This window comes from Halomonas sp. IOP_14 (genome assembly GCF_021021315.1).
Taxonomy (GTDB): domain Bacteria; phylum Pseudomonadota; class Gammaproteobacteria; order Pseudomonadales; family Halomonadaceae; genus Vreelandella; species Vreelandella titanicae.
The window spans coordinates 230,687-288,097 of the sequence record NZ_JAINWD010000003.1 but is presented as its reverse complement, the minus strand read 5'-3'; the positions used below and the strand labels follow the sequence as shown (position 1 = coordinate 288,097).

Below are 57,411 nucleotides of genomic sequence, written 5' to 3'. Positions count from 1 at the left end.
GTTGTGGGGCCAGGCTTTCTGCCCCGAGTGCTTTTGATCCAGCATCGGATCGTTCTTCTGACGCAAGAGCCGAGGTTGAAGCGCTCATGTTGTCGTCCTCGCAAGATTGTCGGTTTTTATTAATCCCCGATTAGGTATCGGGAAACGCTTGCGGCGTGGCGTGCTAATGGACGTACTTTTTAAAACTCTATTTAAGCTATTGTTATTAGGTGTTGTTGAGTCACTATTATTTTTTGGAACTGTTATTTAAGCGGTAGCGCAAGATCCGAGAGCTCAGAAAACTTACCGGTAAAGGTCTTTGGCCGTGGGTAGGCAAGGTCTCCATATTTACTGGTATGCAGCCCCAAACTCACCAGTGATTCCGCCAGTTTCAGCGCGGCGGTAACACCTTCTACGACTGGCAGGCCCACTTCGCGGCTGATCTGCTGGGTCAAATTAGCCATGCCACCACAGCCTAAAACGATGGCGCCAATGCCGTCTTCATCCCGGGCGCGGCAGCACTCTTCAACAATGCGGGTAAACGCCACTTCAGGGTGGTGCTCAAGATCCAACACCGGAATTTCCGCAGCGCGAATGCGGCGGCAGTGGTGGCTAAAGCCGTACTGCTGTAGCAAGTGCTCGGCGATAATGCCGGTGCGGCCCAGGGTGGTAACAATGGAAAAGCGCGTGCTCACCAGCGTGGCAAGATGAAAGGCCGCTTCAGCGATACCAATCACCGGCGCACGGGTTAGCTCCCGCGCTGCGAGCAGGCCTGGGTCACCAAAACAGGCCACCACATAGGCATCGATGCCGCCTTCGCGTTCGCCTTTTAGAACTTCTTCGGCCACTCCTACCGCACTGATCACTTCGTCGAAATGGCTCTCGATAGAAACCGGGCCAGCGTCCGGCTGTGAAGCGCTCACTGTGGTGCCAGTGCCCGCCTGCTGCTGCGCTGCCTGATGAATAGCAGCGGTCATGGAGGACGTTGTGTTGGGGTTAATAATGCGTATATGCACGATAGCTATTCCGTGTGTAAACAATATGGCATTTCTTGTATACAAAAATAGGGCGGTTTTCTACGTGGCGCAAGGGACTAATGAGCAATCGGCAATAAAAAAGCAACTGATAAAACTTGACCATTTGTTCAGGATTCAATGGCTTAACGCCTTTTAAACTGAGAAACGCTATTAGCGTCAGGGGATTAGCGGTCGACTGCGTTGCGGTTGGTTATGAATGTCGCTATTTTGTATACAAATAATTTTCTGTATTGCTGGGCGGCTATTTGCCAATGATCTGCCCGGGTTTGTATGAATGGTTTGTATGAATCAAGGAGCTAGCTATGTCGTCGTCACCTAAGGGCCACTATCCCCGCGATTTGATCGGTTATGGACGCAACCCGCCCCACGCCAACTGGCCAAACAAGGCCAAAATTGCCGTTCAGTTTGTGCTCAACTACGAGGAGGGCGGCGAGAACTGCGTGTTGCACGGCGACTCAGGCTCCGAGCAGTTCCTATCGGAAATTATCGGCGCACCGGCTTATCCGGATCGCCACTTGAGCATGGAGTCGATCTACGAGTACGGCTCTCGCGCCGGGGTATGGCGCATTCTGCGTGAATTTGAGAAGCGTGATTTGCCGCTCACGGTGTTTGGCGTTGCCATGGCGCTGGAGCGTAACCCGGATGTCGCCCTGGCATTTAAAGAGCTGGGCCACGAGATTGCTTGCCATGGCTATCGCTGGATTCACTATCAGGAAGTGCCCGAGCACGTTGAGCGCGAGCATCTACAGCAGGCCATGGAGATTTTTCAACGCCTCTATGGCGAAAAACCCCAAGGCTGGTACACCGGTCGCGATAGTCCCAATACCCGGCGCTTAGTGCTAGACGAAGGTGGTTTCCTTTACGATAGCGACTACTACGGCGACGACTTGCCTTTCTGGACGCAGGTGACCGATAGTCAGGGCGGTGACCACAACCACCTGATCGTGCCCTACACGCTGGACAGCAACGATATGCGTTTTGCCGCGCCGCAAGGTTTCAATACGGCGGATCACTTCTTTACCTACCTGCGCGATGCCTTTGATGTACTTTACGCAGAAGGGGAGGAGGCACCCAAAATGCTCTCGGTGGGCATGCATTGCCGTTTATTGGGTCGCCCTGGGCGTTTTCGCGCTCTGCAGCGCTTTTTGGATTACATCGAAACCCACGACCGCGTGTGGGTTGCCCGGCGGGTCGATATCGCCCGCCATTGGGCTGAGCACCACCCGGCAACTCGTTAATTAAGCAGTTTAATAGGATGCTATGACGCCGCATATCGGACAGCGAATTACCGCCCAGTTTGACGCGCTAACTGCCCAGGAGCAGCGGGTGGCGAGCTTTATTCTCGATCACTTTGATGATCTGGCGGTGTATAGCGCCGCTGATTTGGCGCGTTTGACCGGGGTATCCAAATCGACGGTTAGCCGCCTATTCAAGCGGCTGGGGTTCGAGAGCTACCGCACCGTTAAAGACCACGCCCGCCAGCTACGTAACCTGGGTGTGCCTTTGGTGATCGACGCCAACGCCATGCAGGAAGAGGCCGGGGCGCCGTTTCAGCGCCATCTGCAGCGGGAGCAGGATAATCTGCAGCGCTGCTTAAATGGCATTGCGGCGGATCAATTTGCGGCACTGGTAGAGCGGTTGGATAGCGCGCGTCATGTGGTCGTGATCGGTTTTCGTAACAGCTACCCGCTAGCGCTGCATTTTCGCCAGCAGTTGATTCAGGCGCGCACCCAGGTGCGAGTGGTTCCTCATCCAAATCAGTCGTTAGCGGAAGAGATCGTCGATCTCACCGAGCAGGACGTGGTGGTGCTGTTTGGTTTTCGCCGCCGCCCAGCGGCATTTGCTTCGCTAATTAATGCACTTGAGCGCTCACCGGCCAAGGTAGCCTTGCTGGCTGACCCCACCGCGGTCAATTTCGCCTCACAAGTAACGTGGTTTTTTGAAACGCCGCTGGAAAGCCTCTCCGCCTTCGATAGCTACGCCGCCACCAATAGCCTGATCTGCCTGATTGCCAACGGCGTACTGCACCGTCGCCTTGCAGAAGGTCGAGAGCGCATCAGCGCGATCAGCGATGTTTACGCCGAGCTTAGTGAGTTGGAGGCGCCTACGATGAGCGTGGATTGGAGCGCTCAATAGGCTGGGCCACCTTTAATGGTGCATCTCGTCCTATTAAAGGATGAAAACTGCACCAGAACGTTGCATCTCTCTCTTTTTATACCTTCCTCTCAACGCGGCAATCGCTGCGTTGTGGCTTTGCGTGTCCGCTAAGCTGCTGTTCTAAAAAACGTTAGCCACTTCTGGTATCGCTGTTGCTAATAGGTGGTCAGGTGAAACGAAAGTTTCTTTGTTGGGTTTTATGCAACAAAGCTTTCACTCGCTCTGCATCCCTTACTAATACCGCTACGGCTACTCACTGGCCGACATGCCCTTGTCAGGCTGCTCTTATTAGGAGAACACCATGAAATCGCTATCGCACCGTTTCAATCACTCTTTCTCTAACCAATTCAAACGCCTACAGTCCGGTGTTTTAGCCACAGGGCTGAGTGCCGCTGTGGCCCTCGGTGCTATTACCGCTAGCCCAAACGTTCAGGCGGATGCGCTAGAAGATATCGAATCACGCGGCACTATCCGGATAGCTGTCCCGCAAGATTTTCCACCGTTTGGCTCGGTAGGCACCGACTTGCAGCCGCGCGGCTACGATATTGATATGGCCCAATACCTCGCTGACGAAATGGGCGTTCAGCTAGAACTGATTACCGTGACTAGCGCTAACCGTATCCCTTACTTACAGACCGGCCAGGCGGACCTGGTGATCTCTAGCCTGGGTAAGAACCCGGAGCGTGAAGCGGCAATTGATTTCTCTGATGCCTACGCGCCGTTCTTTCTAGGCGTGTTCAGCGCTGATGAAGATGAAAGCGTGGAAGGCCCAGAAGGACTGGCCGATAAAACCATTGGGGTAACCCGCGGTGCCGTGGAAGATATGGAGCTTTCCAATATTGCCCCGGACTCCACGACGGTGCAGCGCTTTGAAGACAACGCCACCACCATTTCTGCGTTTCTTTCCGGTCAGGTCGATTACGTAGCCACCGGTAACGTAGTCGCCGCCGAAATCGCCGAACGAAACAGCGACCGTGCGCCCTCGCTGATTTATCAGCTCAAAGATTCACCCTGCTACGTGGGCATGAATAAAAACGAGCCAGCGTTAATGGAAGAAGTGAATCGCCTGATCGCACAAGGCCTGGAAGATGGCACCCTGAATGAGCTATCTCAGCGCTGGTTCAGTGCCGACCTGCCTGAAAACTTCGGTAGCTGAGGTTTAGCATGGGGCCAACATTCGATTTTCTTACCCTGTTGCCCTACGCCAGTGAGCTCCTCAAAGGTCTTACCACCACGGTCGTTTTGACCGTGGTGACCACCTTGACGGGGCTAGCGCTGGCGGTGGCAGTGGCGTATTTACGCGTCAACGCGCAGCCATGGGTGCGCTGGGGGCTAGGCGGCTACGTCGAAGTAACCCGCAATACGCCCTTCATTGTGCAACTGTTCTTTATCTTCTTTGGACTGCCGGGGCTCGGCATTAAAATTGATGCCATTACCGCGGCGTTTATTGCCATGACGCTCAACCTGGCCGCTTACAGCGCCGAGATTCTACGCGCCGGTATTAGCGCCACGGCGAAAGGGCAGTTAGAAGCTGGGCGTGCACTGGGCATGACCACACTGCAAAGCTATCGCCATATCGTGCTGGTGCCCGCGTTTGCCAGGGTATACCCCGCGCTGATCAGTCAGTCGATCATTGTGATGCTGGGTTCGGCGGTGGTGTCGCAAATATCGGTATTTGACCTGACCTATGCCGCTAACTTTATCCAATCGCGCAACTTTCGCAGCTTTGAAGTCTACCTGCTGATCACGCTGGTCTATTTGCTCCTCGCCTTCGGCATGCGGCGCAGCTTTATGCTGGTGGGCAAGCGGGTATTCGCCTATCAGCAAGGAGAACAACGATGATTGAGTTCACCTTCTGGGACATTCTGCGCAACCTGCTGCTGGCAACCCGCTGGACCATTGTGCTGTCGTTGATTGCCTTTGTGGGCGGTGCGACGGTGGGACTGCTACTGACCTTTATGCGCCTCTCCAGCAACCGCTGGCTGCAGCGCTTAACGTCTCTTTATGTTGACCTGTTCCAAGGTACGCCGCTGTTGATGCAACTGTTTTTGATCTTCTTTGGCGCTGCTGCCATGGGGCATCCGATCTCTGCCTGGCTGGCGGCTTCCATCGCACTGACACTATTCACCAGTGCTTTTCTATGTGACATCTGGCGCGGCTGTTTAGAGGCGGTTGCCAAAGGGCAGTGGCACGCGGCGCGGGTGCTGGGCATGAACTACTTCCAGACCATGCGCCATGTGATTCTACCTCAGGCGCTGCGGCTTTCGATTCCGCCCACGGTGGGTTTCTCGGTACAGGTCATCAAAGGCACGGCGCTGGCCTCCATCATCGGCTTTGTCGAGCTGACCAAGGCGGGCAGCATGCTCAATAACGCCACCTTCGAACCCTTCACCATTTTTGCCCTTGTGGCTCTGCTTTACTTCGCGCTGTGCTACCCACTTTCCTGCTACGCGCGCTATCTGGAGAAAAAGCTCTATGACGCTGGTTTACGTTGATAACGTTCATAAAGCCTTTGGCGACCTGGAAGTGCTTAAAGGTATCAACCTTTCAGTTGCGCAAGGCGAAGTGGTGGCGATTATTGGTCGCAGTGGCTCGGGTAAAAGTACCCTGCTGCGCTGCCTGAATCAGCTGGAAAAACATGACAGCGGCGAGATCACCATTGCCGATAAGCAGCTCGATGCGGCGTCAATGTCGCCCAAAGAGCTGAGTGAAAACGTCGGCATGGTATTCCAAAGCTTTAATCTGTTTCCCCATAAAACCGTGGGTGAGAACGTCTGTTTGGCGCCGCTGGTGGTGCGTGGCGAGGAGAAAGCCGAGGTCGAGAAAGTCGCCCGCGAAGTGCTTGAGAAAGTGGGCCTCTCCGACAAATACGATGCCTACCCGGCGCAGCTTTCCGGTGGTCAGCAGCAGCGGGTCGCCATCGCCCGGGCGCTGGCCATGCGCCCCAAAGTGATGCTCTGCGATGAGGTGACTTCAGCACTTGACCCTGAGCTGGTCGGGGAAGTGCTGCGCGTATTGGAAGCGTTGGCGGCCGAGGGCATGACGCTGATTCTGGTCACCCATGAAATGAGCTTTGCACGTGATGTGGCCGACCGCGTGGTGTTTATGCACCAGGGGCGCATCCATGAAGAGGGCGCCCCCAGAGAGTTATTCAGCAACCCACAAACGCCGGAGCTAAAGCAGTTTATCTCTGCCGTGCTCTAGTCGATCCACTTCTAGCCGGTCCACTGGGTTGCCTGGGCGAAAATAAGAAAGCCCAGGGCAATCGCTATCCAGACGCAAAAAAGTGGGAAGAAGAATTTGACCCACTTTTGCCACGGCACACCCGCCAGCGCCAGGGTCGCCATAAAGTAGCCTGAGGTCGGGTATAAAATATTGCCGATACCGTCACCCAACTGGAACGCCAGCACCGCCGTTTGGCGGGTAACGCCGATGATGTCGGAGAGCGGTGCCATCAGCGGCATGGTGACCAGGGCCTGGCCGCTACCGGAGGGGACAATGAAATTGAAGCCTAGCTGGGCGAAGAACATGCCAATCGCCGAAAGCAGGGTGGGTAGACCGCCTACGAGGTTGCCAAGCCCAAACACCAGCGTGTCCATGATGTGGCCATCTTCCAGCATCACGGCAACACCGCGTGCGACGCCGGCGATCATGGCGCCGACCAGCACGTCTCGGAAGCCCAGGTTGAAGCCTGCGCATATTTCGTCGGTGTCGAGGCCTGCTATTAGGCCCACAACAATGCCCATGATGATAAACAGGCCTGCCATTTCCATCATGAACCAGCCTTGCTGCAGTACGCCATAGACGAGTACCGCGAAGAAGGCGAAGGTGGCGATGGCCGCGAGCTTCTGGCGAGCGCTGGCGATTAAGGCTGGGCTATTGTCAGCATGTTGATAAAGCGAGCGTTTTTCGGATTCGCTAGTGTCACTGCTCAGCAGGCTAAGTGAAGGTGTTTGATGCACCATACGGGCGTAACGCATAACGAAGAAAATGGCCGCGGCTAACATCACCACAAACGCCACAACGCGCAAGCCATAGCCGGAGTAGAGAGGAAGATCTGAGAGTTGCTGTCCTAGGCCGGTATTGATGGGGTTGAGCACACCCGTCGTGAAACCGACCGTGGTAGCACAAAGTGCCACCGCCGCGGCCGTGACTGAATCAAAGCGCAAGGCAATCATCAGCGGCAAGATGACCGGCACATAGACCAGCGCCAACTCTTGGGTACCGATAACCGTCGCTATGAGGGCAAAAACCGTCATCAACACGGGGATAGTGAGCAGGTTCTGTCGCGCAAAGCGGCGCGTTAGCTTGTCCACACCTATTTCAATAATGCCGGTGCGCCTTAGCACCATGAACATACCGCCGATCATGAAGGTGAAAAAGACAACTTCACCGGCACTCATTAAGCCATTCGGGATCGCCAGCATAAAGTCGACGATGCCAACTGGTGACGAAGCGATCTGCTCATAAGAGTTCGGGTCGATAGTGATGCGCCCATTCGGGCCAGGAACACGCTCGAACTGCCCGGCCGGCACAAAGTGCGTTGCTATCGCGGCCAGGGCGATAAATATGAACAGAACCGCGTAAATGTCAGGGATCCGGCACCAGCTTTTCTTGGGCGTGGGGCGATCTGAGGAAGACGAAGAGGGGGTGTGTTGGGACATGCTATGCCTCGCGTTTGTTATAAGTAGCTGACCTGAGCAGCGGTTAGCGGGCGTCACGCCGCGCCGAGGTTGCTGTTTTTGGACATGCTCGTATGATCTTAGAATTATGAAACGAAAGTTTCTAAAGAAGTTACTATTGGGAGGAGTGTTTCACAAGAGCTTTGTTAAAGATTGCTTTATTGTGGTTAGCTAATCTTGTATACAAGATGAATAACGTGTGTTTTTACTAAGTCAAATAGGTTTAAAAATGCCAGCTACTTACTACGCTCCCACCGGCGGGCACCCGCCGCAAACGCAAATCACCGCTGATCGCGCCGTGTTCACTGAAGCGTATGCGCTGATCCCCAAAGGCGTGATGCGCGACATCGTCACCAGCAATCTTCCCTTTTGGGAAGGCACCCGGCTGTGGGTGCTGGCGCGGCCGTTGTCGGGGTTCGCCGAGACGTTCTCCCAGTACATTATGGAAGTCCAGCCCCAAGGGGGCAGCGATAAGCCCGAGCCTGATCCTCAGGCGGAAGGCGTGCTGTTTATTGTGGAAGGTGAGTTAACGCTTACTTTGTCGGGCGAGCGCCACACCCTGCAGCCCGGTGGCTATGCGTTTATTCCCCCTGGCAGTTCGTGGCAGGTGCGCAACGAATCCAACGCGCCGGTACGTTTCCACTGGGTACGCAAGGCCTATGAGTTTGTGGAAGGGCTCGAGGTGCCAACGGCGTTTGTCACCAACGAGCAGGACATTGCGCCTATCGAAATGCCGGGCACTGAAGGACGCTGGGCCACCACACGCTTTGTCGACCCTGCGGACGTTCGCCACGATATGCACGTCAATATCGTTACCTTTCAGCCCGGCGGCGTAATTCCTTTCGATGAAACCCATGTCATGGAACACGGCCTTTATGTGCTCGAAGGCAAGGCCGTTTATCACCTGAATCAAAACTGGGTAGAAGTGGAAGCGGGCGATTTCATGTGGTTACGTGCCTTCTGCCCCCAGGCTTGCTACGCCGCTGGCCCAGGGCCGTTCCGATATCTGCTGTATAAAGATGTTAATCGCCATCCTGCTCTTCGTCTGGGGGCTCGTTAAAACTGGTTGCTCCAGCTTTTCAAGCAGGCAGCTTTAAAGGGTCGCGAGCTAAAGCTGCCTCCCACTAGTGCATTTATCAGGCTGGAAGTAGCCATGCCACGCTGAGTAACAAAGAACTTTAGAAGGATACAACAATGCTAGAGCTAAAAGCCGAGCCGTTGACCGCAGAGGCCTTCGCCCCTTTTGGCGATGTGATTGATGCGCGCACCTCCGCGTCGTTTCCCATCAACGCCGGGCGCACTCAGCGCCACCATGATCTTGCCAAGGTGGAAACTCTAGGCGAAAACGCTCACACGCTGATTAATATCTTCGTGAGCCAGCCGATTACACTGCCGTTGGAGCTAACGTTTTTAGAGCGTCACCCCCAGGGCAGTCAGGCGTTTATGCCGCTGCACCAGGAGCGCTTTATTGTGGTGGTAGCCCCACCGGGGGAACATATTAACCCTGCAGACGTGCGAGCGTTTGTCACCGATGGCCGCCAAGGGGTGAACTACCGAGCAGGCACCTGGCACGCCATTCAATCGGTGCTGGAGCGTGAAGGCGAGTTTTTGGTAGTGGATCGCGGCGGTGATGGCAATAACTGCGATGAGTTTCCTCTCACTATCACCGTGACGTTGACTTAAACCAACCCTCTGCGTTGCACTGCTGTCATATAGAGCGCGTTAAACTGGTAAGCTAGGGTTACTGGATAGAGTTACTTAATAAAAGTCACTACACGCTAAATTGCATGGTTGGAACATTATGAACGCACTGCACTTCTCCTCGATCCGTCGTACCAAAATTGTCGCCACCCTTGGGCCTGCCAGCGACCGGGAAGGCGTATTGGAAGCCATGCTCAAGGCGGGTGTCGATGTGGTGCGTCTTAACTTCTCCCATGGCACAGCGGATGATCACCGCCGCCGACTAACCGAGGTACGTGAAATAGCCGCCAAGCTAGGCCGCAGCGTCGCGGTGTTGGGTGATCTACAGGGGCCCAAGATTCGTATTGCGCGGTTTAGAGATGGGGCCGTGGTGCTTAAAGAGGGCCAGCCGTTTATTCTTGATATGGCGCTGGATGGCGATGCGGGCGATGTGCATCAAGTCGGCTGCGACTATAAGACCTTGTCCCAAGACGTGACCGCCGGCGACCGCCTGCTGTTAGATGACGGGCGCTTGGTGCTGGACGTGGCCCGTGTTGACGGCCAACAGGTGCATACCACCGTGGTCGTGGGAGGCAAGCTCTCTAACCATAAAGGTATCAACAAGCAGGGCGGTGGGCTCTCCGCTCCGGCATTGACTGAAAAAGATAAAGAAGACCTTAAGACCGCCGTTGAGATTGGCGTCGATTACCTGGCCATTTCTTTCCCCCGCCATGCTGAAGATATGCTCGAAGCACGCCGCTTATTAGGTGAGGCGGGTAAAGAGATTGGCCTGGTGGCCAAAGTCGAACGTGCCGAAGCCGTAGCGGATGATGCCACCCTGGATGGCATTATCGAAGCTTCTGAGGCGGTCATGGTGGCGCGAGGTGATCTAGGCGTAGAAATTGGCGATGCCAAGTTGGTCGGCGTGCAAAAGCGCATGATCAAACGAGCGCGTTCGCTCAACCGTGCGGTCATTACCGCCACGCAAATGATGGAGAGCATGATTTCAGCGCCTCTTCCCACCCGCGCTGAGGTGTTTGACGTGGCCAACGCGGTGCTGGATGGCAGCGATGCGGTCATGCTCTCGGCGGAAACCGCGGCGGGCGACTACCCGCTGGAAACCGTAGAAGCCATGTCACGTGTTTGCCTGGGAGCTGAGCGGGAAAAAACCGCCCAGGAGTCCGGTCACCGTATTCATGAAGGCTTTTCCCGCCCTGACGAGACCATTGCGCTCTCCGCCATGTACGCGGCCAACCATATGACCGGCATTACCGCGATTGCCTGTATGACCTCATCGGGCTATACACCGCTGATCGCTTCGCGCATTCGTTCGGGCCTGCCGATTGTTGGCTTGGCGCATAATCCCATTGCCCAACGCCGCATGGCGCTCTACCGCGGTGTTGTTTCGCTACCGTTCGATACCTCCGCAATGAGCGCCACCGAGCTAAACGACCGGGCCCTCGAGATGCTGGTTAAGACCGGTATCTCCAAACCTGGCGACCATGTAATCCTAACTCGCGGCGACCATATGAACGCCCATGGCGGCACCAATACCATGAAGGTAATGGAGATTACTGACGAGCATGCTAAAAGCTAAATTAGCGCATGGGTTGCTGCTCGCCTGCTTGCTTCTGATAGGTTCCCCTGCGCAGGCGGAGGCGCCTATCGTGGCGGCGGCCTCTGATCTACAGTTTGCGCTGACAGAAGCCGCAGAGCAGTTTCAGCAGGAAACCGGCCACGCCCTACGGCTAAACTTTGGCTCGTCAGGCAACTTCCGGCGTCAAATTGCCCAGGGCGCGCCCTTTGAGCTCTATCTCTCTGCTGACGAGCGCTACGTTCAAGCGCTTTATGAGGAGGGCTACACACAAGATGAGGGCGTGATTTACGCCATTGGTCGTTTAGTGTGGCTGCAGCGCGCAGGGCGTGGTGATTTACCTAACGAGGAGACGCCGCTTGAAGCGGTTAAAACCGCGTTAGAGGCGGGGACTACTGAGCGCATCGCCCTGGCCAACCCTGAACACGCCCCCTATGGCGTGGCGGCGCGGCAGGCGCTTGAGTACGCCGGGCTTTGGGAGCAAACAGAGCCGCTGCGGATACTGGGCGAAAATGTCTCCCAGGCGGCGCAGTTTGCGCTCTCCGACGATGCGCGCGGTGGGCTGGTGGCTTACTCCTTGGCGCTGGCTCCCACACTAGGTGAGCGAAGTGAGTACGTACTTATCTCTGAAGAGTGGCATAGCCCACTACGCCAGCGAATGGTACTGACCAATCAGGCTGGAGATATTGCCACGGCCTTCTATCAGTGGTTGCAAGAGGATGAGGGACAATCCATTTTGCGTACCTACGGGTTTAGCGTCGAATAATGGAAGGAGCATAATGGATTGGTCGGCGCTTTCGGTCTCATTACGCCTAGCGGCGTTCACCTGTCTTATCCTGCTACCCATCGCTATTTGGCTAGGTCGTTCTCTGGCCTATGCGCGTTTCCGCGGCAAAGGGCTATGCGAAGCGCTGATCGCACTACCGCTGGTATTGCCGCCTACCGTACTGGGCTTTTATCTGCTGTTGAGCTTTGGCCGCGACGCGCCAGTGGGCTCGTTTTGGGCAGCAATGACCGGTAGCGGGCTGAATTTCACTTTCACAGGCATATTGTTGGCCTCCCTGATCGCCAATTTGCCGTTTGCCGTGCAGCCTATTCAGCGCGCCTTTGAACATGTACCCCACAACCTGCGTGAAGCGGCCTGGTGCAGCGGGTTGAGCCCCTGGCAGACACTGCTGCGCATCGAACTGCCCTTGGTGTGGCCCGGCATTATGTCAGCGGCAGCGCTCACCTTTGCCCATACGCTGGGCGAATTTGGCGTCATCTTGATGGTGGGTGGCGCCATTGATGGTGAAACCCGCACTCTCGCTATTGCCATTTATGATCGCGTCCAGGCCTTCGATGAACAGGGCGCTGCACAGATGTCGGCGCTGCTGCTGTTGGTATCGTTTATTACCTTGGGGCTCGTCTATGGTCTGGCCGGGCGCAGGCGGTGGGTACGTGGCTGATTCGCGCATCACAGAGCCGGTCTCTGGGCCGATTGCAGGGTTGAGCGTGGCGGTCAATCAAACGGGGCCGATTCCACTGGCCGCCGAGTTTGTTTGCCAACCCGGTGAACTGCTGGCGCTGGTAGGGCCATCGGGCAGCGGCAAAACCACGCTGCTGCGCACTATTGCCGGGCTTTATCGCCCCCAGGGCGGGCGAGTGGAGTGCGCTGGAGAGGTTTGGTTTGACGCCGAGCGTAAGCATTCACTCTCGCCCCAGCGTAGACAGGTCGGCATAGTGTTTCAGGACTATGCGCTATTTCCGCACCTAACCGCCTCGCAAAATATTCAACTTCCTCTGCGCCACCTGCCCCAACCGCAACGCCGTGAACAGGCCGAGCAGTGGCTAGCCAAGGTGCGTTTAGACGGGCTGGGCAAGCGTTACCCCAACGCGCTTTCGGGGGGGCAGCGCCAGCGTGTGGCGCTGGCCCGCGCCTTGGCCCGTGACCCCAAAGTGCTGTTACTCGATGAGCCGTTTTCGGCGGTGGATCAAGTGACCCGGCGGCGGTTGCAGCGCGAGCTGGCGCTGCTGCGTCAGCAGATCGAGATTCCTATTGTACTGGTGACCCACGACCTGGAAGAAGCCGCCGCGCTGGCCGACCAAATCTGCGTGTTGCATAACGGCGTCAGCCTGCAGCAAGATGCTCCTGAGATGCTTTTTCGTCGGCCGTTGTCGCCGCTGGTGGCGCGCTTGTTAGACCGCCATAATCTGTTTGAAGGGATAGTGGTGGATGAGGGCGGCAAGCGTCGGCTGCGGTGGGGCGAAAATTATCTCGAGGTAGCCGAGGGGCTAGATAATCTGACGCTGGGTGAAAAAGTCACCTGGTACTTGCCGCCCTCCGATATTGTGCTTCACCGTCGCGGCCGTCCTTCACACGGCGAGCGGGAGAACCCGGTCGTTGCCACCGTTAGCGAACTGGTCGTACTGGGCGGCATCACTTCAGTTTCGCTAAGCGTCGATCACGGCGATATGTTACGTTTTGATATTGCCACCCATGCCGCCCGGCGTAATCAGTTAACCAGCGGCGCCGTGGTGAAGGTTTCGCTGCTGGCAGCAGGCATTTACCTTTTGCCAGGCCACCGAGTTCGCGCAGATGCGCATGACAAAAGGAAGTAAGCATGGATCCCACGCGTCGCACGCTGCTTAAGGCGTCTTTACTGTTACCGATGGCGGCACTGCTGCCGATGTCGCTACTCAGCTCGTTTGCTTGGGGGCAGGCATCTGCGCAAAAGATGCAGACGCTGGCGCTGGCTATTCACAGCGAGGGCGGCCCACATCGTCTAGAGGTTGAAGTGGCGGAAACGGCTACGCAGCGTCAGCGCGGGTTAATGGGGCGTGAGAGCTTGCCCGAAAAAAGTGGCATGCTGTTTCGCTTTGAGAACGAGCAGTCGGCCAACAATGCCTTTTGGATGTATCGCACGCTAATCCCTCTGGATATTGCCTTTATCGATAGCGATGGGCGGATTGTGGCGATTAATACCATGCAACCCTGCGAATCCTCGTCGCCGAGCGACTGCCCCTCTTATCCTGCAGGTGCGGCTTATCATTCAGCGTTAGAGGTTAATGGCGGCTACTTTGCCGAGCGCGGTATCAAAGTAGGGGACTGTGTTTCTATTCCTGAAGAAGCCGGTTTCTGCCAGCCTGGAGATTAAACTGGGCGGCGGCGAAACCTGACCACGATCAGGGCTATACCCTCGACCACTAAGCCGCCACCGACTCGTTTATGCACGCCTAGGCTGTCGTCCCTTAACAGCGCGCCGGTACCTCTTCCGCCTGCTGCAAGCCAATTAACAGCAGAGCGAAGCTCAGAAGGTCATTGCAGACGCTGCGCGATCTCTCGCCACAGCGCGGCGTAGGCGCGACCGCCCCGGCTGCTGCGGGCGAAATGCCCGACCGGAGCGCGTTCGATACCCATGCGCTCGACCTCACTGGCGTTGGGCACGGTCGTCGAAAGGCGCCTCGGCCAGCGTTCACTAAGACTCTCCATTACCTCGCGGTGCAGGGTCTTGCGGCGGTCGGCGAGGGTCACGAATGGCCAGATCGGGCAGGCATGGTCGACCGCGTCGAGATGACCGTCCAGTTGCTCAAGAGTGCGCAACGACAGGGTGGTCGGTACCATCGGCACTAGCAGGGCATCGACGCTGGAAAAGATCTGCTCGGCGAGTGCCGACAGGCTCGGCGGGCAGTCGAGTATCACTAGGTCGTAACTGCTCATCACCGGCTTGAGGATCTTACGCAGTCGGCTGGGTTTGCGGGTTTCCATCGACGCTTCCAGGTCACGCGAGCCCAGCGCCGCTGGCAGCAGGTCGAGCCCTTCGATGTCGGTCTCGCGGATCGCCCGGTCGAGATCGGCCTTGCCCTTGACCAGTTTGTCGATGCCACCACGCACTTTGGGTTTGCTGCGCAGGTAGAAGGTGGTGGCGGCCTGTGGATCGAGATCCCACAGCAATACTCGCCTGCCGTCGCGTGCCGCTTCGGCGGCGAGGTTGACGGCGGAGGCGGTCTTGCCCACGCCCCCCTTGATACTGTAAAGCGCCAGCATCTGCATAGGGAACTCCCGGCTTGGTGACTGTTCAGTCTAACTGATTGGCCTGAGTGGATATGTGACGTTTCGATGACGGCGCTGCTGCCGATGTCGCTACGCTGATTTCCCTCGATATGACCTTTATCGGCGGCGGCGAAATCTGATCACAATCAGGGCTATACCCGCGACCACTAAGCCGCCGCCCACTAGTTTATGCACGCCTAGGCTGTCGCCCATTAACAGCGCGCCTAGGCCGACTGCCAATACCGGTACGAGTAGCGTCATGGGTACCACGCGATTAACCGGGTGACGGCGTAAAAGCGCATACCAAATCCCGTAAGCGACAATCGACGACATTACGGCGGTGTAAATCATCGCCCCCCAGCCTAACCAAGTTGCTTGCTGCATCGCCTGCCACTGACCGCTCTCAAATAGCCATGACCCCAACCCTACCTGAGGCACCGCGAACAGCGCCACCCAGCCTGCCAACGCCATCGGCGCAATGGGCGGGCCACGCTTGATCAACAGCTGCGACACCGCCCAGCCCATGGCACTGCACAACAGAATCGCCAGTGGTAAAGGAGAGGGCAGCGTTGGCCCACCGGCCAGTACGACTACCCCAGCAAAAGAGAGTAGCAGCCCGACAATCCGTTTGGGGCCTAGCTTCTCTTTTAGAAAGATGACCGCTAGCAATGTGGCAAAGGGCGTGCCCATCTGTACTAAAAGCGCGCCGGTACCTGCTTCTGCATGCTCCAAACCAATAAACAGAAGAGCGAAGTGGAGGCTGCCGAAGGTGATGGATAACAGTAGCAAAAACGGCAATTGCACTCGCGCCACCGGGTAGAAGGGCACCAGCAGAACTGCGACCAGCATAAAACGTAGGGTGGTCATCAATAGCGGCGGTAGCTCCGCTACACCGACCTTGATAACAATGATATTCAGCGCCCAAATGGCGATAACAAAGAGGCCGAGCAGCAGGTCGCGTAGTGGCACGTTGATGTCCGTTGGTGGATGGAAACGATAGCCATTGTATCAGCTTGGGAGACGGCAAAAATAATAGTGAAATGAGTTGCAGGTAAGCGCCGCTACTGCTTGATACCAAAGTATTAGGTTTTTCTTTAATAGTCTATATGTTGTTGATAAACAATTGGTTGTTAACTGACTTGTGTGGGTGTTAAGTCCTTTTTGTCCCCTTTAAAGCGGTGAAAAAAGTTGCTGACTTGCACATTTAACTGAGATGTTCTAAATAAATGTAACCGATTACATTTTTGCGTCGGCGCTTTCACAACCTATAACAATCCAACAACAATGAGGTGGATATGGATACCCCACTACGCCCAAAACGTTTGAGTTCACAGGCTCTGCTGGCTGCTAGTGCAGTGGCGCTGTCAGTGCTGAGTGTGCCTGGCGTTGTTCAAGCTCAACAAAGCAGCACAGCAGAATTACCCATTGCTGTTCAAATGTATACGCTGCGTGATTTTGGCAATTTGGAGGAGCAGTTAGCCGCCGTAAATCGGGCGGGAGTCTCTGCCATTGAGACGGTGGGCACCCAGCAAGTGACAGCCGAAGAACTCAATGCTTTGTTAGAAGAGCACGCGCTTGAAGTGATCTCAAGTCATGTGCAGCTAGACGATTTGCGCAATCGCTTAGATGAAACGGTGGCTTTTAATCAGGCGGTGGGTAACGACACTTTAACAATGCCTTATCTAGCCGAGGACGCACGCCCTAGTGATGCACAAGGATGGCAGGCGTTGGGTGAAGAGCTAGGTGATATTGCCGCTGAGCTCGATGCCGAAGGTGTCCGGTTGGCGTACCACAACCATGATTTCGAGATGGAAGTGTATGACGGTAAAACCGCGTTAGAGCATCTGTTTGATGCTGCTGGATCTGATCTGCTGGCGGAGTTGGATATTGCCTGGGTGGCACGTGGCGGGTTTGACCCGGTTGAGTATGTCTCGCGTTTTGATGGCCAACTGTTTGCTGTTCACGCCAAAGATAATGCTCCAGAAGGCACCGCCGAAGAAGAGGGCGGTTTCGCCACACTCGGGGAAGGTGTACTGGATTGGGATGCAATCTTGCCTGCCATCGAGGCCGCTGGTGTTGAGTGGTACATCATCGAACACGATATGCCACTCGACGCAGAAGCGGTGATTACCGAGGGCAACAGCTTCTTACAGGAAAAACTGACAGCGCTTCGAGAAGAGTAATGCACGCCTAGGCCATCTCATTTAGATGACGAACGCGAGGATGCTTTATGAAGCGCTACCTTATTGATCGGCGTAGCCTGCTGCGCCACAGCGTTACCGGTGCTATTGGTCTGGCGGCGCTATCTCAGCTTGGCTCTCGAGCCCTAGCTGACGATATGCCTTCTCAGCGGGCACTAAAAGGCAATATCCATCATTCAGTCGCTCGTTGGACATTCGATTTTCTGTCTCTGGAAGAGCTTTGCCAGCTTTCAACCGAGCTGGGCATTACGGCGATTGATCTGGTGGGGCCAGAAGAGTGGCCTGTGCTTCAGCGGTATGGGCTCGACTCTTCCATGTGTAATGGCGCTGAGTTGAGCCTTGAGGATGGCTGGGGCGATACCCGCTTTCACTCAGAGCTGATTGAGCGATACCTTCAGCATATCGATCTGGTCAGCCAGGCGGGCTACACCAATCTCATTTGTTTTAGCGGCAATGCCCGGGGTATGAGCCCTGAACAGGGTTTGCAAAATGCCAAAACGGGGCTGAAGCAGGTTCTTGCCCAGGCAGAGGCAAAAGGCGTGGTGCTGCAGATGGAGCTGTTCAACAGCAAAATCGACCACCCCGATTACCTTTGTGATAACTCGGCTTGGGGCATTGAGCTTTGCCGTCGCCTTGATTCGCCCAATTTCAAACTGCTCTATGACATCTATCACATGCAGATTAGTGAGGGCGATGTCATTCGCACTATCCGTGAAAACCATCGCTTTTTCGGCCATTACCATACTGCCGGGGTGCCTGGGCGCCATGAAATAGACGACACCCAAGAGCTTAACTACCCCGCGATTTGCCGCGCTATTCGAGATACCGGCTTTCAGGGCTATATCGCCCAAGAATTTCTCCCTGACCGTACTAGCCAACAGGCAAAAATAGAATCACTCCAGGCAGCTATTCAGCTCTGCGATGTGTGATTCGACTCGAACAACAACACAATAAGGAAGATAACCATGCCAGATAATCACTACGATGCCATCGTGGTTGGCTCAGGCATTAGCGGTGGCTGGGCCGCTAAAGAGCTCACTGAAAAAGGCTTGAAGGTTTTACTGCTTGAGCGTGGGCGCAACATTGAACACGTGAAGGATTACCACAATGCCAATAAAGAGGCGTGGGATTATCCCCACCGCAATGAGCCGACCCAGGAGATGATCGCTAAATACCCCGTGCTCAGGCGCGACTACCCCCTTAATGAAGCCACCATGGGCATGTGGGCGGATGAGCAGGCCAATCCCTACGTGGAAGAGAAGCGCTTTGACTGGTTTCGCGGCTATCATGTAGGGGGGCGCTCACTGCTTTGGGGGCGGCAAAGCTATCGACTCAGCCCTATGGACTTCGAGGCCAACCAGCGTGAAGGTATCGCCATTGATTGGCCGATTCGCTATGAAGATATCGCCCCGTGGTATGACTATGTGGAGCGCTTTGCCGGTATTGCAGGCACCCAGGAAGGGTTAGATATTCTTCCCGATGGCGAGTTTCTGCCGCCAATACCGCTTAACTGTGTGGAAAAAGATGCTGCCAAGCGTATTGAAGAAGCCTTTGGTGGGCAGCGCCATCTTATCCACAGCCGAGTCGCCAATATTACCCAGCCAAAGCCGGAACAAAATCGCATCAACTGCCAATACCGCAATAAATGCTGGCTGGGTTGCCCTTATGGTGCCTATTTCAGCACCCAGTCCGCCACGCTTCCCGCGGCGGTGGCCACAGGTAATCTAACGTTACGGCCATTCTCGATTGTCAGCCAGGTGCTGTACGACAAAGACCGTCAGCGGGCGCGGGGCGTTGAGGTGATTGACGCTGAGACCCATGAAGTCCATGAGTACACCGCTGATGTCATCTTCCTCAATGCGTCTACGTTCAACACCACCTGGATTTTGATGAACTCCGCCACCGATGTCTGGGAAGGGGGCTTGGGCAGTAGCAGTGGAGAACTGGGTCACAACGTGATGGATCACCACTTCCGCTGCGGTGCCAGTGGCGAAGTGGAAGGCTATCTCGACAAATACTACTTCGGACGCCGTCCTGCGGGCTTTTACATTCCGCGCTTTCGCAACGTAGGCGATGAGCAGCGAAGCTACGTGCGCGGGTTTGGTTATCAAGGAGCGGCGAGCCGCGAGGGCTGGGATCGCGAAATTGCAGAGCTCAATATCGGCACTGATTTAAAGCAAGCACTTAGCCAGCCAGGCGGTTGGACGATCGGTATGACGGGCTTCGGCGAAATGCTGCCCGATCACGATAACCGCATCTCCCTTGACCACAGCGTTCGCGATAAATGGGGGCTGCCGGTGCTGTCGATCGACGTTGAACTCAAGCAAAACGAGCGCGATATGCGTCGGGACATGGTTCAAGATGCGGTCGACTTACTTGAGGCCGCGGGCGTGAAGAACGTCACAGGTGACGTAGGCGATTACGCGCCAGGCATGGGGATCCATGAGATGGGCACCGCGCGTATGGGCCGTGACCCGAAAACCTCAGTGCTCAATAGCCACAACCAGGTGTGGGATGCGCCCAATGTGTTTGTTACGGATGGCGCCTGCATGACGTCATCCTCTTGTGTAAATCCTTCTCTAACCTATATGGCGCTTACCGCTCGGGCGGTGGACTATGCGGTGGAAGAGCTGAAGCGGGGGAACCTGTCATGAATCGTCGCGAATTACTCAAAATGATCGCCCTGACGACCGGTACAGCGATGATTGGAGGCAAATCCCTATTTGCCTTTAGCGATGCTGGCCAGTCAGACCATCCCTTTAGCAGCCGTGATGTAGAGCGACTGGACGAGCTTGCCGAAACCATTCTGCCGAGAACCGATACCCCAGGTGCTAAAGACGCTGGCGTCGGGGAGTTTATGGCCCTGTTCGTCAGCGACTGCTATACGCCCTCAGAAAGAGAGGTGTTCTATTTTGGTTTAGCGCAGCTTGAGGCGCGTAGCCGAGCGGCTTACGAACGTGATTTTATAGCGCTGAGTGGCGAGCAGCGGTTAGAGCTCATAACCGAGTTGGATCGCGAAGCGATGGCGCACGCCCAGCAACAGGCTCGTAGAGAGCAGCCAACCCCTGCTGAGGAACTGACCGCAGAGACCCAGACTGCGCAAAATCAAACGACGGAAATCCAGTCATCCCAGGAGCACGCGGATAGCGAGGAAGCGCTGCCGCACTACTTCACTATGATGAAGCAGCTAACGTTGTTCGGCTTCTTCACCTCAGAAGTTGGCGCGACTGAAGTCTTACGCTACGAAGCGGTGCCAGGCCGCTACGAGGGCTGCGCGCCTTATAACGGCGAGCCTGCTTGGGCCACATAATGAAAAGGAGAGCATTGATGAACTATCAATACACCCAGGCATTCTGCTTATTGGCTTGTGGCAGTTTGTTGGCATTCGACAGTGCGGCTCAGGAGGGCGGCTCGGATAAGTCGCTGACACCCGAACAGCAATCCACCAAAACAGAAGTGTGGGAGCCTGTGCCACCTTTGGTTTCGGTGCCTGAGACGGGCGTTCCTTCCGATGCGATCGTGCTATTCGATGGCACAGGTTTAGGCGCGTGGGAAGCCGAAGAGGGCGGGCCAGCCGAGTGGCACGTGGAAGACGACGTGATGACGGTGAATCGCGGCGCGGGAGGAATACGCACACGTCAGGATTTCTGCGACGTGCAGCTCTACTTGGAGTGGAGAGCGCCGGCCGATATCGATGGCATGGAGGGTCAAGATCGTGGCAATAGCGGCGTCTTCCTGCAGGAGCGTTATGAAGTGCAAGTGCTGGACTCCTATGACAACCCGACCTATCCCAACGGCCAAGCGGCATCTATCTACAAACAGCATATTCCGTTAGTCAACGCATCCCGCCCGCCCGGTGAGTGGCAGAGCTATAACATCCTCTACACCGCGCCACGTTTTGATGATGAAGGCGCCCTTGAATCGCCTGCCTACATCACCGTTCTGCATAACGGTGTAGTGGTTCAGCACCATGCTGAAGTGCAAGGCACCACCGAGTGGATTGGCGAACCCAATTACGAAGAAGCCCACGGCTGCGCACCCATTTACCTGCAGGATCACGATGCGGACGTTAGCTTTCGAAACATATGGGTGAGGGAGCTATAGCAAGACGTTGATAAGAACCCTAAGCGTAAGCCCAGCCTGCTGATGCTAGACAGCATCGCCGGACTGGGCTTTTATGTTGCTGGTTCTGCCGTTAATTGGTGGTTGTTGAGTTTTTCTTTTCGATGGTTGGTGCTGATGAAATATGAGTTTAGTGCCCTTTTTTTATGTGTAAGCGCGTCGTGCAATAATGAGATGTTCTCAGCATAATCGTTGCAAGCTACTACGGTTCACGCTGTCTGTTATCCTAGTGAGAAGGGGGTTCAGGCAATGGAGAGGAGTCGGCATTAATGCAGAACGCTCTATTGCTTTCTCGCTGCTAGTAGCTCCAAATTAACGAGTGAGAGGGCAAGGAAAAATGAATATAAACCCATCAATTGCTGCAGTGCTGTGCCCTATTCTGGGTTTGGTTGCGATATCTCCTTTTATCTTCTTATCAACAGTAAGTGGCTTCATCATCGCTTTATTATGGGTAAATGTTCTATTCGCTTGCTTGCTCGCCTCTCCGGTCATGCTACTTATCCACAGCTACCTTGAGTTTAAGGTTGTGTCGGGGTACTGGCAGTATGGCCTTGTCGGAGGAGCATTATCTTTTCCTATTGTGATCCTTTTGTTTTTTGCCGAATCACCATGGGAAACCCCTTTTCTTATAAGTGCTTGGATGGTTCTCTCTTTTATCATTCTTCGTGCATTAGTGGGGCCACCTTCGGTGAATCCCGCGAATGTTGTTCCTTATTCAAACAGTACGAGAAGACATCAGTAATGTACTTTGTATATATCACGATGTTTTTAGAGTTTCGCTATTATTTGTGAATCGACGAAAGTAGCTGTATTTTAATACTGCTGGCTTTATCTATAGCCTTGTTACGTTCAACTGACTAGAGATTTTATGGACAGCTTTTTTGAAGAGATAGGCAGGGGGTTTTTTAGGGGAATAGGTTACATACTGGCAGAGATATTCTTCAGAACAATTTGTTACTGGGTTGGCTGGCCAATATGTAAACTAGTTACTTTGGGAAAATATCCTTCGGCTTCTAAAGTGATATATCTCGATGAGCATAGGAGTCGAGCCGACGGCGCTTTGTGTGCAGTAGTGGGTTTGCTTGCGTTGATTGTGTTGGCTCTGTATCTGTTAGGACAGTTTTCGTACAAAGCTTAGTAAGCCGGGCACCGCCAATGCACCCGACTGTTTTTATGCTCTATACCCTTACACGTTAGACTTAGCCGTTACGCTTTTATCGTTTTTAAAGGTGAGGTAGAACAACACCAGAACCGCGATAGCAAATGCCGCTGGGAACATCCAGATGCCTTGCCAGTCGTGCGCTCCGTTGGTGGAGAAGTGATCGGTAATCTGACCGGCTACCCAGAAGCCTATTAGCATGCCTACCCCGTAAGTGGCCAGCGTGATCATGCCCTGGGCAGAGCTTTTAAACTTCTCCCCTGCGCGGGCATCGGTGTAGATTTGGCCGGTCACGAAGAAGAAGTCGTAGCACACGCCATGCAGTGCAATACCAATCAAGAGCATAAACACCATCTCATCGGCGTTACCGAACGCAAACAGCGCATAGCGTAGCGCCCACGCCAGCATACCGATCAGCAAGGTTTTCTTGATACCAAAGCGATGAATAAAGACCGGTAGCAACAGCATAAACAGCACTTCCGATACCTGGCCCAGGGTCATTTTGCCGGTTGGATTGGTCACGCCGATCTCTGCCAGAAAAGGGTTGGCGTTTTGGTAATAAAATGCCAGCGGAATACAAATCAGAATAGAGGCGATAAAGAAGATGGCGTAGTTGCGGTCTTTTAGCAGGGCCAGTGCATCTAGCCCTAGTACTTCTTTTAAGCCAACCGGGCCGTTTGCTTTAGGCGGCGTGGCGGGGAGGCTAAAGCTGTATAGGCCTAGGGCTAATGATGCGATAGCGCACATCAAAAAGGTGTTACGCAGCATGCCGTCGGCGATGCCTTGAGAAGAGTCCCAGGCGAATAAGTAACTGATACCCAAGCCCGCGATAATCCAACCGATGGTTCCCCATACGCGGATTTTGGCGAACTCCTGGCCTGGGTCGCTCATTTGGCGAAAAGAGACTGAGTTAACCAGCGCCAGTGTCGGCATATAGATAATCATATACATCAACACTAACGGGTAAAACGTACTGAAATCGCTGGCGACATACAGGCCGTACATTAACGCAGCGCCTGCTAAGTGGAGTACGGCGAGAATACGCTCGGCGTTGAAATAGCGGTCAGCGATCAAGCCAATAATGAAAGGGGCAATAATGGCACCCCAGGATTGGGTGGAGAACGCCATGCCAATCTGACCACCGCTGGCGTTGAGGTTGTTGGCCAGGAAGGTGCCCAGGGTGACAAACCAGCCGCCCCAGATAAAGAACTGCAAAAACATCATGATACTGAGTCGTGTGCGTATCATAGCCATGACGTGATCCTTTGTTGTGGTTGTGATTAAAAAAACAGTCAATTAACGGTGTGAAGGAAGACCAAGAATTCGACGGTTGCGCGAAACACTGGTGGTGACACCGGCAAAATCATCAAAAGCGCGACCGGCGGGTTGAATCAGATGGGCTTCGATAAAAGGTGAGCCCTCTGCAGCGCCTTGGGCGGCGTCCTTAATACAGCACTCCCACTCAAGCACCGCCCAGCCATCAAATCCGTACTGCGTCAGGCGGCTAAAAATCCCGCTGAAATCGATCTGCCCATCGCCTAATGAACGGAAGCGTCCAGGGCGCTCTACCCAACCCTGGTAACCGCCATAAACGCCGCTGCGGCCATTGGGGTTAAATTCAGCGTCTTTAACGTGGAACATGCCGATACGCTCGTGGTAGCGGTCGATAAACTCGAGATAATCCAACTGCTGCAGCAGTAAGTGACTGGGGTCATAAAGAATTTTCGCCCGTGGATGGTTGTCCACTGCCGCCAGGAACCGCTCGAAAGACGCACCGTCGTGAAGATCCTCGCCAGGGTGAATCTCAAAGCACAGATCAACACCTGCCTCATCAAAGGCATCCAGAATTGGCCGCCACCGCCGGGCCAGCTCGTTGAACCCTTCTTCGACTAGCCCCTCAGGACGTTGGGGCCAGGGATAAACAAAGGGCCATAGCAGCGCCCCGGAAAACGTCGCGTGAGCCGTTAAACCAAGCAGTTGGCTAGCTTTGGCAGCCAGTTTTAACTGCTCAATGGCCCACTCGGTACGCTCTTGGGGCTTGCCGTGTAGTTCAGCGGGGGCGAAGTCATCGAATAAGTCGTCGCAAGCGGGATGCACGGCGACCAGTTGGCCCTGTAAGTGGGTCGAGAGTTCGCTGATCACAACGCCGGCTTTTTCGCAGCGGGCGTTTAACTCATCGCAGTAACTTTGGCTTTCAGCGGCCTGGCGCAAGTCGATAAAACGACTGTCTGCAGTGGGTAGCTGAATGGCTTGATAGCCCTGTTCGGCCGCCCAGCGAGCGATTCCTTCGAGGCTATCGAAAGGCGCTTCGTCGCCGATAAACTGGGCCAGGAAAATGGCGGGCCCGCGGATGCCTTTGTGGGTGTTGGGCATGATTAGGCTCCCGTTAGTTGAGTGGCAGGCAGTGGTGTCCATTTCTGTTCGCTTTTGGCGCTGGTGGTGACGGCCTCGATAAACGCCATGCCACGTAGCCCGGAGACCATGCCGGGAACGCCCTCAACGTCGCCTTGCTTGCCTTGATGAATGGCGTGGGCAAAGTCGCGGTAAAGGTTGCCGAGTGCTTCCAGATACCCCTCAGGGTGGCCGCCGGGTAGGCGCAAGCGCTGCATCGCGCTGGGGAAAAGGTCGGGTTGGTCGATGCCCGCACGGAGGGTGCGCATCGGTGCTTGAAGCGGGCGGTAGAACAGGCTGTTGGGCTCCATTTGGTGCCACTCCAACGCCCCTTTGTCGCCGTAAATACGTATTTTAAGTGCGTTTTCTTCCCCGCTGCAGATCTGGCTGGCAATGAGGGTTCCGCTGGCGCCTTGATCGGTGCGCAGCAGTACATCGCCATCATCGTCTAATTGGCGGCCATCGGCGTGGCTGGCAAGCGAGGCGCAGAGAGCGCTAACACGATGTCCGGAAATAAACTCGGCGAGGCCGAAAGCATGGGTGCCAATGTCGGCCATGCAGCCGCTGATACCTGCGAGCGAAGGGTCGGTGCGCCACGCGGCTTGTTTATTACCCTGCTGTTCTAAACGCTCGCCTAGCCAGCCCTGGGGATACTCCACATGAATTTTGCGAATGCTACCTATTTGGCCCTCGCTCACCATTTCTCGGGCTTGCCATACCATGGGGTAGCCTAAGTAGGTATGCGCCAAGCCATACAGGCAGCCGCTGGCATGCCAGCTTGCTGCTAAGCGCTGAGCTTCTTGGAGCGATACTGCCGCCGGCTTTTCGCAGAACACATGAAAACCTGCCTGCATGGCCGCTTCCGCGATCGGCACGTGAAGATGATTAGGCGTTACGATCACCAATAACTGCATGCGTTGTTCGGCGGGAAGTTGCTGCTCGCCTTCCAGTAATTGCTGCCAGTCAGCGTAAATACGCTCGTCGGGGAGGTGGCACGCTTCGCCAGTCAGTTGGTTGTTATCCGCCGAGCGGCTAAAGGCGCCACATACCAGCTCGCAGGTATCGTCGAGGCGAGCAGCTAAGCGGTGAACTTGGCCGATAAACGCCCCTTGCCCGCCGCCGATCATGCCTAAGCGGATGCGGGGTTGATTGGGTCGCGGCATAGAAAGGCTCCTGCTTTAATAAAACTTATGAATTTTCAGGTGGCGCTTGCTGCGCTTGTACAGACGATAATGTAACCGGTTACATTTGGCTTGAAATTAGGGCTTTACGCTATAAGCGTCAATGCGACAAAGGTCTATCGGTGCGCGCGAAGGGTTGGGAAATCGCGCGCTGAGTTTAACGCTGGGATACGTTAAGCTGATATGAATAATGCCGCGCAACCATCTGCTTACGGCGATTACCTAGTGATAAGGGAGGCCATGACCAATATACGTAAGGTCGCCGAGTTAGCGGGGGTATCGGTAGCGACCGTATCACGCGCGTTAAAGTCGCCGGATATCGTCTCACCGGCCACCCGGGAAAAAGTGCTGAAGGCCGTTGATCAAGCGGGCTACAAGCCTAATTTGATGGCGGTTCAGTTTCGCTCTCAACGTACTTATAACTTAGTGGTATTGGTACCCACGATCGCAAACACCTTTTTTGCGCGGGTAATCAGCGGTATTCAGGAAGCTGCCCAAGAACGCGGCTACGGCGTTCTGCTGTGTAATACGCTTGGTAATGAGGCGATGGAAACCCAATACGCCAGTTTAGTCAGTACCCGCCAGGCGGATGGCGTGATTCAACTGCGTGCTTTTAACCCTTTTTCTGAAAAGGCGTTTCCTGCTGGGGCGGTATTGCCCATGATCAATGCCTGCGAGGTGCTGGACGATGCGCCCTGTCCCACCGTCAAACTCGATAACCGAGCGGCAGCCCGGGAGGCCACCGAGCACTTGATCTCCCTGGGGCATCGTCGAATTGGCATGATTAAAGGGCCTCGGCGCAGCCCCTTGACCCGTGACCGCCAACAAGGCTACCAGGATGCGTTGAGCGCAGCGGGCATTCCGTTAGATGAGTGCCTGCTTTGTCCTGGCGATTTCACGCCACGTTCTGGTTATCAGGCGGCTGAAACGCTTATTGCTTTAGCGGAGCGCCCCTCCGCCATTTTTTGTGAAAGCGATGAAATGGCCATAGGCGCTATAAGCCGTATCAAAGAAGCGGGCCTGCGGGTGCCGGAGGATATTTCGGTGGCAGGCTTTGATGATATTGCGTTTGCTTCTTACAGCGACCCGCCGCTGACGACGATTGCCCAACCGGCGGAAGCCTTCGGACGCGAAGCTGTTGCGATGTTGATCGAGGTGCTGGAAGGGCGGCAAGTAGACAATTTGGTGTTGCCTTATACCCTGGTCTCAAGGGCCAGTACTGCCACATGCCGACCTTAGGCGACTTCCTTTCGCGTCCTAAGTGCATACAATAAGTGGGGCTTTCTCGAAAAGCTTCACAACTGCTGTCCACGCACACCACTAAACGCACATCATAAAAATAGCTAAAAAAGGATCTACCATGACGCTGACACGCCCAATGGCTCGTTTAACCGCTGGCTTGGCCGGTGCGGCTCTGCTGACCGCCTCCCTTTCTGCACAAGCACGCGAACTCTCGGTTTCTACGGTTTTGTCTGACGCTTTCCCCTGGGGGCAGGCGGCTGAGAAGTGGGCCGAACTAGTTGAGGAGCGTAGCGACGGCGAGTTAACGCTGCGCGTTTACCCCAACTCTCAACTGGTTTCCGGTGACCAAACCCGCGAATTTTCCGCCATGCGCTCCGGGTTGATTGATGCCGCTGTGGGCTCGACCATCAACTGGTCGCCCCAGGTGCCGGAACTTAATCTATTCTCTTTACCGTTCTTCATTCCCGATGAAGCCGCCGTTGATGCGGTTACCGGTGGTGAAGCAGGGGAGTTGGTTTTTGAAGCAATCGAATCTCGTGGCGTTATCCCGTTAGCCTGGGGTGAAAACGGTTTCCGCCAGGTTTCCAATTCTCGCGGGCCGATTAGCCAACCAGACGACTTGGACGGCCTGAAAATCCGCGTTGTTGGCTCGCCGCTGTTCCAGGATACCTTCTCGGCATTGGGCGCCGACCCCACCCAAATGAGCTGGACAGACGCTCAGCCTGCGCTGACCACCGGCGCCGTTGATGGCCAGGAAAACCCACTCTCTGTGTTTGACGTCGCGCGCATTGATCAAGTCGGCCAGGAGCATTTGACACTCTGGAACTACATGAATGACCCACTGATTTTTGCGGTCAATCAGCAGGTATGGCAAACATTGAGCGAAGAGCAGCAAACCCTGCTGCGCGAAACCGCGGTAGAAGCGGGTGAGTGGGAAATCGCCATGACCCGTGAAGAAGAGGGCGAGCGGCTTGCGGCGATTCAAGAGCGCGGCGTCACAGTAACCGAGCTTTCCGATGAGCAGTACCAGGCGTTTGTCGATGCCACCCAGTCCGTTTACGAAAAATGGGCGCCGCGGATTGGTGAAGAGGTGGTAGAGGCCGCACAAGCCGCTATCGACGCGCGTTAATTACTTTTGATGTTCAAACTCCCGGCCTTGAAGGCTGGGAGTTTTTTGCTGTGAGGCTGCCATGAAAGGCTTTCCTGATGCGCGCCCTGAACGTTGGCTGGGCGCGCTGGCATTAATCATTATCTCATTGATTAGTCTTGGTAATGTGATTACTCGCTACTTAACTGGCGGCTCTTTTTCATTTACCGAAGAGTTTTCTGTGTTTTTGTTGGTAGTGCTGACCTTTGCCGGTGCCTCGGTGGCGCTGCGGCGTAACCGCCATATTCGTATTGGCTTTTTGGAACGGGCATTGCCGCTCAAGTACCGTCGTGCACTGATCCTTTTTCAAGCGCTTTGCGGTGCCACCGTGCTGGGTTTGATCACTTGGTATGGCGGCAAGATGGCCTGGCAAGAGTATCAGTGGGAGTCGCTGTCACCAGGGCTTGGCTTGCCTCAGTGGTGGTATTTAGTCTGGCTGCCCGTGCTTTCTGCGGCCATGGTGTGGCGCTTATGCCAGCAAACCGCCGACCGTTTAACGGGGAGGCTCACCGATGAGCCCTGATGTGTGGATGATACTGGCGTTTGCGGGGCTGCTGATAGCGGGGGTGCCGGTAGCGTTTTCGCTGGCGCTCTCCGGGGCCGTTGGCATCGTGCTGGGTTTGTCACCGGACATGCTCGCAACGATGGGTACCAATACCTATAACAGTATTGCCAAGTACCCTTTGATTGCGATTCCGCTGTTTATCTTAACTGGGCTTATTTTTGAACGTTCCGGTGTAGCGCTGCGTTTAGTGCGTTTTGCCCAGGCTTTGATTGGCCCGCGCCACGGTGGCTTGGCCTTGGTGGCGGTGCTGGTGTGTATGATTATGGGCGGAATGAGTGGCTCAGGCCCTGCTGATGCCGCGGCGGTTGCGATGGTGATGCTGCCGAGTATGACCAAAGCGGGCTACCCCAAGCCGTTTTCCGCCACGCTGATTGCCGCCTCTGCTTCGACGGCGATTCTCATTCCCCCTTCAGTGGCGCTGATTCTTTACTCGATCGTGGTGCCGGGCGTTGATTTACGCGCACTTTTCGCAGCAGGTTTATTTCCCGGTATTCTGGCGGGGCTGGCGCTACTGGTGCCCGCTATGCTCGTTTCCAAACGCTACGGTTGGGAGGGCGGCACACCCATAGAGGGGGCTGAAAGGCTAAGTGTGCGCTCCACTTTTAAACAGGCGATACCGGCGCTGTTTGCCCCGGTGCTGATTTTGGGTGGTTTGCGTTCAGGGCTGTTTACACCCACCGAAGCGGCCGTGGTAGCCGTTGCTTATGGTGCGATTGTCGGTCTTTTTCTAACCCGCGAGCTGTCGCTGCGTGATTTATGGGAGCTATTGGGTGAGGCGGCGATTATTTCCGGCGTGGTGATGCTGATTATCGCTCTGGCGGGGATTTTTGCCTGGGCAGGCACCATGCTGGGCACCTTCCGCCACTTGGCGGAATGGATTATTAGCCTGACCGATAACGGCGTTTTGCTGCTAATCCTGGTGATGTTAGCAGTGTTGGTCGCTGGGATGCTGTTGGATGCGATCTCGATTTATTTGATCATGATGCCGATTTTGATCCCCGTGATGCAGCATTTTGAGTGGAACCCGGTGTGGTTTGGGATTCTGTTGGCGATGAATATTGCCATTGGCCAATTTACCCCGCCGGTGGCGGTGAATTTGATGGTGACCACCGAAGTGGCCAAAATTCGCTTGGAGCAGACCATCGGATGGGCGCTGCTGTTTGTCGTTGCAATGGGCTGTGCGCTAGCGCTAGTGGCAATCTTCCCCGCTATCGCGCTATGGCTGCCGCGCGTTTTGGGCTATAACGTTGATTAATTTTGCATACCCTTTTGCGTACCTTATGCAAAGGCGGTATAGCAGTTAACGTTCCCTAAACGATGAAGACCGCTACACTGAGTATTAGACGACAGCGAAATTCATTATTTAGCGTATTACATTTCGCTAATTAGGTTTTTTTCGCTAAAGTAATGCTAGCAGGCAGCTTATGGGTCGCCTGTAACCGTTTGTCTTGAAAATAGAATGTCTTGAAAACGTTTTGGAACAAGGGCACCTGAGGGAACGGTTCATCAGGTGAGACCAAAGCGTGCGATGCTCGTAACATCAAATACGCTCACAACATCAATACAAAGAGGTGTGTTCATGAAACGCCATGTATTTTCCACTACTGCTTTCTCCGGTGCGCTACTTGCCGCCGCTGCTTTCGCCTCACCGGCAATGGCACAGGATGACGAGCAATTCATCACCATTGGCACCGGTGGCCAAACCGGCGTTTACTACGTCGTGGGTCAGTCGATCTGTCGTTTGGTTAATCGTCTCGAAGACGCCGATATTAAGTGTAATGCACCTTCCACCGGTGGTTCTGTCGCCAATATCAATGGCATCAAGTCCGGCGAATTGGACATGGGTGTCGCTCAATCCGATGTTCAGTATCAAGCCTACAACGGCACTGGGAATTTCGAAGGCGAGCCCTACGAAGAGCTGCGTGCGGTGTTCCGTGTCCACGGTGAGCCGTTGACGCTGCTTGCGCGGGCTGACTCTGGCATCGAGACGCTCGATGACTTGGAAGGCAAGCGTGTCAACATTGGTAATCCAGGTTCGGGCCAGCGCAACACCATGGAAGTGGTGATGGAAGCCAAGGGCTGGACTGAAGACACCTTCTCGTTGGCATCTCAGCTTGATGCTGCCGAGCAAGCGGCGGCACTCGCTGATAATAACGTCGATGCCATGGTATACGTGGTTGGCCACCCCAATGGCTCCATCCAGGAAGCCACCACCACCGTTGATGCTCGTCTGATTCCGTTGAACGACGAAGACATTCAAGGCATCGTCGATGAATATCCTTACTACGCCGCATCGGTAATTCCGGGTGGTTTGTATCGCGGCAATGACGAAGATGTCGAAACCTTCGGCGTGGCAGCGACCTTTGTCACCACAGCTGAGGCTGACGAAGAAGTGATCTATCAGACCGTCAAGGCGGTTTTTGACAACTTCGATCGTTTCAAGCGTCTGCATCCGGCCTTCGAAAATCTTGATCCAGAAGAGATGGTGAGTGAAGGGCTTTCCGCACCGTTGCACGATGGGGCAGCGCGTTACTACCGTGAACAAGGCTGGATTGAGTAATCCAGACGCCTAAGGTGATACTACCTTAGTAAGAAATGCGCGGTTACCTCAGGGTGCCGCGCATTTTGGTTTAGAATGTTGATAGGGCGTTTAAAATGTTGATAGGGCATTTCGATATGGCAATGATGCGTCAATCGACTCGGAGCGGGGCAGGCAGATGACAGACGATAAGAACAGGCCTTCGGGAGCCGGAGTAGACTTGGAGGATATGGTCGCCTCTAGCGACACAGGAGCCCGCAAGCCAGCCGGCATGCCCGGAAAGCTTTTGGTAAGCATTGCGGCAGTGTGGTCTCTTTTTCAATTGTGGATCGCTTCGCCAGTGCCCTTCGTCCTTGGGTTTGGTGTATTTAGTGCCACTGAGGCGCGTTCTATTCACTTGGCCTTTGCGCTTTTTTTGGCGTATATGGCTTATCCGGCACTCAAGCGCTCCCCGCGCGACCGTGTTCCGATTCAGGATTGGGTGCTTGCAGCAGCGGCGGCCTTCTGTGGCGCTTACATGTTTATGTTTTACGAGCAGTTATCCCAGCGCCCCGGCGCACCGATACTGCAGGACGTTATTATTGGCATCGCAGGGATACTGCTGCTGCTCGAGGCGACGCGTCGAGCGCTTGGCCCGCCGTTAATGATTGTAGCGTCGGTTTTTCTTCTCTATAGCCTGGCTGGCCCTTGGATGCCGGGTATTCTTTCCCATGGTGGGGTGAGCCTCTTTGGCTTGATTAATCACCAGTGGTTGACTACGCAGGGTGTCTTCGGTATCGCTCTGGGGGTATCAACCAGCTTCGTGTTTCTGTTTGTGTTATTCGGTGCCCTGCTCGATAAGGCCGGCGCTGGCAATTACTTTATCAAGGTGGCGTTCTCACTATTGGGCCACTATCGCGGCGGACCAGCGAAAGCTGCCGTGGTGGCCTCGGCCATGACCGGTCTGATTTCCGGCTCCTCGATTGCCAATGTGGTAACCACTGGTACTTTCACGGTGCCGATGATGAAACGTGTCGGATTTTCCGCGGAAAAGGCGGGCGCTGTTGAAGTGGCGTCATCGGTCAATGGACAGATTATGCCTCCGGTAATGGGGGCGGCCGCTTTCTTGATGGTCGAGTATGTGGGCATCTCTTATGTCGAGGTGATCAAGCATGCCTTCCTTCCCGCGCTGATCTCCTATATTGCGCTGGTCTACATCGTTCACCTTGAGGCCCTCAAGGCCAACATGAAGGGGCTGCAAAGCAGTAACCCACCTAAGCCGCTGGTCAATAAAGTGATTGGCTTTCTCGGTGGTTTGCTACTGATGATGGGCACCGCTCTGGCTGTTTATTACGGCCTTGGCTGGCTCAAGCCGGTACTGGGGGATGCGACCCCCTGGGTGGTAGCCGTTGGACTTACGGTCATTTATATCGCCCTGCTCAAACTGGCGGCCGGTTACCCAGAGCTCGAGCTCGATGACCCTAACCAACCGATCTTTACACTGCCCCAGACCAAACCGACGGTGCTGGTTGGCTTGCAGTACATCCTGCCGGTTATTGTGCTGGTGTGGTGTCTGATGGTGGAACGTTTATCGCCAGGACTGTCGGCTTTCTGGGCCACCGTTTTCATGATTTTCATTATTCTGACCCAGCGCCCCATTACGTCAATCTTTCGCGGACGCAGCGATATGAGGGCGGATCTGCGTGAAGGCGCGATGGATCTTTGGAATGGCCTGGTCACTGGTGCCCGCAACATGATCGGCATCGGCATTGCCACGGCCACCGCCGGTATCATCGTCGGTGCCGTCTCCCAGACCGGGGTGGGTCTGGTGCTAGCCGAAGTGGTGGAAACGCTGGCTATGGGCAACTTGATGCTAATCTTGCTGCTTACCGCTGTGCTTAGCTTGATCCTCGGCATGGGGCTGCCTACGACAGCAAACTACATCGTCGTATCGGCACTACTGGCACCGGTCATCGTCAACCTGGGCGCTCAAAATGGCTTGCTGGTACCATTGATTGCGGTACACCTGTTCGTGTTCTACTTCGGCATCATGGCCGACGTTACCCCACCGGTGGGGCTGGCCTCCTTTGCGGCGGCGGCAGTATCCGGTGGCGATCCCATTCGAACCGGTTTCCAGGCGTTCTATTACAGCCTTCGTACCGCGGCGCTGCCGTTTCTGTTTATCTTCAATACCGATCTGCTACTCATCGATGTGACCTTCCTTCAGGGGGTGTTGATCTTTGTGGTGTCGACCATCGCCATGTTGATCTTCGCTGCCGCGACCCAGGGCTTTATGATTACGCGCAACCGCTGGTATGAGTCTATCGTGCTGCTGCTGATTGCGTTCACGCTATTCCGGCCTGGTTTCTGGATGGACATGATTCATGATCCCTACGAATCCATCCCACCCGCGCAATTCGTCGAAGCGCTGGGTGATGTGGATGAAGACTCCACTTTGCGTTTGCAGATTGCGGGTCTTGATGATTATGGCGATCCCATGACCACTTACATGACATTACCGGTACCTGAAGGCGAAACAGGTCAGGAGCGGCTCAATAACCTGGGCATGGAGCTATTTATTGAGGATGGCACGGCAACCGTTGATATGGTGACCTACGGCAGCCAAGCGGCAGAGCTCGGTTTCGACTTCGATCAAGAAATCATCGAAGTTCTGGCCCCCGTCGACCGCTGGACTAAGGAGCTAATGTGGATTCCTGCCTTCTTGGTCTTTGGGTTGATCGTATTGATGCAGCGTCGGCGTCGCGATAACACGCAAGCTGCCGCCACCGCATGAAGGAGAGTGCCATGTATAGCAAGATCATGTTGCCGGTGGATTTGAACGAGGAGTCTTCCTGGTCGAAGGCGCTGCCCACAGCCCTGACGCTATGTCGAACTTTTGGCGCCTCGCTTCATGTGGTGACGGTACTGCCGGACTATCGTATGCCCATGGTGGGCTCCTACTTCCCCAAGGACTTCTCCAAAAAAGCGCATACAGCGATCACCGATGCGCTCCATGACTTTATCAAGACGAATGTGCCCGACGACATTCAGGTACTAAGTGTCATTGTGGATGGCTCACCTTGGGAGGCCATTATTAAAGCCGGTAAGAAACTGGACGTCGATCTAATCGTCATGGCTTCCCACAATAAGCGTAAGTTTGTCGATTATGTGCTCGGCCCCAATGCAGAGCACGTTGTGCACCATGCCAAAATGTCGGTAATGATTGTGCGCTAGACATTCAGAGCGTCACGTACGGAAAACCCAAAACTCCGGGCAGTTGCTCGGAGTTTTTTATGGCCGTCCGTCGCGCGTCTTGACTATATCGGTTTTTACTAACGCAGCAATTTAATTGGCGGTTGACAGCTGTTTCGTGGATTTTTTGTACGCGCATCTCAAAGCGTCACCCCAAACAGCGTTGGTCAGCTACATTAAGAGGGTATTAACAAATAATGTTAAGCCATTAATTTAGTGTTAATACCGTCAACGGGTAATGAGTGTTGATGCCTTAGAGGTAAATCCTGAATCCAGGGTCTATATCAGGAACAACAGGAGTGATGCCATGAATGCGGCTACAACAAAAACAAACCACCATGCGGATCAACCCAGCGTTAAAATCACTATTAACAAGGTTGGATTGGATCGACCTAGGGCGTGGTTGGCTGCTGGCGTAGAGGATTTTCGTCGGGCAACGGTAGTGAGCCTCTCTTATGGCATGTTTTGGGTGGGGTTGAGTATTGCCATTACTCTTGGCGCCTTCACCATGGGCTACTGGTACTGGCTGCTGCCCATGATTGCCGGGTTTATGTTTATTGGCCCGCTGGTGGCAGTAGGCTCTTATGGTATTAGCCGAGCGTTGGAACGTGGACAAGTACCTAACCTAGGTGATGCGTTTGGAAGCTGGAAGCCCCATGCTGGTCAGCTGGCGATGATGGGCGTCATGATGATGATCTTCTTCCTCGCTTGGATTCGTTTGGCCACGCTGCTGTTCGCACTATTTTTCGGTTTTGAAGTGCCTAGTCCCGCGTCGCTCTATACTGCGCTGCTGACCACCTCAGAGGGCCTGGGCATGTTGGCAGTGGGCACAGTTGCAGGCGGGATTTTAGCCTTTGGCGCCTTCGCCATAAGCGTTGTAGCGATTCCTACCTTGATGGATCAAGACCTAACCTTTATGGAGGGGATAGAAGCTAGCGTACGCTGTGTCGCGCGTAACTTTCGCGTGATGCTGTTATGGGCGGTGATTCTTACCCTGTGCGTTCTGGTTGGCGTTATGACGTTTTACATTGGTCTTGCACTTATTTTGCCTGTGCTAGGACATGCCAGTTGGCACGCCTACGAAGATTTGGTGCGCTTTGAACCCTTCGAGAAAATCAAATCGTAACCCTAGTGTGAACAGTAAATAACGTTTCAGTGACGAAAAAAACAGTATTTGCCCTGACCTGCTTAAGGAGATGGCGTAACCTTTACGCTGTCTTCTTTTATTGTTCCTGGGAGCTATAACCAGCGGGCAACCTTGCGTGAGGTGTTTACTGTGAAAGCGTGGTTAATGGGGTGGGCCGTGCTGATGTTCAGCGCTCCCCTGGTGGGGCTTGCTGATTCAGTCGATGAACTAGACGTGCCTAACGGGCCCGTTATTTTGACCGTCAGTGGTAACATAGACCTTACCAATGTGGGGAGTGAAGCGCAGTTTGACCGGGCCATGTTAGCGGCTTTACCACAGTATGAATTTGATACCAGCACGCCGTGGACAGAGGGCCGAAGCCACTATAGTGGCCCTTTAATGCGTGATCTTTTGGCGCTATTAAGCTCCGACAGTGATGCGGTTCACGTTTCCGCGCTGAACGGTTACGAAGCCGAAATACCGGTCAGTGATTTTATTGAGCACGATGTCATCTTAGCCATCGAAAAAAACGGTGAGGCGATTCCGATTCGCGAATATGGCCCTTTGTGGGTGCTCTACCCCTTTGATCAAGATGAAGTGCTGTTAAGCGAAAAAATCCGCTTTAGAGCGGTATGGCAGGTTATGCATATTAATGTTCTCTAGCGCTCCTAGTGCGCAGGCTTCCAACCTACTGCGTTATCCTCGCCGTTTTAAGCTCGTTGCCATTGTCGCGGTGTTACTGTTCGCTGCGGCGTTGGTCGTCGCTACCTTGGCCGCTTGGCGGCAGGAAAATCTAACCCAAAGCCTGAGGGAAGATACCGCCTGGGTTGTTTATAAGCTGGATCGTGATGCGGTACAGCTACTTAATCATTTATTGGCGGCAACCCGCGAGCCGATAACTCCGACGGCTCACGAGGAGCTAAATCTTCGCTTTGAGCTACTTTATAGCCGTATAACGCTGCTTAACGACGGCGAAGTCAGCAACTTGTTGCAGCAGATCGATACCGCCCGTGAGCTACTGGAAGAAATTCAGCAGCAGCTTGATGTGCTGGATATCATATTCGAACCCTACGGCGTGTTTGATCAACTGCCGATAGCAGCGCTGGAAGATGAGCTACAGGTACTAACGCAACTGACTGAACGCCTGGTTATTGCTATTAACGGCTATTTAGCCGAATCGGCGACGGAGGAGCGTGCCCAGCTCAGCCTGCTTTACAAGTTGCTGATGAGCCTGATTATTGGCATGAGCTTAGCGGCGTTTCTGGTGATTGCTTTTTTGGTGCGTGAAATGCGTGAGAGTGCGGCGATAAGGCGGAGCCAGGAGCAGCTTGGTCGGCAGTTGGAAGTCACCGCCAAACAGGCTCAGGCGGCGAATCAGGCAAAGTCAGACTTTTTAGCCATGGTCAGCCATGAAATTCGCACGCCGCTGAACGGTGTTATCGGCATGAGTGAGCTGCTGCGTGAATCCGCCAGCCCCGCTCAGGTAGAAGATTACGCTCATACGATCCACGACAGCGCCAACCAATTGCTGGCGATGATCAATGAAATTCTCGATTTCTCAAAAATCGAAGCAGGGCACTTAACCCTTGAAACATCGCCTACGGAACTCAAGCCGCTGGTCGATAGTGTTGTCGTGCTATTTGCGCCCCGAGCAAAAATGAAAGGGTTAACGCTATCGGTCAATGTCGATGCACTGGTGCCTGCCTGGGTGCTTGTCGATGCAGGTCGGCTGAGGCAAATTTTGCTTAACCTAATTGCCAATGCGATTAAATTCACTGATCACGGTGATGTCAGCGTACGAGTCTCTTCGACGGTGGAGCAGTTACTGTTTGAGGTCAGTGATACGGGCTGTGGTCTAAGCGAACAGCAACAGCAGCGTCTATTTGAGCCTTTTCAGCAAGCGGATGAATCGGTGGCACGTCGATTTGGGGGTACCGGGCTAGGGCTGGCAATTTGCAAACGGTTAAGCGAAGCCATGCAAGGGCGATTAGGGGTAAAAAGCCAATTAGGCCAAGGTAGCACTTTCTGGTGTGAGTTGCCCTTGATCGCCGCCGACCCCGTATCCAGTACGCTGCCCCCATCCCCCAAACGGGACTTTACCGGCACAACACTGCTGCTGGTAGAGGACAATGCCGTTAATCGCAAAGTCGCGATGGGCTTGTTGGCGCGCTTAGGTTGCGATGTCGTCTGGGCCGAGAACGGCCATGATGCCTTGGCCATGGCCGAATCCCAACAAGTGCATTTGATCTTTATGGATATTCAACTGCCCGATATGGATGGCCTGGCAGTCACCCAGCGTTTGCGGGAACAGGGTGGCTGGCTGGCCAGTGTGCCGATTGTTGCCATGACGGCCGGGGGGGCTGAAGATGACCGTAAACGCTGCCTGGCGGCGGGCATGGATGATTACATCACTAAGCCACTGTCGCTTGCGGCGTTAAGTAACGTGTTGGCATTACAACTTTTTGCAACCCCAGACGCAACGCCTTTACAGGCATTAGCGGTCTCTCCTCCGTTAACCAAGCAGCAATCACTCCTTAACAGCGATACCCTTGGCATGCTGAAAACGACGCTAGGGGAGGCGAGCGTTACACAACTGATCATGCTATATCATCAGCAAGTAAGCGATTACTCCGCTCAGTTGGCTGCGTGTTTGGCCGCTACTCCCCTAACGTCAGAGCAGACACAGCAGGTTGAGCGGCTTGCCCACCAACTGCGCGGCGAGTCATTGAGTATGGGCGCCGACCAGCTTGCCGAATTGGCGAAGCAGCTTGAAAAATTAGCTGAAACGCAACATGCGACATCTAAGCAGCTTGATGATGCGTTCTGCGCGTTAAGACTTGCAGCGGCGCATACATATGCCGCACTAGAGAGGTGGTGCCGTGACCACTTATCAGGTTGAGCAGGGTATTCTTACTGCGGCCAGTCAGCAGGCTAATGCTTGCCAGGCAGCGGCGGAGTTAGCCGACGCTTTACAGCACGAACACTTGGGGTTCGTGCTGTTCTTCTGCAGCGCGGAGTATGATTTAGCTGCCCTAGCAGACGCGCTGGAAAGTAGTTTTCCCACCATGCCGCTAAGTGGCTGTACGACGGCTGGGGAAATAACCCCTGGAGGCTATGACCGCGGTTCCATCGTGGCGATTGGGTTTGATCGCCGACTGTTTGCCATTGAAACGGCGCTGATCGACGACCTGGAGCATTTTGAACTAGCCAACGCTCAACCGCTGGTCGATACGCTGTTGGAGCAGTGCCGCCAACAAACCATCGCGCCGATTAACGAACACAGCTTTGCGCTGACGCTATTGGATGGCTTATCCAGCCGTGAAGAGCAGGTGCTCGCTACCTTAGATGCCGCCCTAGGCCGTATCCCCAGTTTTGGCGGCTCGGCGGGTGACGACAATCACCTTAGCCATACCCATGTGTATACCGCTGGGCGCTTTTATACCCGTGCAGCAGTGGTGGTGATGATCAACACTCGGCTGCCTTTTGAAGTATTTTCAACCCACCACTTAATACCATTGGCCCACAAACTCGTAGTGACCGAGGCTGACCGCGAACAGCGGCGGGTGATAGAACTCAACGGGTTGCCTGCCGCCCAGGTATATGCCGAACTGGTAGGTAGTGCGCCTGCGCAGCTCAACGCTGGCATTTTTGCCCGTCATCCATTAGCCGTACGCATCGGCGGCCAGCACTACGTGCGCTCTATTCAGCGTGTTAATAGCGACAGTAGTTTGAGCTTTTACTGCGCGGTGGAAAACGGCATTGTACTGACCGCCATGCAGCCCACGCCGCTACTGGATAATCTCAGCGTGATGCTTGCTGGAGTAGGTGCCCGCCTAGGCGCGCCGAGCATGATTATTGGCTGCGACTGTTTTCTACGCAGGATGGAGCTCGAGGCGTTACAACAGTTGGATCAGGCATCGCAGTTGCTGCGCCAGGCAGGCGTAGTGGGGTTCAATACGTACGGTGAACAGCATCATGGTATGCATGTGAATCAAACGTTTACGGGGGTGGCGTTTGGATCTCTTCCAACTAACCACAAACACTGACGCGGCGGATGTCGCGGCGCTGCGGGAAGAGAACCGTCGCTTGCGTAAAGTGTGCCAAGCGCTGATGGAGCGGGTGGAAACGGGAAGCGGTGCCGACCCCGCGCCCTATGCCGCGTTTGAACGCTCAGTGTTACTTGCCGAACAGGTGCGTGAGCGCACTGATGCGCTGCACCGCACCTTAGACGAACTGAGCCAGGTCAATACGCGCCTACTGGCCGCGAAAGCCGAAGCCGAAGCCGCTAACCTCTCCAAAACGAAATTTCTGGCGGCGGTCAGTCACGATTTGCTTCAGCCACTCAATGCCGCCCGGCTGTTTGCCAGTGCGTTAGAAACCCACTCGCTTCCTGATACCTCACAAGCTCTGGTCGGCCATATTGGCCGTTCGCTGAAAGATGTTGAAGGCTTGATAGGAACGCTAGTGGATATCTCGCGTTTGGACGCAGGCGTACTCCACGCCGATAAAGCGCCCTTCGCGGTGAGCACGCTGCTAGATGCGCTGGCAGAGGAGTATCGCCAAGTGGCCGGGGTGCGGGGGCTGACACTGCACTACGTGCCTTCCAGTGCGGTGGTCGAGTCGGATCTAGCGTTGCTGGCGCGAGTGATCCGCAACTTCTTAAGCAACGCGGTGCGCTATACCGAGCAGGGGCGCGTGCTGCTGGGCTGTCGGCGGAGACGAGATGGCCTGGAAATTATGGTGGGCGATACCGGCCCCGGGATCCCTGAGCAGCAGCGGGAAGCGATCTTTCTGGAGTTTCGCCGCGCTAATCAGCCCAATAGCTCCCACAGCCGCGGTTTGGGGTTGGGTCTAGCCATCGTTGACCGGATCAGCGCCATGCTGGGACAACCGATCTCGCTCGCCTCTAGCCCTGGCGCGGGTGCGCTATTTTCGATCACCGTACCCTACGCGACGGCCGCGCCGCCTGCAGTGGCGAGCACTCATTATACGCCGCTGCCTGACGTTGCAGAGGATCCGCTAAGCGGCTGTGTCATTTGGGTGATTGATGATGACCTGGCGATTATAGAAGGTATGCAGGCGCTGCTAGGCAGTTGGGGGTGCCGAGTGCGCGCCGCTGCCACGGTGAGTGCGTTAGAGGCTGCCAGCGACGGTGAGCGACCGTCAGTATTGCTGGTGGATTATCATTTGGGCGATCACCGCGAAACCGGCATTGAGTTGGCCGCGCGACTGCAGCGCCGTTATCCAGGCTTGGCAGCGGTGGTGATTACTGCCAATCACGAGGCGGAGATTAAGCGCGCAACCCGCGAAGCGGGCATGTACTGCCTGCTCAAACCGTTAAAGCCCCTGCGGCTGCGCATGCTGCTAGCCACACTGCTCAATAAAGCCTAACGCGTGCGGTTGGCCCGGTGAAAGCTTAGATCTTCCTCGCCTGCGATAACAATGGCGTGAACCCGGCTCGTGGCATTCAGCTTGCGCAGAATTGCCGAGACATGGGTTTTGACGGTCGTTTCGGCAATCAACAACTCCCGGGCAATATGCTTGTTCGACATGCCTGTCGTCATGCACGCCAACACCTCTAACTGCTTATCGGTTAAACGCGCCAACCGCTCGCTGGTCGATGAAGCATTTGCAATGGGTGGCACCGCAGAAGTGCGCGGTGCTGGGCGACGCATGATATCGGGCGGCAGGTAGAGCTGGCCTTCAAGAATCTGCGTTAACGCCGCCAGCAGCGCTTCCCGGGGTGTGGATTTGGGAATATAGCCCACCGCGCCGAGGGTAATGGCATCGAGTACCAGCTGGCGCTCTTGATGTGCAGAAACAATCGCCACCGGCAACCAGGGAAATGCCTCTCGCAGTGCTGTCAGCCCCTCTAAGCCTTCCGCATCCGGAAGGCTTAAATCCAGCAGCAATAGATCTAGCTCTGTTTGCGCTTCAATCAGCGTTATTGCATCAGCAAGGCTCTCTGCTTCCAATAGCAGGCTGCCTGCCAAGCCCCCGCTAATCACGGTTTGTAGCGCGTCTCGGAACAGCGGATGGTCATCCGCCACCAACAGGGAATACATGGCGTCTCCTACCAAGGGATGAGGGCTAATCCTGCCATCGGGCTATATCGCCATTTGCTTTAGTGAACAACACTGTCAATGCACCTTTAATAATCATAATACTCAGGAGCAATACAATGATCTACGCCAACCCTGGTGATACCGGTTCTGTGGTGTCATTTGAAAAACGCTATGGCAACTATATCGGCGGTGAATTTGTGGCCCCGGTGAAAGGCCAATACTTCGATAATATCAGCCCCGTCAATGGCCATGTCTTCTGCGAAATCCCCCGCTCAACGGCAGAGGATATCGATAAAGCGCTGGATGCGGCCCACAAAGCGGCACCTGCCTGGGGGAAAACATCCGCCCAAGAGCGCAGCAATATCCTGCTGAAAATCGCTGACCGCATTGAACAGAACCTGGAAATGCTTGCCGTTGCCGAAACCTGGGACAACGGCAAAGCCGTGCGTGAAACACTGAACGCCGATCTGCCGCTGGCGGTTGACCACTTCCGCTACTTTGCCGGCTGCATACGCTCGCAGGAAGGCACGGCGGCGGATATCGATGCCAACACGGTTTCTTATCACTTCCACGAGCCGCTTGGCGTAGTGGGCCAGATTATCCCCTGGAACTTCCCGATTCTAATGGCGGTTTGGAAGCTGGCGCCTGCACTGGCGGCGGGTAACTGCGTGGTGCTCAAACCTGCCGAGCAAACCCCAGCATCGATATTAAAAGTCGTCGAATTGATTGGCGACCTGCTACCTCCGGGCGTCCTTAATATCGTCAATGGCTTTGGCGCCGAGGCAGGGCAGGCGTTGGCAAGCAGCAAGCGCATTGCCAAGATCGCCTTTACCGGCTCTACCCCTGTTGGCTCGCATATCTTGAAATGCGCGGCGGAAAACATCATTCCCTCTACCGTGGAGCTAGGCGGCAAATCCCCCAACATCTACTTTGCCGACATCATGAACGCCGAACCGACCTTTATTGATAAAGCAGTCGAAGGCTTGGTGCTGGCGTTCTTTAACCAGGGTGAAGTGTGTACTTGCCCGTCACGTGCGCTGATCCAAGAGAGCATGTACGAGGAGTTCATGGCCAAGGTCATCGAGCGTACCAAAACCATCAAACGCGGCAATCCACTGGATACCGACGTGCAGGTGGGGGCTCAGGCCTCTCAAGAGCAGTTCGATAAAATCATGTCCTATATGGATATCGCCCGAGATGAAGGCGCGGAATTCCTCACCGGCGGTAATAAAGAGACCATGGACGACAGCATCAACGATGGTTACTACATCCAGCCCACGCTGCTGAAGGGTAACAATCAGATGCGCGTCTTCCAGGAAGAAATCTTTGGCCCGGTGGTGGCAGTCACTACCTTCAAGGATGAAGAAGAAGCGTTGGCGATTGCCAACGACACCGAGTTTGGTTTGGGCGCAGGCGTGTGGAGCCGCGATATCAACGTCGCCTTCCGCATGGGCCGAGGCATTCAAGCCGGACGTGTATGGACCAACTGCTACCACCAGTATCCCGCCCATGCGGCCTTCGGTGGCTATAAAAAATCCGGCGTTGGCCGTGAAACTCACAAGGTGGCGCTTGAGCACTACCAGCAAACCAAAAACCTGCTGGTCAGCTACGACATCAATCCGCTGGGCTTCTTCTAACCCGCCACGTTTTTCTATGTATAGCTAACCCACACCGTCCGGCATCAGCCGGGCGGTAATTGTCAGTCCCCTGACGCTGACTCTACTGATAAGAGCAGTGCTTAAACTGCCGTATCGAAAACTATTAGGAGTTGCATCATGGATAGCACAATGCGCGCGGCGGTCGTTCGTGAGTTTGGCCAGCCGTTGGTCATAGAAGAAGTTGATGTACCTCGCCCCAAGCAGGGCGAAGTGTTGATGAAAGTGGCGGCCTCTGGGGTTTGCCATACCGATTTACACGCCGCCCACGGCGATTGGCCGGTGAAACCCTCGCCACCGTTTATTCCCGGCCATGAAGGCGTTGGGCATATCGTGGCGGTGGGTGCAGGTGTCACCCATGTCAAAGAGGGTGATCGTATTGGTGTGCCCTGGCTCTACTCGGCCTGCGGCTACTGCGAGCACTGTTTAGGCGGTTGGGAGACGCTGTGCGAGTCCCAGCAGAATACCGGCTACAGCGTTAACGGCGGGTTCGCGGACTACACCTTAGCGGATGCAGGCTATGTAGGGCGCTTGCCGGATGCCGTTGATTTTATCGAAATAGCCCCGGTGCTGTGTGCCGGTGTAACGGTTTATAAAGGCTTGAAAATGACCGATACCCGCCCCGGTCAGTGGGTGGTGATTTCGGGGATAGGTGGGCTTGGCCATATGGCGGTGCAGTACGCCAAAGCGATGGGGCTGAACGTGGCGGCTGTCGATATCGATGACGGTAAGCTAGCCCTGGCTGAGCGTTTAGGCGCCACGGTAACCGTTAACGCCATGAAAACCGACCCAGCGGCGTACCTGAAGAAAACCATTGGTGGTGCTCACGGGGCCTTGGTGACAGCGGTGTCGCCGAAGGCGTTTGATCAAGCGCAGAATATGCTACGCCGCGGCGGAACACTGGTGCTCAATGGCCTACCACCCGGCGACTTCCCGCTGCCAATCTTTAGCACAGTGCTCAATGGCATTACCATACGTGGCTCTATCGTTGGTACGCGCAGCGATCTGCAGGAAGCGCTGGATTTCGCTGCCGAAGGCAAGGTTAAGGCCACGGTCGCAACCGATACGCTGGACAATATCAACGATGTCTTCCAGCGCATGATCGACGGCAAAATCGAGGGTCGTATCGTGTTGGATATGGCGAGCTGACATCGTTCTAGTGTCGTATCTCAGGGGGAGGCAACTCCCCTTTTTAATTTCGGCAGTGTCACTGCTCAGGCACGATTTAATCCCCGCCGTTCCCCTGTTGGCCCAACCAACGGCGCGCCATTCGCTCTGCGTGGGCAAGGTTACTGACAACCGCTAACTTACCTGCTTCGCGCTTAATGCCCGCGCGTTTGAGTTTCAGCGCCATGCGCGGTGACAACCCTACAAATATTACCCCCACCCCATGCTCGCCCAGCTCGCGTCGCAGCGTATCCAGCGCCACCATGGCGGTGGTATCCAGGCTGGGTACATCGCGCATATCCAGAACGACGATTTTTACGCTGTGGTCAATCACTCTGAGTGTGGCAATGGCCTTTTCTGCTGCGCCAAAAAACAGCGGTCCGCTTATCTTATAAAGGGCTACTTCCGGCGGGAAGTGTTCGCTGGTGTTGGGCGCCGCCAAGCGTTGGGTATGAGTCAGCTGTGCCATTCGGCGAATAAACAGCGCGGCGGCTAGGCCAATACCCACGGCCACGGCAACCACCATGTCGAAAACAACCGTGAGTACGAAACAGATCACCAACACCCAAACATCGCTGGCGGGGGCGCTTTTCAGCGTATGCATAAAGTGGTGCGCCTCGCTCATGTTCCAGGCAATGATGAAGAGCAGGGCAGCCAGAGCGGCCATGGGTACATATCCCAGTACTCCCGCGAGCACGACCACGGCAAGTAGCACTACGACTGAGTGCACCACCGCAGCGATAGGTGAAAAGGCACCGCTTTTGATATTGGTCGCGGTGCGGGCAAGGGCCGCCGTGGCGGTAATGCCGCCGAAGAAGGGCACCACCATATTGCCCAGCCCCTGGCCAATTAGCTCGGCATTAGGATCATGGCGGGTGCGAGTTAAGCCATCTGCTACCACGGCACACAGTAGCGACTCAATGGCCGCCAGCAGTGCAATCGCCAGTGCCGGGCCAAGCAGAGCCTGAATCAGCGCAAAGTCGATCTCAAGCGGCGTGCCATCGGCACCAGGGAAATGCCACGGTGCGATAAAGCCAGGCGCGAAGGGAGGAATGCCACTGCCGCTTTCGCCCTGATACTCCCAGCTAAAGCGCGAGGCGATAGTATCGACCTCGACACCACCCACCAGCAGCAGGGCGGCAACCAGGGTGCCCACCGCCAAGCCAACCAGCGGGGCAGGAACTGGCGTATTCAGGCGGGGCCAGATTAACAGCGTTGCCAAGGTCACAAGCCCGACGCTGATTTCAGCCAGTGACAGAGTGGGCAGTGCTCGACCAATCAGCATGAGGTTACGCAGAGTACTATCGCCGAGCTCAACCCCGGCCAAACCGAGAAAATCGGGCAGTTGCAGCAGCGCAATGACGACGCCAATGCCCGCTGTGAAGCCAAGAATGACCGGGTAGGGGACGTACTGAATCAGACTGCCCAGCCGCGACAGCCCCAGCGCGACCAAAATGGCGCCTGCCATAAAGGTAGCAATCAGCAGCCCGCCCAAACCATGATTGGCCACAATGGGGAATAGGATCACCACAAAGGCGGCGGTAGGGCCAGAGATATTAAACCGCGAACCGCCGGTCAAGGCGATCACCGCGCCTGCCACGATGGCAGTGTATAGCCCGTGCTGAGGTGGCACGCCAGTAGCGATGGCCAGCGCCATGGAGAGCGGTACCGCCACCACACCAATCGTCAGACCCGCCATTACATCCCGCTTGAATTTGGCCAGCGTATACCCTTCACGCCAGGCGTTTACTAACGCGCGGCCAGGCATCGGGAAAACGTATCCCGAAGATTGATGGACACGGGACATAGAGTCAGCCTCCTAAAAATAGGGAAAACAAGCCATTACGCTACGCCTGCGGTGAAATTTGCACAACAAGTCGTTAGTCGCGGAGTCGTTCGCGCACAAAAAATCCCAGCCGCTTGGCTGGGATTTTTTTAGGCTAAGCGCAGATGCTTACTTATATCTGCGAGTCTTCAGGCGGTTCGCCGATGGTGCCAGGCATTGCCTGAACATGACCCATCTGCTCACCGGCCAAGGTGAGGAAGTGTAAGTGGCGCTCATACTCAGCCACCAAATCACCAATCACCTGACCACGGGTATAACCGTTAAGGTCTTTATCTTGTCCACCTTCCGCCAGGTAGACATCCAGACGTACATAGAAGTCATCATCGGCAGGGATGAAGCTTGGTGTGCGCATACGGTGCGGACACACTTGGTAGACAAAGCTGGTGGCGTCACCGAAGTCGACCTGGAGCGTCAGGTTCGGTAGCGACTCGCCCTCGACATGCTCTTCGGTCACATTGGCGGTTTGACCACGGCTTTCAAGCTCCTGAGCAAACTGGGTCATCGCTGGGCGAATGGAGTGCTCGATCGTCGCAGCGGCACCCGCACGATTAGAGGTATCCAGGGCGCGATCCAGGCGCTCTCGCCAGTCACCACCGGGGGCACCACCAGCAATCATGCGGCGTGCATCGGCTTTGCTACCTTCAAGTTTCAGCGCTTTATACATGCCCACCATTACCGCGAAAATCACCACTGAGAAGGGCAGTGCGGTTATAACGACGGCACTCTGTAGTGCGTTCAAGCCTCCGGCCATCAGCAGAGCTATGGTGATCAACCCTATCGTCGCAGACCAGAAAATACGCAGTTTCACCGGCGCATCGTGGTTCACGTCGCTCAAAATAGAGGTGAAGTTGGCCAGTACCAGTGCACCGGAGTCCGCTGAGGTAATAAAGAACACGATACCCAGCACGGTGACAACCGCCGCAGTTAGGCCGACATAGGGGTAGTACTCAAGCAGCGTGTAGAGCGTTGTTTGTGGGGTGTTAAGAGCCTGTTCACCCAGTTCGACAACGCCCTGGTTGGCCACCAGCTCAATGCCGCTGTTACCAAATACCGACATCCACACCATCATAAAGGCCAGCGGAATAAACAAGGCGCCTGCGACAAATTCACGAATGGTGCGGCCGCGGGAGATACGTGCCAGGAACAGACCCACAAACGGTGTCCAGGCAATCCACCAGCCCCAGAAGAAGATCGTCCACCACATCTTCCACTCTTGGGCGCCTTCATCGGCAAAGGCGTAGGTGTCAAAGCTTGCAGCGACAAAACCGGATAGATAATCACCGGCGTTATTGACCACCTTATCCAGCAGTACCAGGGTGTCGCCTGAAAAGAGCACAAACAGCATCAGCGCCAATGCCAGCAGCATATTGAACTCAGAGAGGCGGCGAATGCCTTTCTCAACGCCGGTCACCACAGAAATCGTCGCCAGTACGACCACCAAGACAATCAAAATCACCTGCACGGTGAGCGTTTCCGGTACGCCGAACATATAGGTGAGGCCGTAGTTGAGCTGCATCACCCCGATACCCAGGCTGGTAGCAATGCCGAACACGGTAGAAATAACCGCGGTAATGTCCACTGCGTTGCCAATGGGGCCGTGGATACGCTTCCCTAGAATTGGGTAGAGCGCACTGCGGATCGCTAGCGGCAGGCGATGGCGGTAGCTAAAGTAGGCCAGCGCCATACCCATCAACACGTACAGCCCCCAGCCGGAGAGCCCCCAGTGCAGATAGGTTTGAACGACGGCGTTACGCATTGCGGCCTGGCTCTCCGGGGTTAAATCCGGCGGTGCCAAATAATGGGCCACTGGCTCGGCAACGCTGAAAAACAGCAGGTCGATACCGATACCCGCGGCAAACAGCATGGCTGACCAGGAGAGTAGCGAAAACTCGGGTCGTGAGTGATCGGGCCCTAGGCGAATACTGCCAAAGCGTGACATGCCAATAGCAACCACAAAGACCAGGTAGGCAACAATCGCCAGCATGTAGTACCAGCCAAAGGTTTTGCTGACCCAGGCAAGCCCGGCATCAAAAAAAGCACCGGCTTGCTCGGTGAACAGCATGGTGAGTACTAAAAAGATAACGATACCCGCCACACTGCCGTGGAAAACCACGGGATTGAGGCGGTCGCGGGAGGGGAGGATGGGGTTGTCTTTCGCCATGCAGGCGGACTCCTGTTGTTGAAAGATGAATTTTTATTTTGAATGAACGTTCAAATAAAATACGCGATTAAGTGTCCCCCTTCAAGTTAACCTTCCTATTTGGGTTGAATTAGCGTGGAGTTATCAGCGTGCTGATGAAAGCGCAGACACAAAAACGCCCGGAAAACCGGGCGTTGGATCAAGGTTTGAGGCTTGGCCTGCGTTTATTCGCTGTCGGCGTTTTCGTCACTATTACCATCGTGATGGCCACGTTTGCCGTGCTTGCCACGATACTCTTCATGGGCTTCTTGCATGGCGTTGCGCAGTGCTTGCTGCTCTTCTTCTGTGAGAATTTCAGCTACCCGTTCGTGATGCTCTTCACGCAGTGCCTGCATGGCTTCGCGATGTTCAGCGTGTGCTTCGTTAAGCTCTGCCTGTTTCTCTGCTGAGATATCTGCACGCTCGTACACTTCCTGGCGACGCTCCTCCATGCGCTCTTCCATGCGTTCGCGATCAGGGCCTTGCCCTTCATGGTCACCGTGGCTATTTGCTTGAGCGGTAAACGCTAATGGAACAATGGCGATAGCCAGCAGGGCGGGGGCGAACAGTTGGCGAATTGACATTTTCCTAGCACTTGAAACGTTCATAAGTACTCTCCTGATGAGTTGACGATGACAGTATCGCTAGGCGACGTGCAAACCGTTTGCAGATAGTGTGCAACAATCATGATCTTATTGGCTTGTTGCAGGTCGTAGTCGCTAGGTGAGGGGTCACCTACTTTTCAAGGAGAAGCATCATGTCGCGAACCGAGCAACTTCGCGTATGGCAGCAGCGTTGCGCGTTTACCTCTCTCCGCCGCGTGACTGGCCTGGGGGCCATTGCCTTAATGCTGAGTGCTTGTAGCGCTGCCCAACACGTTAGCCAGGGTGAGCCTGCGATTGAGAGCAATGCGCTGCGCGAACCTCAGCCTTTTACGCGCTTGTCACCTGCCACTTATACGCCCGAAGAGTGGCCCCAGGCGTTAACAGCTGATGTTTATCTACCCGACGACTCGCTCGGTGGGTTGCGACCTGCTGCCTTAGTTGTGCATGGAGGCGGCTGGCGTAATCGCACACCGGAAGATATGCAGGGCATCGCTGAGCGCTTAGCAGGGCAAGGCTATGTGGCGGTTAATATTGAGCACCGCTTTGCGCCGGAGTATCGCTTCCCCAGCCAACTGTACGACTTGCAACAGGCGATGGCCTGGATTCACGCCAATGCCGATAGGTGGCAGGTGGATACGAGCCGTATTGTCGGGGTGGGGTTTTCATCGGGGGCGCATTTAGTGAGTTTGCTGGCAGTGGCGGGAGTAGAGGGGCCGCTGGCTGAACCTTACGGCGGTGAGCAGAGCCGTTTGGCTGCAGTATTGGCAGGAGGACTACCTAGTGATTTGCTTAAGTTTGACGATGGACGCTTAGTCGTCGACTTTATCGGCGGTACCCGCGCTGAAGAAAACGAAGCGTATCGCCTAGCCTCTCCCGCACGGCAAATTACTCCGCAGACGCCGCCATTTTTTCTGTTCCACGGCAAGTGGGATCAACTGGTGCCGGTGGATCACGCCACGGACTTCTATCAAGCCCTGCAGGACAATAACATCGAGAGCGAGCTGTATCTGCAGCGCTGGCGCGGCCACTTCGCCAGCTTTCTATTCCGTGGCGGCGCCATTGATGCAGGCATTGCGTCTCTTAATCGGCAGGTCAATCCTTAACGGTTATACGTCATCAAGACATGGCCAATGACATCATTTCGATAACAGCGCCATCATCAAGATCCATCTGAGTGACGAGTTTGCTTAGTTGGCTCATAGCCTCTTGAAGCGAATTATTGAGGCTACTGATTTCCTGTTGCAGGGCGTCGAGTTTTGCTTGGCGTTGTTCATCGTTTAGGGACTTGTCGCGCATAACCTCTTCAAGTTCCTGCTGTTTCTCCTTTAACTTTTCTCTATATTCAACAATTCGCTTTAGTAGTTCTTTAATCTCCTGCGGGAGATCGCTTTCATCGATTTTGGTGTTCTTCGCTTCCTGTGTGTTACCAGCCTTTTCTGAAGCTGAGGCGATGCCTCTAGCCACGGGCGAAAGATCCAAATGAATGCTGGTGTTGGCTTCTTCCTGGGCGGCGTTAGAAGTGACCGGTGTAGTTGTTACCTTCTCGGCATTTAACGGCTCACTACGTAAAGGATGTGCGTCTAAAGAAGCACTCCCGGTAGGTAAAGAGATGGTCATGGCAATCTCTCGTTAGTGTTAAGGGCTATTTTAAGCAGGCGCGACCGCGGCTACACAGGCTTGCTTAGAGAAATAGGTTCAAAGCAGGCTAATAGTGTTATCGACAGCCCGAGACAATACTTTAGCTTACGCTAAGGAACACCCAGGTGACCTGGAAGTCAGTGCAATAGGGATAGCCATCATTGCTGCATGACCATTGATGCAGGCATCACGTTTCTTAATCGGCAGGTAGTTAGCAGGGGTTAGACTTTAGTTGCGTTCTTACTTTATGCAAGGTTGGTGACAGTTTCGTGGGGTAGCGTCTTAAGCACACAAGGTAAGATCTGTGTCGAAAACCAAACAAACCTATAAAAAGAGAGCCACGCTATGCTTAACACTTCCAGTGCTTCCTTATCGTTTAATATCAAATCGATATTGGTAGGGGCAACGGCCGCCATTGCCTCTTTATCAATGGCGCTTCCTGCTGTAGCTGACGACTTTCCCTCTCGGCCGCTCAATATGGTAGTAGGTTTTGGCACCGGCGGAAGTGCGGATCGTATGACCCGCATGATGTCAGGGCCTATTTCCGAAGAGCTAGGTGTGCCGGTACAAGTAACTAATCGCCCCGGTGCGGGCACTCAGGTTGCTTCTAATTACGTCCTTAACGTGCCTGATGATGGTTATACCGTCTATGCCTCGACGTTTGCTCCCTACTTAACCAACTCGATCCTTACTGGTGATGCAGAGTTTAGTGTCGACGACTTTTCTTATATCAACTTCCAGTGGTTTGATTTGGATCTAATCGCTGCAAATAAAGACAGCGGTTATGAAGACCTGCCAAGCCTGCTTGAAGCGATTCGCGAAGAAAAGGGTCAAGTACGTGGCGCGGTGGTTCAAGGTTCTGCTGGTCACTTAATGGTGCGCTTGCTACTTGATGAGGCAGGCATTCCCCAAGATAACCTCAACTTGGTGACCTATAACAGCGGCGGTGAAGCCCGTTCAGCGGTAGCGGGTGGGCAGGTGGATTTCGTCTCTATTAGTGCCCAGGGCAGTGAGGGAATCCGTGAGTTCTTAACCCCGTTGGCGATCGTAAGTGATGAGCGCATTGAACAGTGGGATGCACTCCCTATCAATGAAGCGCTGGCACCGATGAATCTTGAGGTGCCCGTTCTTCAGGGCTCAATGCGCGGCTTTGCAGTGACCAGTGAAATGGAGCGCCAGCATCCTGAGCGTTTCGAGAAGATCTCCTCGGCTATTCAAAGTGCGCTTGCCCGCAAAGATGTTCAAGAGCAGCTCGAGCGCAACGAAATGGGCGGCGTTTGGGTAGGCCCAGAGCGCTCCAACGAGCTGATGCGCGAAAACTATCAGGTGTTTGAAAAGTACGCTCACCTGCTTAACTAGTTTTCACGACCAGGTTTTTCCGAACAGCTTTTCCGAACGAATCCTTCCATGATAGCTGGCCCCTCACATTAATGAGGGGCCAGTATGGGGTTTTACCATGTCTGAATGTAAACGTGACTATGGGGACTTTATCGTTCTCATGGGTCTGGCTGGCTTTACACTATGGTATTTATTAGATGCCATTCGCGTATCCGCCACACCGCAAAACCTGCTGCTTATACTGCCACTTGCCGTTATCGTGTTAGCGATTATTGCACTCGAGTTGATCCTGCGTATTAAACACGGCTCGCTGTTTCGCTCCTCTGAAGAAGAACCGCTGCATAAAACATTACCTGTTGTGGGCCTCTTCGCCGCCTATGTAATGTCGCTTGAAGCGATAGGCTTTGATATTGCCACCGTAGCGTTTCTGGCGCTTTTCCTGATCCTTAAGGGGGAGCGCAATTGGTTGTTGGTAGGTGGCTATAGCGTCGTTTTTGGGCTGAGTGTCGCGTTCTTTTTCTCGCAGATGCTGCCGTACCCGATGACACTGCTGCTGCTTCCAAGCTGAGGAGATACCATGATTGATTTTGGCGCAGTAGGGCAGAGTTTTGATCTGCTTTTTTCTAATTTTGGCCCTTGGTTGGTGGTAGTGCCGGGTATCGTACTCGGGCTTATTTTTGGCGCAACGCCAGGCCTGCAGATATCAATGGCTATGGCCATTTTCCTGCCAATGACCATGTACATGGACTTTATTCAAGCCATGTTGTTCCTTACCGCTATTTTTACTGGCGGCTCATTTGGTGCCGGTATCCCAGCCATTCTGATGAATATTCCGGGTACCTCTTCGGCAATCGCTACCGCGTTTGATGGTTACCCCATGGCGCGGAAGGGGCAGCATAACCAGGCGTTAGGCGTCGCGTTAGCCTCCTCGGTGATTGGCGCGCTGATGGGCTACGTGGTGCTGTTCTTTATGATACAACCGCTTTCCTACATGGTGCTGAGATTGGGGCCAGCAGAGATGTTTGTAGTGATTCTCTGGGGGATGACGCTGATCGCGAGCTTAAAAGGCGAACAGGTGCTTAAAGGCTTGATTGCAGGGTTTGTTGGCCTGTTAGTCGGGACGATTGGGTTTAGCGAAATCGGCTTGGCACGCGGTACGATGGGGCAGACTTACCTGTTGGACGGCGTGCCTGTTATCCCTGCCATGATGGGTATGTTTGCGGCCTCTGAGCTATTTAAGCTGGCCAACAAGGGCTTCATCGTTGAATCCGCCGATGCCCGTAAGGTCAAGGTGAGCGAGATCTTCGAAGGTTGCAGAATGGCGATGCGCTACCCTGTTGTGATGATTCGGGGTGGTTTGATCGGGGTGTTGGTCGGGGCGGTTCCTGGTGTGGGCTCATCCGTGTCTAACCTGCTCTCTTACATAGAAACTAAGCGCCGTGACCGGGATCCCGATTCATTTGGGAAGGGCAATCCGAAAGGGGTCGTGGCATCTGAGGCGGCTAACAGCAGCTCCGAAGGGGGCTCGATGGCAACACTGCTGGCACTAGGAATTCCCGGCGGTGGCGCTACAGCAGTAATGTTAGCGGCTTTTGCTATGCATAACATCACTGGCGGCCCGCAGTTTATTCGCCAGCAAACGGATGTGGTTTACGCGATTATCTTCGCTAACTTTGCCCAGGTGTTTCTACTGGTGATCATCGGCTTACTGTTTATTCCTCTCTTGGCCAATATCGTCAAAGTGCCCATGCGCTACTTGATTCCTTCTGTGTTGGTGCTGGCGGTAATGGGATCCTTCGGGCTAACCGGCAATATGACTGGGCCCGCTACGGTGCTGGTGTTTGCGGTGATCGGTTGGATATTTCGCCACTACGGCTACTCCGTACCCGCTGCCGTGATCGGCATGCTATTAGGATCGTTGGCTGAAAAATCACTACTTCACTCCTATCAAATCAGTGGTGGCGACATTACGTACGTTTTTGAGCGCCCAGTAACGCTGGCTATTTTTGCCTTACTGCTGATCTCACTATTTAGCCAGCCTGTAATGAAGCGGCTTAAAGCGCGTCAAGAGGCTGCTCAGCTATGATTCCTGAATTCAGAATTTGAAATGTTGAAAAGAACTGTCATTACCGTTGGCTTGGGTTTTATGGGTGGCTGGTTTGCCACCCTTTTTTCATTGCCCTTGGCTTGGATGCTTGGGTCTCTGTTTATGGTGATGGGCTTATCACTGATGGGGGTGAAAACAGGTGTCGATAAGCGCGTACACCGCACCGCCATCGCACTGCTAGGGCTATTTATCGGGAGTCGAATCCAAGCAGATGAGCTCGTAGGATTGGTTTTGTGGTACCCCAGTGTGCTGGCAATGCTGGTTTATATGGGACTAATGTTGATCGGCGGGTTCTGGATTTTTAACCGAGCAAGAGTAGGGCGGATGAATGCTATTTTTTGCTCGTACCCAGGGAGTATGAATTCAGCGCTGGTGCTGGCTGAACGTGCAAATGGAGATTTACGTTGGATCGCCATCTCTCACTCACTACGCTTAGTCACCGTGGTCTCGGGTGCGGCTTTCGTGGCGAGTTTTTTTGTTGATGATGTGGCGCTTGCCAGTTCGCCATCAGCGCTAGCCTTAGTCGATATCTTGCCTCTGTTATTGGCACCACTATGTTGGTGGTTAGCGCGCTTGTTAAGAATTCCCCTGCCTGAGTTTTTAGGGCCCATGGCCGCAGGGGCCATTATTGCTAACCTTGGATTTGATTACTCCCTGCCGACTGGGGTAGTGCTTGCTGCATTTCTGGTGCTGGGGGCTTCTGTAGGCTCGCGTTTTTCAGGAACTCAGTGGTCGCAGGTAGTCAGCATGGGGCGCTATGGGATTACATTTGCCCTATTTGCGTTGGTGGTAGCGGCGCTAATGGCATGGTTGGTTTCAAGTTTTACTCAGCTAGCCTTCGTTGCCGTCCTGCTTGCGTTAATTCCTGGTGGAGTAGGAGAAATGGCGGTGATCGCCATGGTGATGGGTATCGACCCAGTCTATGTTGTTTCTCACCACATACTGCGCCTACTGCTATTGATCTTTATGACCCCGCTAATGCTGCGGATAGTCAATCAGCCGCTTAAATAGCGGGGAAAGTCACCGTGACCTCAAAGCCGCCCTGGGGCCGATTCGTTAACGCCAGTCGGGCAGAGTGCGTCGTTGCAATTTGTTCCACAATGGCCAGCCCTAATCCGCTTCCAGGCGTATGTTTGTTGTGGCGGAAAAAGCGCTCCGTCAATTTGGAAAGCTGCGCTTCCTCCACGCCGGTACCCTCATCGCTAACCGTTAACGTTACTTGGCGCGTGTCAGCCGTTAGTGCAACGGTTATAACGCCTCTATAGGCCATGCTGCCACCCGCATGCACGCTGGCATTTTCGATGAGATTGGTCACCAACCAGCGCAGCATAATGGGGTCGCCCAAAATGTTAGGTATTGCTTTATGTTGATCAAAGGCGAGTTCTTGGCTTTGTTTATAAATATTAGGGGCAGTCTGGGCACAGGCATCATGGCAAATGGCGATTAAATCGACACTTTCGAGATGAGACGTATCGACTAATTCGCTGCGTGTCTTGGCGTATTTAAGCAGTTGCTTAACGGTATGACTGGCATGTTCAGCGATGCGTTGAATCTCTCGCAGGCTAGTATGAGCGGGTGATTGCGAGGGGTCTTTAAGCGACATTTCCGTTAAAGCGCGAATCTCTGAGACCGGTGTTCTAAGCTGATGCGAGACATCAGCATTGAGCTGCTGAGTGCTTTCAATACTGCGCCGCATACGCTGCATTAAATGATTAATACTCTGGATTAGCGGCAGGATCTCTTTTGGGGCTGCATCATCCAATGCATGCAAGTCATTCGGTGAACGTTGTCGCAAGGCTTGGCTAACCGCGTTAAGAGGTGCTAACCCAAGGTGAATGGCTAAAAGTGCAATTGAAATTGCTAGTAATCCTGTAACGACCATTAATCCTGTGAGCGTTATCATGAAGTCGTTGGTAAGGGTGTGGCGGGCTTCCTTTGATTCGGCGACGACGACTTCAATGTCTACCGGTTCGCCTCCGCGCCGGAACGGAAGGGTGAGCGCAACAGCTCTTAAAGCATTGCCCGCATAATCTACATCATAAAAAATTGGCTCATGCGACGTTTGGGGTGGATCTGTCAAACCGCTAAAGCCTGCGATTATGTCTCCGTCATTTTCTTTAATGCGATAGAAAATTTTTCCTTCACCTCTGCTGCCAAGTGTACTGATGCTGAAATAGTGCATATTGATGCGTAGCTCACCATCCGCTGTGTAAATTCGACGCTCCAGTCTCTGAGCTGCATTAAGTAGCAGGTCATCAAAGGTGGCATTAATTTGGCGAGACAGCAGCAGGTGACTAGAGATCAATGCCAAGATCGCGAGGGCGGTGAAAGGCAGTCCAATCCATAAAAGCAGCCGACTGCGGATCGATTGGCGTTTATTCATAATCAGGGGCTTTCACTTCTTTAGATTCCAGGTAATAGCCCAGGCCGCGTACCGTTTTTAAGCCGAAATCGTAGCCAATTTTTTTACGAATCCGGGAGATGTAAGTTTCCACTGCGGCGTAGCTGACCGACTCATCGGAGGTAGATAGTCGGTCGATAATTTGATCCTTATTAACGAGGCGATTTTGGTTTATCAGCAGGTACTCCATGACTTCTAACTCGCGGCGATGCAACAGCAAGGGTTTGCCATCAAGCCGAAGCTCCATGGCATCAGGTAAAAACTCTAAGCGCCCACACTGCAGCGTTTCTCCGCCAAAGTGCTTGGCACGCCGCACTAACGCACGGGCACGTGCAGTAACTTCT

At 54.5% G+C, this 57,411-nt stretch carries 53 protein-coding genes (2 of these 53 only partly in view); 38 read left to right on the top strand and 15 right to left on the bottom strand.

The window, feature by feature from the left end; genetic code table 11:
• On the bottom strand, positions 1 to 88 hold the start of the coding sequence (locus K7H09_RS04400; RefSeq protein WP_041158877.1) for an NCS1 family transporter. It extends 1,271 nt beyond the left edge of the window; the window shows 88 of its 1,359 coding nt (coding positions 1-88); it begins with the start codon at positions 86 to 88; its stop codon lies beyond the left edge, outside the window.
• Positions 89 to 242: 154 nt separating this feature from the next.
• Positions 243 to 995 carry an aspartate/glutamate racemase family protein gene (locus tag K7H09_RS04395; RefSeq protein WP_041158876.1) on the bottom strand — a complete coding sequence of 251 codons (753 nt, stop codon included), beginning with the start codon at positions 993 to 995 and terminating at the stop codon, positions 243 to 245.
• 323 nt (positions 996 to 1,318) lie between these two features.
• Between K7H09_RS04395 and puuE the strand changes: the two genes are divergently transcribed.
• From puuE to K7H09_RS04365, 6 genes are all read left to right on the top strand, one after another.
• On the top strand, positions 1,319 to 2,254 hold the full coding sequence (gene puuE / locus K7H09_RS04390; RefSeq protein WP_009287395.1) for an allantoinase PuuE: 936 nt from the start codon (positions 1,319 to 1,321) through the stop codon (positions 2,252 to 2,254).
• Between the two features lie 22 nt (positions 2,255 to 2,276).
• On the top strand, positions 2,277 to 3,152 hold the full coding sequence (locus K7H09_RS04385) for a MurR/RpiR family transcriptional regulator (RefSeq protein WP_041158875.1): 876 nt from the start codon (positions 2,277 to 2,279) through the stop codon (positions 3,150 to 3,152).
• Between the two features lie 322 nt (positions 3,153 to 3,474).
• A complete protein-coding gene (locus tag K7H09_RS04380; protein ID WP_141440716.1) occupies positions 3,475 to 4,329 on the top strand; it encodes a transporter substrate-binding domain-containing protein in 855 nt (284 codons plus the stop codon).
• Between the two features lie 8 nt (positions 4,330 to 4,337).
• Complete coding sequence (locus tag K7H09_RS04375) at positions 4,338 to 5,015, top strand: amino acid ABC transporter permease (RefSeq protein WP_141440717.1); 678 nt, start codon at positions 4,338 to 4,340, stop codon at positions 5,013 to 5,015.
• On the top strand, positions 5,012 to 5,668 hold the full coding sequence (locus tag K7H09_RS04370; protein WP_230803739.1) for an amino acid ABC transporter permease: 657 nt from the start codon (positions 5,012 to 5,014) through the stop codon (positions 5,666 to 5,668). The genes K7H09_RS04375 and K7H09_RS04370 overlap by 4 nt, the downstream gene beginning before the upstream one ends.
• Complete coding sequence (locus K7H09_RS04365) at positions 5,649 to 6,377, top strand: amino acid ABC transporter ATP-binding protein (protein ID WP_141440718.1); 729 nt, start codon at positions 5,649 to 5,651, stop codon at positions 6,375 to 6,377. Before K7H09_RS04370 ends, K7H09_RS04365 begins: the two co-directional genes overlap by 20 nt.
• 11 nt (positions 6,378 to 6,388) lie before the next feature.
• On the opposite strand, the gene K7H09_RS04360 is transcribed toward K7H09_RS04365, so the two are convergent.
• Positions 6,389 to 7,837: a YfcC family protein gene (locus K7H09_RS04360; protein ID WP_141440719.1), complete on the bottom strand. Its 1,449-nt coding sequence runs from the start codon at positions 7,835 to 7,837 to the stop codon at positions 6,389 to 6,391.
• A gap of 247 nt (positions 7,838 to 8,084) precedes the next feature.
• Here K7H09_RS04360 and K7H09_RS04355 point away from each other — a divergent pair, with 247 nt between their 5' ends.
• The 7 genes from K7H09_RS04355 to K7H09_RS04325 all read left to right on the top strand — a co-directional run bounded on the left by K7H09_RS04355 (position 8,085) and on the right by K7H09_RS04325 (position 14,266).
• Positions 8,085 to 8,915, top strand: a complete 831-nt coding sequence (locus tag K7H09_RS04355) for a bifunctional allantoicase/(S)-ureidoglycine aminohydrolase (protein ID WP_027958098.1) — start codon at positions 8,085 to 8,087, stop codon at positions 8,913 to 8,915.
• 134 nt (positions 8,916 to 9,049) lie between these two features.
• Positions 9,050 to 9,538 (top strand): ureidoglycolate lyase, encoded by a 489-nt coding sequence (locus tag K7H09_RS04350; protein ID WP_022522264.1) that lies wholly within the window; start codon positions 9,050 to 9,052, stop codon positions 9,536 to 9,538.
• 118 nt (positions 9,539 to 9,656) lie between these two features.
• On the top strand, positions 9,657 to 11,132 hold the full coding sequence (gene pyk / locus K7H09_RS04345; protein WP_039859403.1) for a pyruvate kinase: 1,476 nt from the start codon (positions 9,657 to 9,659) through the stop codon (positions 11,130 to 11,132).
• Positions 11,119 to 11,895: a molybdate ABC transporter substrate-binding protein gene (gene modA / locus K7H09_RS04340; RefSeq protein ID WP_141440720.1), complete on the top strand. Its 777-nt coding sequence runs from the start codon at positions 11,119 to 11,121 to the stop codon at positions 11,893 to 11,895. Before pyk ends, modA begins: the two co-directional genes overlap by 14 nt.
• 13 nt (positions 11,896 to 11,908) lie before the next feature.
• Positions 11,909 to 12,577 (top strand): molybdate ABC transporter permease subunit, encoded by a 669-nt coding sequence (gene modB / locus K7H09_RS04335; RefSeq protein WP_027958096.1) that lies wholly within the window; start codon positions 11,909 to 11,911, stop codon positions 12,575 to 12,577.
• Positions 12,570 to 13,730 (top strand): ABC transporter ATP-binding protein, encoded by a 1,161-nt coding sequence (locus tag K7H09_RS04330; protein WP_230803736.1) that lies wholly within the window; start codon positions 12,570 to 12,572, stop codon positions 13,728 to 13,730. The genes modB and K7H09_RS04330 overlap by 8 nt, the downstream gene beginning before the upstream one ends.
• Before the next feature lie 2 nt (positions 13,731 to 13,732).
• A complete protein-coding gene (locus K7H09_RS04325; RefSeq protein WP_141440722.1) occupies positions 13,733 to 14,266 on the top strand; it encodes a DUF192 domain-containing protein in 534 nt (177 codons plus the stop codon).
• Between the two features lie 161 nt (positions 14,267 to 14,427).
• Here K7H09_RS04325 and K7H09_RS04320 read toward each other — a convergent pair whose 3' ends face one another.
• A complete protein-coding gene (locus K7H09_RS04320) occupies positions 14,428 to 15,162 on the bottom strand; it encodes a ParA family protein (protein ID WP_141440723.1) in 735 nt (244 codons plus the stop codon).
• Positions 15,163 to 15,279: 117 nt separating this feature from the next.
• Positions 15,280 to 16,131 carry a DMT family transporter gene (locus K7H09_RS04315; protein WP_022522271.1) on the bottom strand — a complete coding sequence of 284 codons (852 nt, stop codon included), beginning with the start codon at positions 16,129 to 16,131 and terminating at the stop codon, positions 15,280 to 15,282.
• A 326-nt stretch (positions 16,132 to 16,457) separates the two neighbouring features.
• Between K7H09_RS04315 and K7H09_RS04310 the strand changes: the two genes are divergently transcribed.
• From K7H09_RS04310 to K7H09_RS04285, 6 genes are all read left to right on the top strand, one after another.
• The gene (locus K7H09_RS04310; protein ID WP_051430479.1) at positions 16,458 to 17,345 is read left to right on the top strand and encodes a sugar phosphate isomerase/epimerase family protein; all 888 of its coding nucleotides are present in this window, start codon (positions 16,458 to 16,460) and stop codon (positions 17,343 to 17,345) included.
• A 47-nt stretch (positions 17,346 to 17,392) separates the two neighbouring features.
• Positions 17,393 to 18,292 carry a hydroxypyruvate isomerase family protein gene (locus K7H09_RS04305; protein WP_230803733.1) on the top strand — a complete coding sequence of 300 codons (900 nt, stop codon included), beginning with the start codon at positions 17,393 to 17,395 and terminating at the stop codon, positions 18,290 to 18,292.
• Between the two features lie 36 nt (positions 18,293 to 18,328).
• Positions 18,329 to 20,017, top strand: coding sequence for a GMC oxidoreductase (locus K7H09_RS04300; protein ID WP_141440726.1), 1,689 nt, complete (start codon positions 18,329 to 18,331; stop codon positions 20,015 to 20,017).
• Entirely contained in the window at positions 20,014 to 20,673 is a 660-nt protein-coding gene (locus K7H09_RS04295; protein WP_141440727.1) for a gluconate 2-dehydrogenase subunit 3 family protein, read from the top strand. Before K7H09_RS04300 ends, K7H09_RS04295 begins: the two co-directional genes overlap by 4 nt.
• Positions 20,674 to 20,690: 17 nt before the next feature.
• Positions 20,691 to 21,467 carry a 3-keto-disaccharide hydrolase gene (locus K7H09_RS04290; RefSeq protein ID WP_141440728.1) on the top strand — a complete coding sequence of 259 codons (777 nt, stop codon included), beginning with the start codon at positions 20,691 to 20,693 and terminating at the stop codon, positions 21,465 to 21,467.
• Positions 21,468 to 21,822: 355 nt separating this feature from the next.
• On the top strand, positions 21,823 to 22,227 hold the full coding sequence (locus K7H09_RS04285) for a hypothetical protein (RefSeq protein ID WP_141440729.1): 405 nt from the start codon (positions 21,823 to 21,825) through the stop codon (positions 22,225 to 22,227).
• A gap of 444 nt (positions 22,228 to 22,671) precedes the next feature.
• Here K7H09_RS04285 and K7H09_RS04280 read toward each other — a convergent pair whose 3' ends face one another.
• From K7H09_RS04280 to K7H09_RS04270, 3 genes are read right to left on the bottom strand one after another with little or no spacing between them, the layout of a single operon-like run.
• The gene (locus tag K7H09_RS04280) at positions 22,672 to 23,898 is read right to left on the bottom strand and encodes a nucleoside permease (RefSeq protein WP_141440730.1); all 1,227 of its coding nucleotides are present in this window, start codon (positions 23,896 to 23,898) and stop codon (positions 22,672 to 22,674) included.
• 42 nt (positions 23,899 to 23,940) lie between these two features.
• On the bottom strand, positions 23,941 to 25,017 hold the full coding sequence (locus tag K7H09_RS04275; RefSeq protein WP_141440731.1) for a sugar phosphate isomerase/epimerase family protein: 1,077 nt from the start codon (positions 25,015 to 25,017) through the stop codon (positions 23,941 to 23,943).
• 2 nt (positions 25,018 to 25,019) lie between these two features.
• Positions 25,020 to 26,198: a Gfo/Idh/MocA family protein gene (locus K7H09_RS04270; RefSeq protein ID WP_141440732.1), complete on the bottom strand. Its 1,179-nt coding sequence runs from the start codon at positions 26,196 to 26,198 to the stop codon at positions 25,020 to 25,022.
• A 258-nt stretch (positions 26,199 to 26,456) separates the two neighbouring features.
• Between K7H09_RS04270 and K7H09_RS04265 the strand changes: the two genes are divergently transcribed.
• The 12 genes from K7H09_RS04265 (at position 26,457) to K7H09_RS04210 (ending at position 41,457) form a co-directional block, all read left to right on the top strand.
• Positions 26,457 to 27,455: a LacI family DNA-binding transcriptional regulator gene (locus K7H09_RS04265; RefSeq protein WP_039859393.1), complete on the top strand. Its 999-nt coding sequence runs from the start codon at positions 26,457 to 26,459 to the stop codon at positions 27,453 to 27,455.
• Between the two features lie 121 nt (positions 27,456 to 27,576).
• Positions 27,577 to 28,587 carry a DctP family TRAP transporter solute-binding subunit gene (locus tag K7H09_RS04260; protein ID WP_009287382.1) on the top strand — a complete coding sequence of 337 codons (1,011 nt, stop codon included), beginning with the start codon at positions 27,577 to 27,579 and terminating at the stop codon, positions 28,585 to 28,587.
• A 61-nt stretch (positions 28,588 to 28,648) separates the two neighbouring features.
• Positions 28,649 to 29,128, top strand: a complete 480-nt coding sequence (locus K7H09_RS04255; protein WP_027958078.1) for a TRAP transporter small permease — start codon at positions 28,649 to 28,651, stop codon at positions 29,126 to 29,128.
• Positions 29,118 to 30,425 carry a TRAP transporter large permease gene (locus tag K7H09_RS04250; protein WP_009287381.1) on the top strand — a complete coding sequence of 436 codons (1,308 nt, stop codon included), beginning with the start codon at positions 29,118 to 29,120 and terminating at the stop codon, positions 30,423 to 30,425. The genes K7H09_RS04255 and K7H09_RS04250 overlap by 11 nt, the downstream gene beginning before the upstream one ends.
• A gap of 324 nt (positions 30,426 to 30,749) precedes the next feature.
• Positions 30,750 to 31,730, top strand: a complete 981-nt coding sequence (locus K7H09_RS04245) for a TAXI family TRAP transporter solute-binding subunit (RefSeq protein WP_022522286.1) — start codon at positions 30,750 to 30,752, stop codon at positions 31,728 to 31,730.
• 157 nt (positions 31,731 to 31,887) lie between these two features.
• Positions 31,888 to 34,482, top strand: a complete 2,595-nt coding sequence (locus K7H09_RS04240; RefSeq protein ID WP_022522287.1) for a TRAP transporter permease — start codon at positions 31,888 to 31,890, stop codon at positions 34,480 to 34,482.
• A gap of 11 nt (positions 34,483 to 34,493) precedes the next feature.
• Positions 34,494 to 34,922 (top strand): universal stress protein, encoded by a 429-nt coding sequence (locus K7H09_RS04235; protein ID WP_230803731.1) that lies wholly within the window; start codon positions 34,494 to 34,496, stop codon positions 34,920 to 34,922.
• 325 nt (positions 34,923 to 35,247) lie between these two features.
• On the top strand, positions 35,248 to 36,066 hold the full coding sequence (locus K7H09_RS04230) for a DUF2189 domain-containing protein (protein WP_022522289.1): 819 nt from the start codon (positions 35,248 to 35,250) through the stop codon (positions 36,064 to 36,066).
• 165 nt (positions 36,067 to 36,231) lie between these two features.
• Positions 36,232 to 36,729 carry a molybdopterin-dependent oxidoreductase gene (locus K7H09_RS04225; protein ID WP_051052028.1) on the top strand — a complete coding sequence of 166 codons (498 nt, stop codon included), beginning with the start codon at positions 36,232 to 36,234 and terminating at the stop codon, positions 36,727 to 36,729.
• Positions 36,719 to 38,965 carry a hybrid sensor histidine kinase/response regulator gene (locus tag K7H09_RS04220; RefSeq protein WP_041158854.1) on the top strand — a complete coding sequence of 749 codons (2,247 nt, stop codon included), beginning with the start codon at positions 36,719 to 36,721 and terminating at the stop codon, positions 38,963 to 38,965. Before K7H09_RS04225 ends, K7H09_RS04220 begins: the two co-directional genes overlap by 11 nt.
• On the top strand, positions 38,946 to 40,112 hold the full coding sequence (gene nosP / locus K7H09_RS04215; protein ID WP_141440734.1) for a nitric oxide-sensing protein NosP: 1,167 nt from the start codon (positions 38,946 to 38,948) through the stop codon (positions 40,110 to 40,112). Before K7H09_RS04220 ends, nosP begins: the two co-directional genes overlap by 20 nt.
• A complete protein-coding gene (locus K7H09_RS04210) occupies positions 40,081 to 41,457 on the top strand; it encodes a hybrid sensor histidine kinase/response regulator (protein ID WP_022522293.1) in 1,377 nt (458 codons plus the stop codon). Before nosP ends, K7H09_RS04210 begins: the two co-directional genes overlap by 32 nt.
• On the opposite strand, the gene K7H09_RS04205 is transcribed toward K7H09_RS04210, so the two are convergent.
• Positions 41,454 to 42,131, bottom strand: coding sequence for a response regulator (locus K7H09_RS04205; RefSeq protein ID WP_022522294.1), 678 nt, complete (start codon positions 42,129 to 42,131; stop codon positions 41,454 to 41,456). The two genes, K7H09_RS04210 and K7H09_RS04205, sit on opposite strands and share 4 nt — an antisense overlap.
• Before the next feature lie 116 nt (positions 42,132 to 42,247).
• Here K7H09_RS04205 and exaC point away from each other — a divergent pair, with 116 nt between their 5' ends.
• Positions 42,248 to 43,768 (top strand): acetaldehyde dehydrogenase ExaC, encoded by a 1,521-nt coding sequence (exaC, locus tag K7H09_RS04200; protein ID WP_027958074.1) that lies wholly within the window; start codon positions 42,248 to 42,250, stop codon positions 43,766 to 43,768.
• Between the two features lie 138 nt (positions 43,769 to 43,906).
• The gene (adhP, locus tag K7H09_RS04195; protein ID WP_009287372.1) at positions 43,907 to 44,935 is read left to right on the top strand and encodes an alcohol dehydrogenase AdhP; all 1,029 of its coding nucleotides are present in this window, start codon (positions 43,907 to 43,909) and stop codon (positions 44,933 to 44,935) included.
• Between the two features lie 76 nt (positions 44,936 to 45,011).
• On the opposite strand, the gene dauA is transcribed toward adhP, so the two are convergent.
• From dauA to K7H09_RS04180, 3 genes are all read right to left on the bottom strand, one after another.
• A complete protein-coding gene (gene dauA, locus K7H09_RS04190; protein WP_141440735.1) occupies positions 45,012 to 46,760 on the bottom strand; it encodes a C4-dicarboxylic acid transporter DauA in 1,749 nt (582 codons plus the stop codon).
• Positions 46,761 to 46,911: 151 nt separating this feature from the next.
• Positions 46,912 to 48,960 carry a choline BCCT transporter BetT gene (gene betT / locus K7H09_RS04185; protein WP_009287370.1) on the bottom strand — a complete coding sequence of 683 codons (2,049 nt, stop codon included), beginning with the start codon at positions 48,958 to 48,960 and terminating at the stop codon, positions 46,912 to 46,914.
• Positions 48,961 to 49,163: 203 nt separating this feature from the next.
• The gene (locus K7H09_RS04180; RefSeq protein WP_041158850.1) at positions 49,164 to 49,586 is read right to left on the bottom strand and encodes a hypothetical protein; all 423 of its coding nucleotides are present in this window, start codon (positions 49,584 to 49,586) and stop codon (positions 49,164 to 49,166) included.
• Positions 49,587 to 49,735: 149 nt separating this feature from the next.
• On the opposite strand from K7H09_RS04180, the gene K7H09_RS04175 reads away from it, so the two are divergent.
• Positions 49,736 to 50,686 (top strand): alpha/beta hydrolase, encoded by a 951-nt coding sequence (locus K7H09_RS04175; RefSeq protein ID WP_230803729.1) that lies wholly within the window; start codon positions 49,736 to 49,738, stop codon positions 50,684 to 50,686.
• 13 nt (positions 50,687 to 50,699) lie between these two features.
• Here the strand turns inward: K7H09_RS04175 and K7H09_RS04170 are convergent, their stop codons facing one another.
• On the bottom strand, positions 50,700 to 51,200 hold the full coding sequence (locus K7H09_RS04170; protein WP_039859386.1) for a hypothetical protein: 501 nt from the start codon (positions 51,198 to 51,200) through the stop codon (positions 50,700 to 50,702).
• Positions 51,201 to 51,566: 366 nt separating this feature from the next.
• Between K7H09_RS04170 and K7H09_RS04165 the strand changes: the two genes are divergently transcribed.
• The 4 genes from K7H09_RS04165 (at position 51,567) to K7H09_RS04150 (ending at position 55,677) form a co-directional block, all read left to right on the top strand.
• The gene (locus K7H09_RS04165) at positions 51,567 to 52,580 is read left to right on the top strand and encodes a Bug family tripartite tricarboxylate transporter substrate binding protein (RefSeq protein WP_141440736.1); all 1,014 of its coding nucleotides are present in this window, start codon (positions 51,567 to 51,569) and stop codon (positions 52,578 to 52,580) included.
• A gap of 97 nt (positions 52,581 to 52,677) precedes the next feature.
• Complete coding sequence (locus tag K7H09_RS04160; RefSeq protein ID WP_027958069.1) at positions 52,678 to 53,127, top strand: tripartite tricarboxylate transporter TctB family protein; 450 nt, start codon at positions 52,678 to 52,680, stop codon at positions 53,125 to 53,127.
• Positions 53,128 to 53,136: 9 nt separating this feature from the next.
• Positions 53,137 to 54,645, top strand: a complete 1,509-nt coding sequence (locus K7H09_RS04155) for a tripartite tricarboxylate transporter permease (RefSeq protein WP_009287367.1) — start codon at positions 53,137 to 53,139, stop codon at positions 54,643 to 54,645.
• A gap of 21 nt (positions 54,646 to 54,666) precedes the next feature.
• Positions 54,667 to 55,677: an AbrB family transcriptional regulator gene (locus K7H09_RS04150; protein ID WP_039859385.1), complete on the top strand. Its 1,011-nt coding sequence runs from the start codon at positions 54,667 to 54,669 to the stop codon at positions 55,675 to 55,677.
• On the opposite strand, the gene K7H09_RS04145 is transcribed toward K7H09_RS04150, so the two are convergent.
• Positions 55,670 to 57,049 carry a sensor histidine kinase gene (locus tag K7H09_RS04145; RefSeq protein WP_009287365.1) on the bottom strand — a complete coding sequence of 460 codons (1,380 nt, stop codon included), beginning with the start codon at positions 57,047 to 57,049 and terminating at the stop codon, positions 55,670 to 55,672. The genes K7H09_RS04150 and K7H09_RS04145 overlap by 8 nt on opposite strands.
• Positions 57,042 to 57,411 carry the 3' portion of a response regulator transcription factor gene (locus K7H09_RS04140; RefSeq protein ID WP_009287364.1) on the bottom strand. The gene runs 317 nt beyond the window's last position, so 370 of the gene's 687 nt are visible here — the last part of the coding sequence; its start codon lies off the right edge, out of view; the stop codon is at positions 57,042 to 57,044. Before K7H09_RS04140 ends, K7H09_RS04145 begins: the two co-directional genes overlap by 8 nt.

Coding starts and splice junctions, on each gene's coding strand:
- betT (WP_009287370.1), bottom strand. CDS start 48,960: ATGGCGAAAGACAACCCCATCCTCCCCTCCCGCGACCGCCTCAATCCC.
- K7H09_RS04265 (WP_039859393.1), top strand. CDS start 26,457: ATGACCAATATACGTAAGGTCGCCGAGTTAGCGGGGGTATCGGTAGCG.
- K7H09_RS04365 (WP_141440718.1), top strand. CDS start 5,649: ATGACGCTGGTTTACGTTGATAACGTTCATAAAGCCTTTGGCGACCTG.
- K7H09_RS04145 (WP_009287365.1), bottom strand. CDS start 57,049: ATGAATAAACGCCAATCGATCCGCAGTCGGCTGCTTTTATGGATTGGA.
- K7H09_RS04150 (WP_039859385.1), top strand. CDS start 54,667: ATGTTGAAAAGAACTGTCATTACCGTTGGCTTGGGTTTTATGGGTGGC.
- K7H09_RS04285 (WP_141440729.1), top strand. CDS start 21,823: ATGAATATAAACCCATCAATTGCTGCAGTGCTGTGCCCTATTCTGGGT.
- K7H09_RS04255 (WP_027958078.1), top strand. CDS start 28,649: ATGAAAGGCTTTCCTGATGCGCGCCCTGAACGTTGGCTGGGCGCGCTG.
- modA (WP_141440720.1), top strand. CDS start 11,119: ATGCTAAAAGCTAAATTAGCGCATGGGTTGCTGCTCGCCTGCTTGCTT.
- K7H09_RS04385 (WP_041158875.1), top strand. CDS start 2,277: ATGACGCCGCATATCGGACAGCGAATTACCGCCCAGTTTGACGCGCTA.
- K7H09_RS04360 (WP_141440719.1), bottom strand. CDS start 7,837: ATGTCCCAACACACCCCCTCTTCGTCTTCCTCAGATCGCCCCACGCCC.
- K7H09_RS04180 (WP_041158850.1), bottom strand. CDS start 49,586: ATGAACGTTTCAAGTGCTAGGAAAATGTCAATTCGCCAACTGTTCGCC.
- K7H09_RS04355 (WP_027958098.1), top strand. CDS start 8,085: ATGCCAGCTACTTACTACGCTCCCACCGGCGGGCACCCGCCGCAAACG.
- K7H09_RS04290 (WP_141440728.1), top strand. CDS start 20,691: ATGAACTATCAATACACCCAGGCATTCTGCTTATTGGCTTGTGGCAGT.
- K7H09_RS04305 (WP_230803733.1), top strand. CDS start 17,393: ATGAAGCGCTACCTTATTGATCGGCGTAGCCTGCTGCGCCACAGCGTT.
- K7H09_RS04295 (WP_141440727.1), top strand. CDS start 20,014: ATGAATCGTCGCGAATTACTCAAAATGATCGCCCTGACGACCGGTACA.
- K7H09_RS04260 (WP_009287382.1), top strand. CDS start 27,577: ATGACGCTGACACGCCCAATGGCTCGTTTAACCGCTGGCTTGGCCGGT.
- K7H09_RS04245 (WP_022522286.1), top strand. CDS start 30,750: ATGAAACGCCATGTATTTTCCACTACTGCTTTCTCCGGTGCGCTACTT.
- K7H09_RS04270 (WP_141440732.1), bottom strand. CDS start 26,198: ATGCCGCGACCCAATCAACCCCGCATCCGCTTAGGCATGATCGGCGGC.
- K7H09_RS04165 (WP_141440736.1), top strand. CDS start 51,567: ATGCTTAACACTTCCAGTGCTTCCTTATCGTTTAATATCAAATCGATA.
- K7H09_RS04310 (WP_051430479.1), top strand. CDS start 16,458: ATGGATACCCCACTACGCCCAAAACGTTTGAGTTCACAGGCTCTGCTG.
- K7H09_RS04250 (WP_009287381.1), top strand. CDS start 29,118: ATGAGCCCTGATGTGTGGATGATACTGGCGTTTGCGGGGCTGCTGATA.
- modB (WP_027958096.1), top strand. CDS start 11,909: ATGGATTGGTCGGCGCTTTCGGTCTCATTACGCCTAGCGGCGTTCACC.
- adhP (WP_009287372.1), top strand. CDS start 43,907: ATGGATAGCACAATGCGCGCGGCGGTCGTTCGTGAGTTTGGCCAGCCG.
- K7H09_RS04370 (WP_230803739.1), top strand. CDS start 5,012: ATGATTGAGTTCACCTTCTGGGACATTCTGCGCAACCTGCTGCTGGCA.
- K7H09_RS04170 (WP_039859386.1), bottom strand. CDS start 51,200: ATGACCATCTCTTTACCTACCGGGAGTGCTTCTTTAGACGCACATCCT.
- K7H09_RS04240 (WP_022522287.1), top strand. CDS start 31,888: ATGACAGACGATAAGAACAGGCCTTCGGGAGCCGGAGTAGACTTGGAG.
- K7H09_RS04280 (WP_141440730.1), bottom strand. CDS start 23,898: ATGGCTATGATACGCACACGACTCAGTATCATGATGTTTTTGCAGTTC.
- K7H09_RS04220 (WP_041158854.1), top strand. CDS start 36,719: ATGTTCTCTAGCGCTCCTAGTGCGCAGGCTTCCAACCTACTGCGTTAT.
- pyk (WP_039859403.1), top strand. CDS start 9,657: ATGAACGCACTGCACTTCTCCTCGATCCGTCGTACCAAAATTGTCGCC.
- K7H09_RS04225 (WP_051052028.1), top strand. CDS start 36,232: ATGGGGTGGGCCGTGCTGATGTTCAGCGCTCCCCTGGTGGGGCTTGCT.
- K7H09_RS04375 (WP_141440717.1), top strand. CDS start 4,338: ATGGGGCCAACATTCGATTTTCTTACCCTGTTGCCCTACGCCAGTGAG.
- K7H09_RS04235 (WP_230803731.1), top strand. CDS start 34,494: ATGTATAGCAAGATCATGTTGCCGGTGGATTTGAACGAGGAGTCTTCC.
- K7H09_RS04350 (WP_022522264.1), top strand. CDS start 9,050: ATGCTAGAGCTAAAAGCCGAGCCGTTGACCGCAGAGGCCTTCGCCCCT.
- K7H09_RS04275 (WP_141440731.1), bottom strand. CDS start 25,017: ATGCCCAACACCCACAAAGGCATCCGCGGGCCCGCCATTTTCCTGGCC.
- K7H09_RS04175 (WP_230803729.1), top strand. CDS start 49,736: ATGTCGCGAACCGAGCAACTTCGCGTATGGCAGCAGCGTTGCGCGTTT.
- puuE (WP_009287395.1), top strand. CDS start 1,319: ATGTCGTCGTCACCTAAGGGCCACTATCCCCGCGATTTGATCGGTTAT.
- K7H09_RS04205 (WP_022522294.1), bottom strand. CDS start 42,131: ATGTATTCCCTGTTGGTGGCGGATGACCATCCGCTGTTCCGAGACGCG.
- exaC (WP_027958074.1), top strand. CDS start 42,248: ATGATCTACGCCAACCCTGGTGATACCGGTTCTGTGGTGTCATTTGAA.
- K7H09_RS04380 (WP_141440716.1), top strand. CDS start 3,475: ATGAAATCGCTATCGCACCGTTTCAATCACTCTTTCTCTAACCAATTC.
- K7H09_RS04320 (WP_141440723.1), bottom strand. CDS start 15,162: ATGCAGATGCTGGCGCTTTACAGTATCAAGGGGGGCGTGGGCAAGACC.
- dauA (WP_141440735.1), bottom strand. CDS start 46,760: ATGTCCCGTGTCCATCAATCTTCGGGATACGTTTTCCCGATGCCTGGC.
- K7H09_RS04160 (WP_027958069.1), top strand. CDS start 52,678: ATGTCTGAATGTAAACGTGACTATGGGGACTTTATCGTTCTCATGGGT.
- K7H09_RS04230 (WP_022522289.1), top strand. CDS start 35,248: ATGAATGCGGCTACAACAAAAACAAACCACCATGCGGATCAACCCAGC.
- K7H09_RS04155 (WP_009287367.1), top strand. CDS start 53,137: ATGATTGATTTTGGCGCAGTAGGGCAGAGTTTTGATCTGCTTTTTTCT.
- K7H09_RS04300 (WP_141440726.1), top strand. CDS start 18,329: ATGCCAGATAATCACTACGATGCCATCGTGGTTGGCTCAGGCATTAGC.
- K7H09_RS04325 (WP_141440722.1), top strand. CDS start 13,733: ATGGATCCCACGCGTCGCACGCTGCTTAAGGCGTCTTTACTGTTACCG.